The following is a 57,671-nucleotide window of genomic DNA, read 5'->3' on the forward strand; positions in this document are numbered from 1 at the left end:
TCTTGTTGCACATCATCGCGGCTTTTCGAATCCGCCAATACCGATTTGGCGACCTGTTCGGCACGCGACTGATAGACCTGGCGATTCATGGGCGTTTCCCACCACTTTCGAATCGCGGTTTCGCCCAACTGCAACGCGGTCGCTTTGTCTTGCCGTACTTCCAGACCGCTGTCGCCCCACATCACCGATCCGTCAAAACTAAGCCATGCCATCCCAACGGCTTCAAACGATTGACCGCCGACCGGTTGGATCATCTGATCGAAGGGGACTTCTAGCCGCACCCATCCCGATTCCTGGGGCAGATCCCCCATCCGCTTGACTCGCGCCGGATCGCTCCACGGGTACGTCTTTGACAAGGCGCCGGATGAGTCGTTTCCCCAAAAATACGTTTCGTAATTCGCTGTTCGCCAACCCACGCGGCCATAGTCACCGTGGCTGATCTGAAAGCCGATCATTTCCGGTCGATCATCGGCATCCAACCAAACGTCGACGAACCAGCGGTCTCGCTTGGCATCGGATTTTTGGGATCGTTGATTGATGTATCCGGTCATCAGTTCAGCCACGTGGTGGCGGCGCAGTCCACCGCCATCGGCGACATCACGGCGAGCCAACCGGCCCGCGACCGTTTCCATTTCGAAGCGGCCTTCGATGATTCGAGCCCACGGTATCTCGGCCCCGATCCAGACAAATCCACCGTGATCCTGTTCGCTCTTCAATTTCGCCCGGGTTTCCGTTTCCCAGGCATCGAATGCCGAGCGGCTAAATTCGGATTTCGTCGGACCGGAACCATCTGCATCCTCGGCCAAATGGCTGGACATGTTCTCGGTGATTTCGGCGATCTTCGCCATCAGTTGCCGGTCTTGCTGGGCGTCGTCATCGGATGCATGGACATAGTGCAGCGGTTCGCGACGATCGCCAGGCGTGTACACCCCGGCTTCGACCAAGTCGTCAAAGAAGGCAGCTAAGCTGTAGTAGTCCTTGGCCAGGATAGGATCGAACTTGTGATCGTGGCACTCGGCGCAGCCGGTGGTCAGCCCCAGCCAAACCGTGCCCAGGGCTCGCACGTGTTCGCCCTTTAGTTTGTACAGCTGTTCGGTTTCGATCGCCCCCGCTTCGCAGTTCGTATTGACGATGCGGTTGTACCCGGACGCCACCAGTTGATCGCTGGTGGGGTTGTCCAACAGGTCGCCTGCCAATTGTTCGATCGAAAACTGATCGAAGGGCATGTTGCGGTCGATCGCTTCGATGATCCATGCGCGATAGGCACCCGAAGCAATCGGTTCGTCACTGACCAATCCGCTGGTGTCCGCCCAACGCACCAAGTCCAACCACTGCACCGCCTGGTGTTCGGCATAGGCCAGTTCGTTCATCCATCGGTCGCGAAACGCCAAGAACGTTTCATCCGTCGGCGATTGTTCGATTTGCCGGACTTCGGCGGCCGTCGGTGGAATTCCTCGCAGATCGAAACTTAGCCGGCGCAGCAACTGCCGCGGCGAACCTCGGCCGACCGGCGTGACCCCTTGATCCTGCCATGCCGACTGCAAGAACGCATCCACGATTGCTGCCTTTTGCGACTCCCCGTCTGCGTCCAAAACTTCGGCTTTTGAAACACCCATGTCCGGTGCGTCTGGACGGCGTAGTGGTCGCCAAGCCCAGTGTTGCTGGTAAGTGCCGCCCTGCTGGATCCATCGCCGGATCAAATCTTGATCGGCGGGCGAAATCTGTTTTTCGGTTTCCGGAGGCGGCATCACTTCGTCCGGGTCGTCGCTGACAATCCGCCGCAGCAGTTCGGACTCATCGGGCTTCCCCGGGACCAATGCATCGGAATCGGTGGCACCTTCTAGCGTGTCCAGTCGCAATCCTGCCTTGCGGTTGGCCTGGTCAAAACCATGACAGTAGAAACAGTTCTCGCTTAGAATCGGTCGAATATCACGATTGAACTCCAGCGGATCATCGGCTGACGCGACACACGCCGTCCCGGCGGCAACCGCTACGGACACGATCCAAAACAACGCAGTGATTTTCATGGCGGGCGAATCGGTAGCGAACGAAGCAGAGGCAGAGGGAAACAGCCTATGTTACACCTTTCCCGCACCGATCAAACCTCTCGCTTGATTAGCATGGGCCTGGACCCCGACAATCATCAGCCCCCCCTTTGCCAAAGCCGCTCTGCTAAAATCGGCTCGCTGCCAACCTGTGTGCCGGCGGTCCGGCCCCACTGGAATAGCGACCAATCGGTGACTCGCTGTGTGGCTGCCCCCCCTTCCTGAACGCCCCCGCTAGAACGAAACGTCCATGCAATCCATTTCTTTTTTGCCCCGCCCCCGCGCTGCTTGGGCATGCCTGATGGCAGTCCTTTCGCTTCACTGCGTCGCCCTTGCAGACGATCCGAAGGGAACCTTTACCGACGGAACGTTCAAGGACAGCCAGCTGTTTCCAGGAACAGAGCGTCAGTACAGCGTTTACATTCCACCGCAGTACCGATCGGACCAGCCCGTGAAGTTGATGGTCTTCATGGACGGAAAGAACTATCGCAAACAAGGTGGTTCATTTGACGTGCCCGCGGTCTTCGATCGGTTGATCGAAGAAAAAGCGATGCCCGTCACCGTTGCGGTATTCGTCAATCCCGGAACCGTCACCGCATCGATGCCGGGCACCAAGAACCGTAGCAATCGATCCTTTGAATACGATTCATTGGGAGACCGGTACGCGAAGTTTCTGACCACCGAATTCCTTCCCGTCGCGTTGGAAGGGGTCAACGTATCGACCGCCCCGGCTGACCGTGCGGTTTGTGGAATTTCGTCGGGCGGGATCGCCGCGTTCACCGTGGCCTGGCAGATGCCCGAACAGTTTGGCAAGGTGATCAGCCACATCGGTAGCTACACCAACATCCGTGGTGGATGGGCGTACCCGGGATTGGTCCGCAAAACCAAGAACGATCCCAAACCGATCAAGGTCTACCTGCAGGAAGGCAAAGACGACCTCAGCAATCTGCACGGTAACTGGCCGCTTGCCAATCAAGACCTCGCCGCGGCACTTCAATTCGCAGGCTATCCCTACAAATTGGTGATGACCGACGGTGGTCACAGCGGCAAGTACGCAGGCCAAGAATTCCCAAATGCGTTGCGATGGCTGTGGGACGATTCCGCTGAATCGGACAATGTCCCGTCGCCTGCGACGAAGCCCAAATGGCAGCCGCATCCCGATGCGATCGCTCGCGATTCGGTGCCCACAGGCAAAGTCATCGAGATGCCCGAATTTGAATCCAAGGTATTTGCTGGCACCACCCGAAAATGGGCGGTCTATGTCCCAGATCAATACAAAGCTGACCAGCCAGCCGCGCTGATGATTTTTCAAGACGGCGAGCGAATGCGAGACACCAACGGCCGATGGCGAATTCCAACGGTCTTTGACAACCTGATTGCCGGTGGCGAGATGCCGCCCACAATCGCTGTGTTTATCGATCCCGGACACGAAATCGCCAAACCACGACGCGGCAACAAATCATCCAATCGCAGTTTTGAATACGATTCACTTGGCGATCGCTACAGCCGTTTTCTGTTGGACGAGATCATTCCAGAGGTCAGCCAGCAGTACAACCTTTCCAGTGATCCGAAGATGCGAGCCATCGGCGGATCCAGCAGCGGAGCGATCTGCGCTTTCACCGCGGCATGGGAACATCCCGATCAGTTTGGCAAAGTATTTTCAAGCGTCGGCAGTTTCACCAACCTGCGTGGCGGTGATGTCTACGCGTCTCTGATTCGTAAAACCGAACCGAAACCCATCCGCGTCTACATGGCCGATACCAGCGGCGACGTCGACAATGCATTCGGCAGCTGGCCCTGGGCCAATCAACGAGTGGCCTCGTCGCTAAAGTACATGGGATACGATTCGCGGCTGGATTGGGCCGAAGGTTATGCACACAATGCCGACTACGGGAGCTCGCGATTTCCTGATGCGATGCGTTGGCTATGGCGAAACGAAGATCACAATCCGGTCATCGACACGTCCGATGATTTGGGAGGCGACCTGACACTGTTGAACCTATTGGTGCCTGGAAAGACATGGGAAGTGGTCGCCGAAAACATCGGGTTCGCCGACGCCCCCTGTACCGATGATCAAGGCAACTTTTACTACTGCGACATGAAGGCACCAGCGGTTTACCGAGTCGACGCGGTCAGCGGAAAATCGTCCGTGATCGCCACGGAATCCGTCAGCGGATTGGAATTCGGTCCCGACGGTGTCCTTTACGCGTGCCAAGGATCCAAAGACCGAGTGATCTCGATCGATCCCAATAACGGTGATGTTGCAGTCGTCGCGTCGGGTGTCAAACCGAACGACATGGCCGTGACGGCTGATGGATGGATCCTGATCACGGAAACACGCGACCACAAAGTGACTCGCATCGATCCCAAGAATGGTGACGTCGCCACAGCCGACCTCGGCATTCAACGTCCCAACGGCATCGCAATCTCCCCCGACGGCGGCACACTTGCAGTCTCGGACTACGGCGGCCCTTCCACCTGGACATTCCGAATTTCCGAAGGCGGCGAACTGGATGCCAAGATGCCAAGCATGCCAATGCGGCTGGCGATCGACCCAGAGGGTGAATTCAATTTCAACCAACCGCCACCGTACCAAACGGCTTCGCGCGGGGATGGCATGGCAGTCGACCACATCGGTCGCTACTACGTGACAAGCGAAGTTGGTGTCCAGGTGTTCGATCCAACAGGTCGACCCTGTGGCGTGCTGCCGAAACCGGATTCAAGCCAACCGCTGACCAGCTGTATCTTGGCCGGTCCCGACCATAGCTACCTTTACGTCACCAACGGCACGACGATCTTCCGTCGTCCATTGACCGTGACCAAGCCGTAAAGCGGTCCGACGTCACAACGATCGTTCCAAGGGGAACGATCGTCAGGCACGGCGATCGGGCAACAACCCAAATCCCACGCGGATGAGCTAACCAGCCATCCGCTAGGCGGTTGCGGTTAACTTCAGCCCGATCACACCGACGATGATCAGCAGCACAAAAAACACCCTGCTTGGACTAGCCGGTTCGTCCAGCATCAGGACTCCGAACAACACCGTCCCCACGATTCCGATCCCGACCCAAACGCCGTAGGCGGTCCCCACCGGCAGCGAACGCAGGGATACCCCCAGCAATCCAAAGCTGGCGATCATCGCGGTGATGGTCCACACCGTCGGCCACAGTTTCGAGAACCCGTCGGAATACTTCAGCCCGATGGCCCAGCCGACTTCGAACAGACCTGCGATAAAAAGAACAAACCAAGCCATGGCTTACCCCGTTGACTGCAGGGCCGTCCCTGATTGTGGTCGGAGCGGTGGGGTCGTCCCCACTTCCTAGAGAATGTTTGGGCTTCGGTCGCACCGAGATGCGAAGCACGATCCACGCATCCGTTGATGCATGGCGAGCCGCCGACACTTTGTCGGCATTTGAAGCCGGAACGTGCCAGCGATGGAATCCACAGGATGCGGTCATCACCGGCACAGTAGAATCGTAGCCACGCAGGGCAACGTGTTCAAGGCGATAGCGTTAGCCCAAAACAGACAAGCGATTGAGCCCCCCCTGCCTCATCGCCCGCTGCCTCATCGCCCGCTGCCTCATCACGACGTTCAGGATTGGCGATGAGGCAAAAGAAGGGAAGTCGTCGATCGATACGATTATTCCGTCGCCGATTCAAGCAACTTGGTGGCTTCGCGTTCGGCGGCCTCGACGACGTCCTTCACCTGGATCGGTACACCACCGGCATCCTTGCTGGCCTGGGCAGCCTGCATGAACGCATACAGTTCGATCGTTTCCTGTGGTTCGATCGGGACGACTCCGGTGCGGAAGAACTTGGCAATCTGGACGACAAGCGCCTTGTAGCCTTCGTAGGGTCCGATGTCCTCGACGGCCTTCTCACCAAATACCAGGCCACCGTAGCCCGACTTGCCATTCTTGATTCCGCGGAACGTGCCAACACGTCCGTCGTTCCAAGTGCCAACGGCTAGCTCGTAGTCATCGGTGGACGTATGCGTGACCGATTCGCAGCCCACACCCATGCAGGTGTACAACGTTTCGACGCCGTGGATGCCGTACCAGTAAAGGTCGGTGTGCGAAGGTTCGATTGAACACGGGCTGTAACTACTGCAGCCCAACACACGGCCAACCTTGCCGCCACGAATTGCCTGAGCACCGGAGCTGTACCGAAGCGAGGAACTGGAGAACATCGGAACGTCGTACTGCTTGGCCGCTCGAAAAATGGCGATGACCTCGCTCAAGTTCGCACCGGTCGGCTTGTCAATGAACACGGGCTTGCCAGCACGGAAGACCTGCAACGCCTGATTCAAGTGCAATGTCCCGTCGTTGGTTTCCAACAAAATGCAGTCCACCATCCCCAACAACTGTTCGATCGAATCGGCAATCGTGATGCCCATTTCTTTCATTTGTTCGGTGTACTTCGGGATCCGGCTCGCACTGGATTCAATCGCCGAACTTCCAAACGGATACGCGGCTACGACCCGAAACCCCGACATCGGGTCACCCGTTGGGTGATCGCCATTGAATTCTTTGGTGAAGGCTGGAACGTGTGACGTATCAAGCCCGATGATCCCAATCCGAATGGTCTTGGATTCCGAAACTTCTTCAGCGGCCATGGTCATAGTGCAAGTAAGGAAAGCGGCAAGAAAAAACACAGGTACACGCATCAGAGAGATCCAGTGGTAGAGGAATGCAAACAAGATTACAGGAACAAGGTGTTGCCATCGTGAGCGGCGTTTCAGTTTGGTCGAATTTCAACCGGGCCCATCGGCCTGCTGATTTGGTAACCCGATGCCTAAGCGAAGGATTCGATTCCGCCACTGCCTTACGCGTCGAATCGTGATTCTAACGCTACATTCTCGGCAACGACGAAGTCAGCAGGCCGCCATCGGCCAAAGGTTCATCCCAGCCAACCCGGATGTTCCGTCGTGATAACGCACTAGGTCAGAATCCCCTGGACAACCTTGCCGGCAACATCGGTCAATCGAAAATCACGACCGGCGTGCTGGTAGGTCAATTTCAGGTGATCGAGCCCCATTAGGTGCAGAATCGTGGCGTGCAAGTCGTGGATATGGACTTTGTCTTTGACGGCGTAATAACCGTATTCATCGGTCTCGCCATACTGGATCCCAGTCTTGACTCCGGCGCCGGCCATCCACATCGTGAATCCTTCGGGGTTATGGTCTCGCCCGTCTCGGCCCGATCCCTGACAGGTCGGCGTTCGCCCAAATTCGCCGCCCCACAACACCAATGTATCTTCCAGCAATCCGCGGTTCTTCAGATCCTGCAGCAGTCCAGCGATCGGTTTGTCGACTTCGGCGGCATTTTGCTCGTGCCCCTTTCGCAAATTCCCGTGCTGGTCCCACTGGACCTCGGTGTTGCTATGGGTGACCTGAACAAATCGAACGCCGCGTTCAACAAACCGTCGTGCCATCAAACATTGGCGACCAAAATCTTCGGTCACTTTGGAATCGATTCCATAGGCTTGGTGCGTCGCTGCGGTTTCCGTGGCCAGATCAAGCGCATCGGGCATTTCGGACTGCATCCGGAACGCCAGTTCGAATGATTTGATGCGGGCTTCCAGGCTAGAATCCGGTCCAGACGTTTCTAGGAAGTCACGGTTCAGCGACTGCATCAAATCAAGCTGCAAACGCTGTGACGTTCGATCCAACCGAGTGTTCTGGACATGCTTCACGCGAGCCTGATCGGATGGCTGACTGGCGATCCCCAGTGGCGTCCCCGAATGGCTGGCAGGCAGGAATGCGGAGCTCCAGTTTTTGGTGCCACCGTGAGCCAGCGTGGGACAAATCGTGATGAAGCCCGGCAGATTTTCATTCTCGGTACCCAGCCCATACGAGATCCATGACCCCATGCTAGGCCGCAGAAAGACATCACTGCCCGTGTGGATCTTCATGCAGGCGCCGCCGTGAGCCGGATTCGAACCGTGCATCGAATTGATGATGCACAAGTCATCGACACACTGTGCGACATGGGGGAACAGTTCGCTGACCTGGATGCCACTTTCGCCATAGGGACGAAATTTCCAAGGCGACCCCAACAAGTTTCCCGTCGGCGCGAACTGAACACGTGGCTTATCAAACGGCAGCGGCTTGTCGTCGTCCTTTTGAAGCTGCGGCTTGTAGTCAAAGCTGTCCATGTGCGACGGGCCACCCTTCATGAACAGAAAGATGATCCGTTTTGCCTTGGCAGGAAAGTGCGGCATCGGGTTCCCCGGCATCGCCACTCCGCTGGCGGCCACGCCTTGATCCGCCAACAGGGATGCCAGCGCTAAAGACCCGAACCCCGCACTGGTCGTCTTCAATAAATGTCGTCTGGAGACCGCCATTCTATCGGACATAAAGAAACTCGCTGGATGAGAGTACGGCTTGGCAATACGCTTGCCAGGCCTTGCGGTTTGCGTCAGTGGCGTTTGTTCCCTGGTCCGCCGATTCCGCTGGGAAGGCGTCGATGAACTGTCGCGCGATCGCAACGTCATGCTCGCTTGCCGGGCGACCGAAGGTTTGTCGATAAATCGCTTGGATGCGCTGATCAAAATCTGTCGACATCCCCAGGATGCGATCCGCAACCGAATCAGCGATCTCGCCCATCAGGTCCGAATTCATCATGAACAGTGCCTGTGGTGCCACGGTGCTGACGTTTCGGTCCCCGGTCAGGACGCTGGCATCCGAGTAGTCGAACAAGCGAAACATGTCGTACAAGTGGTTGCGTATGACCGGCACGTAGATCGATCGACGCACGGTATCGTAGCTAGACTTATCGTCAGAGGTGTGGTTAAAAACGTAGGCACGGTTGTCGTAGGCCAGTTCGCTGCCACCGGTCTTCAGATCCAATTTCCCGCTGATGGCAAGCAGTCCGTCGCGAATCGCTTCGGCTTCCAGACGTCGAAGATTCTGACGCCAATACCATTGATTTTCGGGATCCAATTCGATGTTCTTCGGATCGTAGTCGCTTGCCATTTGATAAGTCTGGGAAAGCATGATCGTTCGGTGCATCGATTTGACGGACCAACCTCTTTCGACAAACTCCGTCGCCAACCAATCCAACAGTTGGGGATGACTCGGCGGGCTCCCTTGGATCCCAAAATTATCGACCGTCGTGACCAGCCCTTTCCCAAAGTGACCACGCCAAATCCGGTTGACCATCACGCGAGCGGTCAGGGGGTGATCGGGACTGGCCAACCAGCGAGCAAACTCTAGCCGGCCGCTACGGTCATCGGGTAATTCAGACTGATCGGTCGGAACCAGGACCTGCGGGAAACGCCGGGGCACGACGTCGCCCAATGTCAGGTGGCTGCCGCGAAGGTGAATCGATGTGTCCGCCACTTCACCGTCAATCACTCCCATCGCTTTGGGCAGTTCGGGAGCTTCCTTTTTCAGTTCAACCAATTCGTCCCGCAGCGTTTTCAACTTTCCGGTCGTCGACTGGTCGAATAGTTTTTCCCGCTCGGCAAGAGCCAGTTCTTGCTGTTTTGGTTCCAACGTTTCGGTAGCGTCTGCGATGAACTGGTCAATCCGTTTCTGTTTCGATTCCACCTTGCGATCGAAACATTCTTGCTGTTGAAGTTGTTGCGGTGACGCAATCTCGTTTTCGTGCCAGACCGCGACAGTCTTGTAGCTGTCCATGGTCTGCGTACTTTTGAAGATCCCCGCCAAACCGTAGTAATCATGGTGGCTGATCGGATCAAATTTGTGGGTATGGCAGCGGGCACAGCCCAGCGTTAGCCCCATCATGGATCGGCCAATGGTATCGATCTGTTCGTCGATGATGTCCATTTCCATCTTGGCTTCGTCCTGTTCGGCCAAGAACTTGGGCCCCAGAACAAGAAAGCCTGTGGCGATCAAGCGTTCATTGCGCTGCTGGTAACTATCGCTATCGGGCAGCAGATCCCCGGCCAACTGCTGGACCACAAATTGGTCATAGGGTTTGTCGTTGTTGAACGCATCGACCACGTAATCGCGATATCGCCAGGCGTTTCCATGCGCGACATTTTCGTCCACACCGTTGGAATCGGCGTACCTAGCGATATCCAACCAGTGACGGCCCCATCGCTCGCCGTAATGGGGCGAGGCGAGCAAACGATCGACCACGCGGGCGAACGCTTGGTCCGAATCATCGGCTAAAAACTGATCAATCTCTTCAACCGTCGGTGGCAAGCCGATCAAATCGAAGGTCGCACGTCGAATCAAAGTCAGCTTGTCGGCCGCAGGAACCCGAGTCAAACCGGTTCGTTGCAGGCCGGCGATGATGAACGCGTCCACTGGGTTGTCGATCCATCCGGAATGGCGATCGCTGGCTGCAACGGCCGTCGTCATGCCATCGATTTCGGGTGGCGTGGTTCGAACCGGAGGTTGAAATGCCCAGTGTTGCCGCCCTTCGTCCAAGTCGACATCACCCGTGCGACGAATCAGCTTGACGCTGCCCGAATCCGGATGCGGTGCGCCCATTTCGATCCAACGCGAAATATCAGCGACTTGTGCATCGGACAGCTTCCCCTCGGGCGGCATCCGCAAATCGTTGTCGCGATAGCCGACGGCCGTGATGAATAAACTGCGCTGCGGTTTGCCGGGAACGATCGATGCGCCCGCATGACCGCCTTGCAGCATGCCTTCCAACGTGTCGACTCGCAAACCGGATTCTTGCTCGTCATCCGAGTGACACTCGTAGCAGTGGTCCACCAGTACTGGACGGATCTTCGATTCAAAGAATTCGATCTGTTTGGCGGTCGCCTGCTGGTCCGGTTGGGCCGCGGGCTCTGCTGACTGCGCGAAACGACCGTGCGGGTCGATCCCGATGGATATCCACAGAACGACGAACGGCAACCACTTGGGGCAAGTTAGCGGCAGATGCATGGCGGATCACCTATCCATCGGTGTTTCAGGTACCACAATCAGAAACAGTCGCTGGTCGAGCGGACGATTGATTCGGTCAAACATCCCGCTACAGGCCGTGCTGACAAACCATGCGGGTCTGGCAGCAATGATCTGGATGAAGCGGAAGAAAGGTCGTCAGAACTGAATGGGGCGGGCTTTAGGTGGGAACTGCAGCGAACCGTTGATGGTGGTTTAGCCCAGGCACATTGGATTCGCAGCGGTTGGTTTGGATTCCCAGTATAGAGCAAGATGATGGGCCAAGGGGAACCGAAGTTGGGGATCCCGGGTGATCGCAACAACACAGGCCTGATATTCGACTAAATTGAGGAGACCGGATCAAAACGATTCGTCGGCCCACTGCACTTCCCCCGCCCCACCCCGAGAATGACCTGTCATGCCCTTCCGATCTGTACTTCATTCCCCCCAACCGTGGATTTCGCGTGCTCTGTACGTTGCTGTTTGCTTGTCCGTGCTTCCTGCCCAGGGGCAGGAACCAACCGCAAAAGCAATCGAAAACGGCAATTTCGTTGTGGGCCCCGACTACACGATCGCTGCCGAATTGACCGACCTTGGGAACCCCAAAGGTCGTTTGTTCGAATTCAAGATGGCGTTGGCCGACAGCAAGATCTTCGATGGCACCGATGCGACACTCAGCCCCCAAAAGAAGGTACGGAAAGCGCGTCGGATCGTGGTCTATGTACCGAACGCTTATCAAGACGGAACCGACGCCCCAATTCTGGTGATCCACGACGGGCCCAACCGCCTGGACTTGGTCCGAAACGCACTGGACAACCTCACCATCAGCAAAGATGCTGCGCGACGATTGCCAGCCTTCATCGCGATCGCGGTTGAAAATGGTGGTGACGACAGCAAGGGCAGCCAGCGAGGCCTGGAATACGACACGATGTCCGACCGGTTGGCTCGTTTCATCAACGACGAAGTCTTGCCCGCCGTGCTGAACGATCCCGAAATCCGCGCCGCCTACCCCAACATCGCGATCACCAAAGATCCGTGGGGTCGCGCGGTGATGGGTTGCAGCAGTGGTGGCGCGGCCGCACTGACAATGGGATGGTTCCGCCCCGACCTGTTCCGTCGGCTGATCACCTATTCGGGAACCTTCGTCGACCAACAGGACGACGATGCACCGCAGGAAGCGGACTACCCGTTGGGCGCGTGGGAGTATCACTCCAGCATGAAGTTGATCGAAAACAGCGAAAAGAAACCGCTTCGAATTTTCACCCACGTTTCCGAGCACGATTTGCGGAACAACGATCCCGAAGAAACCTATCACAACTGGGTGATGGCGAACGAGCGAACCGCCGCAGCCCTAGCCGCCAAGGGATACGACTATCGGTACGTGTTCAGCCGCGGCACGAAGCACTGTGACCGAAAGGTGTTCGAGAAAACACTTGCCGACACGTTGGTGTGGATGTGGCAAGGCTATCAGCCTCAGTAACGCTAAGCCCGGCCCGTGAAAGACAGCACGAAATCGTTCGGCTCTCCCCCCCCCTCAGCGGAGAGCCGAGCCCCAGTCGGCAAACGGTGGTCAAGCGGTGCACACCAAGCCGATCTGAACAGCAACGTCCAACAGCAACGTTCACGCGCAACGTATACGGGCAACGTCTTGGGCTTCGCCAGAAGCCCCTGCCAACCGAGGGAATTCTGGCGAATCCCACTACGAAGGTGACGCCCCGCTTGAGACCTTCGCCGTGGCAATCGCGATGGCCCAGGCTGCCACCACAATCCCGATTGCGATTGCACCCGCGGATGCCTGAAACCAACGACTTCGCAGCCAGACTTCGGGCAATCGTGCTGCGGCCGCTCCCATCAACAGTCCGGCAAGAAATCCGGTGATGTGTGCACCGACATCCGTGCGGTCACCTTCAAGCCCCATCATCGCCAACATCAGCACGCCGCCGATCAATGGACTGTACCGCTGCATCGCGTTCTGGTTCGTCATCGTCCGTGGACGCAGAGCGTGCGCCACCATCACGCCCAAAGCGGCAAACACCGCCGTCGACGCTCCGATCGAATTATGCTCGGCCGGTCGCATCGCGGCGTTCAATAGATTCCCGAAGACCCCCGCCGACGTGATCGTCAGCCAAGCCACTCCGCCGCCCAGGATGCGCCCAGCCAACCATCCGAACACGCCACCGAAAACCAGGTTCGACAACAAGTGCCCGATGTCGGCATGCAGCGTCAGTGCGGTCGCAGCACGGTGCAACTGGCCGGCCATCACCTGTCCGGCATTCATTCGCCCGATCGCTTGCCAGACTGGACGCGAGGATTCTGACAAGGAAGCCGCACCGATCACCACCAATACGGTCACGTATCCGACCACGCCCCAGGTGGCGCCGCCGTACTTGGTGACGGTGGAAACAACCGGTTGCTTTTCCGACTGACGTTCCTGCAGGTAGGACGACAACTCGGAAACCGCGACCTCGCCATCACGCCCGGCGACCACCAACTGCCATAGGCCCCCCTGGCGAACCACATGAGACGCAATCCCAGCAGAATCCAGCACTAAGCGTGATTCCATGCAAGCACGGCGACTGCCCGATTCGAAGACGACCGTGTCGATGACGTTGGGTTGTTCCATAGCGTGACCGTCCGATTCCAAGATCGCCTGGGTTTCAAAACGACGGGAGCCGGAGGTTCAGTCCTTGTCGGCACGAAGCACGGAAACGAAAGCCTTCTGAGGAATATTGACGCTTCCGAATTGCTTCATCTTCGCCTTCCCCTTCTTCTGCTTTTCCAGCAGCTTTTTCTTACGAGTCACGTCGCCGCCATACAACTTGGCCGTCACGTCTTTTCGGTACGGAGCAATCGTCGCTCGCGCGATGATCGTGCCCCCGATGGCACCTTGGATTGGGATCTTGAACTGGTGGCGTGGAATCTCTTCCGCCAACTGTTCGCAATAGTGCAGTGCCCGAGCACGCGATTTGTCCCGGTGCACCAAGTACGCCAACGCATCGATCGGTTCTTTGTTGACCAAGATGTCGACCTTCACGATGTCGGTCTTGCGATACTCGACCGGTTCGTAATCGAACGACCCGTATCCTCGCGTGATCATTTTCAACTTGCCGTAGAAGTCAAACAAGACTTCCCCCAGCGGCATTTCACTGACCACCTCGACTCGGCCAGCCGACAGATAATTCATCGTCTGACTCTCGCTGCGATGCTCGCGACACAGCTCCATGACTGGTCCAACGTATTCCTCGGGCGTCAGGATCTGCGCTCTGATGTAGGGCTCGCTAGCGGAATCGATTGTGGACGGGTCAGGCCAATAACTAGGGTTATCGACCTCCAGCGTTTCGCCGTTTTTCAGCATCAGCTGATACTTGACCGATGGTGCCGAGATCACCAAACCGATGTCAAATTCACGCTGCAAGCGTTCTTGAATCACGTCCAGGTGCAACAGTCCAAGGAACCCACAGCGGAACCCGAACCCGAGGGCCGCTGAACTGTCCTTTTCGTAGGTCAATGCGGCGTCGTTGATCGCCAACTTTTCCAGTGCCTTGGTCAGATCCTGGTACTCATCGGTGCTCATCGGATAGACCGACGAAAACACAACCTGCTTGGCCGGCTGGTAGCCTGGAATCGGCGCATCGGCGGGACGATCCAAGATCGTGATCGTGTCGCCAATCTCGATATCCTGGACGCTCTTGACCCCCGCAACGATGTAACCAACCTCGCCAGCCGACAGTTTTTTCTTGGGGTTCAGTTTGAACTGGTTGTAACCAAGTTCATCGATCGTGAAATCGCGGTCCGAGTGCATGAAGTGAATCGTGTCGCGAGGCTTCAGTGTGCCTTCCATCACTCGCACCTGCAGGATCACGCCACGGTACTTGTCAAAGAACGCGTCGAAGACAAGGGCTTTCACCGGAGCCGACTCGTCACCGGTGGGCGGCGGAAGGTGATGGACAATGCCCTCCAACACATCTTCAATCCCCTGTCCGGTTTTGGCGGAAACGGGAATCGCCGCAAACGGATCCAAGCCCAGGTCGGCGTCAATTTCTTCGCGGACCCGATCGACGTTCGCCGCTGGAAGATCGATTTTGTTGATCACCGGCAACAGTTCTAGGTCGTATTCCATCGCCAGGAACAGGTTCGCCACAGTCTGGGCCTCCACCCCCTGCGACGCATCGACCACCATCAGGGCCCCTTCGCAGGCCATCAATGAACGACGCACTTCGTGCGAAAAGTCAACGTGACCGGGAGTGTCGATCAGGTTCAACTGGTACAGGTTCCCATCCTTGGCGGTGTATTCCAGCGTCACCGTATTGCTTTTGATCGTGATCCCACGCTCACGCTCGATATCCATCGAATCCAGCATTTGGTCGTGGAAATCACGCTGCGTCACGCCTCCGCAAGCCTGAATCAATCGATCGGCCAAGGTCGATTTGCCGTGGTCGATGTGGGCGATGATGCAAAAATTGCGAATCAGTTTCATGCTATTTCGAACTTGGACGTGGCGGCGATCGTGCGAAGGGTTCAAGCAACGATTTTGACTATCCTAGACAATCCGGTCGATGTCCCATAGGGATTCGGAATGGACCGCCTGCACCCGTGATTCGCGGCCCTTTGCCCGGTGAGCGTAACCCGGCCCCGGTGAACCGCTTTTGCTGCCCGTGCCTCGTCTTGCCCCCGCCCGCCGCTCACACGCCGTTCTAACGCCCCCATGATGGGGACCTGGGGGGGATAGCGGACGTTCTTGGCCCCGCGGCGTCAGTCGACGTCGCCACACAAACAGACTTCGATGCCCAATTCGGATGCCGCCACCGCTTTGGCCTGCATCGCCACCTTGGCTTCGGCTTCGGATCGGGCGTAGGCGACTTGGATATGGTTGGCCTGATGTCGGGCCATCATCTGGTCCCGCGACACGCCGCGAAACACGGTGTGCATGATCGGCCACTGAGGCGTCGTCGCGTCCCAGCGCCGCTGAGTTTCCTGATCAGGTAGCGCGACCGATTTGGCTAGCCCAAGATCCATTTTCAGCTTTCCGTCGGCCACAAAGATTCGCGACCAGACCACATCGCCCGGTTTGGAGATCCCGCGAACGGTGCTGCCCCCGGACGGGAAGTACATCGGTGGTTGGCGGAACCCTTCGGCCGCAGCCCAGCCGCCCTCGAAGTGCGACGCTGGGACGGCACCGCTGATCTCGAGCACCCAAACCTGGCCTTCGACGGTTCCCGACAGATCGCGATCCGACCATCGCAAATCGTGCAGCGTGTTTTCCACCGGTTGCCCAAGCGCCTGGTGTACTCGCTGGGTCAACAACCCATCCAGCCCCGCACATTCGTCAACTTCGTTGAAGTGGATCAACGGTTGCCCAGGGTGCAGTTCCCGGCTCCCGTCGCGTGATCGAACCGGCGGACGAACGGAATCGTTCAACATGCCTTCGACCAGATCGCTGGCCGGCAACAGATCTTTCAATCCCTGTTGGTATTGGATCCCCACGGCGTCGCAACCGAAGTCGTCGGCAATCCGCATCGTCGCGATGTACATTTTGCACTGATCCAGGATCTGAGCATCGGTCAAATCGGTGGCGTGATCCGGGCCGGTGTGGAACTTCATTCCGTGATCATCCAGCCAAAGTCGAACCGATTCGGCTTCGCTGGTATCCACCTGCAGCGTCTCGTAATACAGCGCCGACTGGCTTAGCCGTTCTTTAAAAACCCCCAATGGGTTCAACAAGGAATCCGGAATGATCGCATTGAACATCCCCATACAGCCTTCGTCAAAAACGCCCATGATCGCTTTGTCACGTCGCAGCGTCTCGGCGACCTCGGTCCCAACTTGGCGAGCGTTTTCATCACATGCGGCAAGATCCAACGCGGCCGCGTGCGATGTGTCATGCGAAACCGTCGCGTCGTCCAACCATGATTTCAGGTTCGTCAGGAACGCTTCGTCCGAAAACGTTTCGCTCCACAGCGAACAATACCGCACGCCCGCTTTGGTCAAGGATCCGTTCAGGTTCAACAAGCCCACCAAACCCGGCCATTGGCCCGACCAGTTTGCGGCTGTCAAAATGGGGCCACGATGGGTCATCAGACCAGCCAGCACGTGGTGCGAGTACTGCCAAACCGCCTCGGCGACGATCAACGGCGCATCAGGATCGATCTCTCGGAATACATCGATCCCCTGACGCTGTGACCGGATGAACCCGTGCCCCAATTCGGCATCGTAATCGTGGCCCCGTTTGACCTCGTACCCAAAGGATTCGATTGCGGCGGTCAACTGCTGCTCCATTTCAGCCTGCGCGGACCAACACACCTGGTTGGCTGAATCGCGAAGGTCACCCGAAGCGATAAGGATGACGGTTTTGGACATAAAAAAAGCTTCCTGGAAATGAACGTAAAATCAGATTTCGATTGGCCGATAACGGCAACCGGTGTGCCGCCGTGACCGGAACTGGTCAGGCCTAGTTTCAGTTGGCCTAGTTTCAGTTGGCGGTTTCTCGGGGGGCCGAGTTTCCATTGGACGGGCCAAGTTTGCGGGCTAGTTCTCGATAGCCTGAATAAAGTTGGTGGTAGGCGGCACAGCGATCCGAGCGAGGATAAACCTTGTCGGATTGGCCCGATTTGGCGGACGCCATCGCCGACGCTGCCTCGGTTACGTCGCGGAACCCGCTGGCATCGGGACCTGCCGCTAACATCCCCAACACCGCCGCGCCCACCGCGGGCCCTTGAGTCGATGGATGAATTTCGATCTCGGCACCCAGCACATCGGCGTACACTTCGACGAATGCGCGGTTGTGATGCGGCAATCCACCGGTGGCCACAAAACGATCGATGGGGACACCACCGTCACGCAGCAATTCGACGATCCAGCGAAGCCCGAACGCGGACGCTTCCATCAGTGCCAAATACAAATGTTCCGGGCCATGGTGCAGACCGAGGCCGGTCAATGCGCCCCGCACACCGCCATCCATCAACGGCGTTCGGCAACCATTCATCCAGTCCAAACAAGCCACTCCGTCGGCTCCCGGCGGCAACTTCATCGCGGCCTCCGACAGGCTTTCGAACGATTCTAAGTTCACCAGTTTCAACAGCCACGCAAACGCGTCGCCAACCGCTGCCTGTCCGGTTTCATACCCAAACATTCCCGGCAAAATCCCGCCGTCCACGACGCCGGCAACCCCCGGGACATTCGCGAACTCGGTCGCGTTCAGCATGTGGCAACTGCTGGTCCCAAGCACCATCACCAAGGTCCCCGGATCGGCCGCGCCGACACCCGGCACCGCCGAATGCGCGTCGATGATCGCCGCCGACACGGGAGTTCCAGTCTGCAGCCCGAACCGCTTCGCCATCGCGTCGCAGACGCCCCCGGCGGATTCCCCTGGCGATCGCATCACGCCGGGCAATCGGTTGGCGACCACTTCGGCTAACAAGGGATGTACGGCGGCAAAATAGTCCAGCGACGGATATCCTTCGCTAGCCGACCACATCGCCTTGTATCCCGCTTGGCAACTGGAACGGGTCAGTTCGTTTGCCGGGCCACCGACCAACTGCCAAACAAACCAGTCTCCGGCTTCCAACCACACCTCGGCGGCGTCCGCAACTTGCGGAGCGTTTTCGATCGTTTCCAAGACCTTGGGAAAGAACCATTCCAATCCGATCGTCCCACCGTAACGAGCCAGAAACGACTCGTTGCGATGGTTGGCGATGCGGTTCATTCGCTCGGTTTGCTGGATCGCACCATGGTGCTTCCAAAGCTTGGGCCATGCCAAGGGCACGCTCGCCAACGATTCGACCTGACAAAGCGGAGTGCCGTCGATCGTTGTGGGCAACATCGTGCAACTTGTAAAGTCGACCCCCACACCAACGATCTGATCCGCTCGAACACCCGATTGGGACATTGCCGATCGCGTCGCCTCGGCCGCCGCATCCAACCAATCGTCGGGTGCTTGCAGAGCGAAATGGGCAGGCAGTGGATCCGACGATCCGGGCAACGTGTCGGTGATCTGACCGTGCGCAAAGTCGACTGCCGCGATCGCTAATTGCTGCCCATCGCGGTCCACCAAAATCGCGCGAACCGATTCGGTCCCAAAATCTAGTCCGAGTGATACTACCGCTGACATGCTTGAAGAGCCTCTGGAACAAAAAACCATTCGAATACGTGACGATGCCTAGGCAGCAGGCTTCGACTTGCCGGCCGACAAAATGGCTCCGATACCGACGATCACGACCGTTCCCACGACGATCACCAACAGCGGGTGAAAGGGACTGGGCGGCAGAATCCACGACTCGGACCACAAACCACCCGACGACAGCGCCATCCATGCAATCACTGCGGTGCCGATCGTAACCGACAAGATAGCGTGCGAATTGGTGGCCCGTTTACAGATCACGCCCAGCAGGAACAGGGCCAAAATCCCGCTTCCCAAAATGCCCGACAGTGCCCACCAAATGTCGAGCGCACTTTCGGTCAATTGAACCAACGCCAGCGCCAACGCTGTCCCCAGCACGCCCCATACGACGGTCGCGCCATGCAACACGCCCATCAGTTGCCGTTCGCTAGCCCGCGGCGAAACCAGACGCTGAAAAAAGTCGCTCATCACCAACGTTGCGGACGAATTCAGCGACGTCGACACCGTACTCATCGCCGCCGCGAAGATCGCTGCGACCAACAAACCCGACACGCCCGATGGCAGGTGCGCGGCAATGAAGTGGGGGAACACACGGTCGCCGATGTCGCGATCCGAAAGCTGGGCTGCGGTATCATTCAGCTGCTTTTGGTACGCAGGTGCAAAACGCGTTGCTCCGTCCGCAGCCGTCTCCATTGCCGGTGCGATCCCCTGTTGCATCAGACGCTGTTTCGCCACCACCAAACGAACCTCTTGGGTATCGCCGGGGTGAATCTGGTGCCAAGCGAACAACGACGTGCCGATGAAAAAGAACACCGCGCTAACGGGCACGTACAGACCAGCACTTAGCCACAAACTGCGGGCCGCATCACGGTCGCTCTTCGAAGCGATGTACCGCTGGATAAAGCTTTGGTCGATGCCGAAGTTTTTAAGATTTTCAAACAGACCGTACGCCAACAACACCCAGACGGTGGATTCGGACACGGACGAAAGACTGAAACTGCCCAGCAACAACTTGTCATTGTCGGCGGCGATTTCCATCACTTGCCCCATACCGCCGGGCATCCCAGCCAGGATCACGGCCAGCGAAACCAACGCGCCCACCAACAACACGATCGCCTGGATCGCATCCGCCCAGATGACCGCCACGATTCCGCCGACGAAGGAGTACACCGTCACCATCACGCCCGTCACCATGATGACCCAACGAATGTCCCAGCCAAAAATCACGGCCATCGGCAGCGCCATCAAGTACATCACCACCGCGATTCGGGCGACTTGAAACAACAGGTAGAACCCGCTGGCATAGATCCGAGCCCAAACGCCAAATCGTTTCTCTAGCAACGCGTACGCGGACACTTCGCCCGATGCCCGGTACATCGGTACAAAGAATCGAATCGCAATCATCGCCGCGATCGGAATCGACAACGAAAAGACAAACGGATTCCAATTGTCGACGAACGATTTTCCGGGCAGGGCAAGATAGCTAATGCTGCTAAGGAAGGTTGCGAAAATCGATAGACCGCACAACCAACCGGGCAACGACCGACCACCGCTGGTGAATTCGTCGCTGGAACCGCTTCGCTTCCAAAAGAAAAACCCCAGCGACAACACGCCGACGAAGTACGCGACCAGGATGATCCAATCCAGGACTGTAAAATGCGAATTCAAGGCGGGACGACCGAAGTGGGGGACGACGGAAAACGGATAGCGGGCGATCCGGTAAGGCGAGACCCAGAAGGCTACCATGTTTTCGCGGCCCCGTGTCGCCGAGGCTCGGGGCAAAACAATGATGGCAGTAGCGACCTTTCCAGTCCAGCAACCACCCCCGCGCCGGCATAGAGCCCCAACGACCTCTCACACCCAAACGCCCCCACCAACAGCAGCCCCAATCGTTTAACCGCTGGGCAACGCCCCGCGCGCCACCAGCCCCCAATCGTTTAACCGCTGGGCATCGCCCCGCGCGCCAACACCAGCCCCCAATCGTTTAACCGCTGGGCAACGCCCCGCGCGCCAACACCAGCCCCCAATCGTTTAACCGCTGGGCAACGCCCCGCGCGCCAACACCAGCCCCCAATCGTTTAACCGCTGGGCATCGCCCCGCGCGCCAACACCATCCCCCAATCGTTTAACCGCTGGGCAACGCCCCGCGCGTCAACACCAGCCCCCAATCGTTTAACCGCTGGGCAACGCCCCGCGCGCCAACACCAGCCCCAAATCGTTTAACCGCTGGGCAACGCCCCGCGCGCCAACACCAGCCCCCAATCGTTTAACCGCTGGGCAACGCCCCGCGCTCCAACACCAGCCCCCATTCGTTTAACCGCTGGGCAACGCCCCGCGCGCCAACACCAGCCCCCATCGTTTAAGTTTAACCGCTGGGCAACGCCCCGCGCGCCAACACCAGCCCCAATCGTTTAACCGCTGGGCAACGCCCCGCGCTCCAACACCAGCCCCCATTCGTTTAACCGCTGGGCAACGCCCCGCGCGCCAACACCAGCCCCCATTCGTTTAACCGCTGGGCAACGCCCCGCGCGCCAACACCAGCCCCAATCGTTTAACCGCTGGGCAACGCCCCGCGCGCCAACAGCAGCCCCCAATCGTTTACCCGCTGGGCAACGCCCCGCGCGCCACCATCCCCCCACGCCCCAACCAACGCCCAAACGCCCCCCACCGATTCAAAACAACGGGAGATCGACACGTCCGCCCAACAGATACACGCATAAAAAAACGCCGCCCGGATCGAACGGCGGCGTTTGAATCGTTCATTTGGTCAGCACCAACTTGCCATGGCGAGTTTGCCGCAGCCGATACAGTTGCCCTTCGTGTTCGATCCAAATCTCTTGGCCACAGCGAGCCAGATCGGTAAACCTGATCACCTTGGACCCCAGTGGATGCTGCCAGGACGGATTCACCGGTGCCCCCGCCTGATCCGATTCAGAAGATTCTTCTGAAGTGTTCATTCCTTGCTCGTCAACGTCACGGCATCGATCACGGTGAATTTTCCGATCTGCATGTTGGCTCCGCCCACCATCAGCAGTTCGTTCTCTTGGCGAGGCAGCATGCGGTGAAAAAAGCGAGCTCGCTGGCACTTGGCGACCGTGGTCCAGCCTTTACCGCTTGGGTCCAACCGATGAACGAAACCGTCCATCGTGCTGCAATACAGATTCCCGCCACTAGCGAACGACGACGAACCAAACCCGGACATCCCCGCACCTGGGATCGAAGGGCCGTCGGACCATGAATCCGACTTCGGATCATAGATATCGACGCGAGTGGTCGGTCCGCCCTCGGGACGCATTCCCCCGATCACGTACAACTTGCCATCGAAAGCCGCGACGCTGGTGGCACGCCGCTTAAACGGCGGTTGCGCGGTCGCTTGCCACTTGGCCGAGGGGTTCGACAGATCCAAGCAGTAGGCCGTTTGCAACCATTCGCTGGTGTCGCTGTCACCATCCAGCTTCCAGCCGCCGAACACGTAAACCTTGTCGCCGATGACTGCCGCGTCCAGCGATGATCGCGGCTCGGGAAGACTGGCCAAATCGCTCCACTGATTCGTTGCCGGATCGTAGCTTGCGACCGAAGTCTGGGAATGCAGTTCGTGATCGTCGCCTAAATCATTGACCGCACTGAAACCGCCAATGCGGACGACGCGATCGCCATGGGCAACCAATGCCAACCCTTGCAATCGAGGACCGCTGGCCAATTCCTGCCACTTGGCCGAATCGCCTTGTGACAGATCCAATGACCACAACCGGTTGGATTGTTCCTCGGTCGAATACGAGTGCGCGTCCCCGGTGTGTCCGCCGTAGACGAATAGCCGGTTCCCTGCGATCGCCGCACCAAAACTAGTCAGTTCCTCGGGCAATTCGGCCAAACCGGTTGGACCTACCGATACGCCGCTATTGGAATCGACCTTTGGCTTCGCAGGAGCGGCCGCAGATCCTTTGCTTGCCGAATCATTCTTGTCAGACTTGCCAATGCTGAAGGTTGCTGTCAGATAGTCGGTGGTGCTTGAATAGGGTTCCCCGTCCAACTCGCCCTTGACGTCGGACTTGGTGACACCGACGACGATCGCGTTCAAACCCGATTCAACTTCGCTGGCGGTGAAAGAAACCAGTCCGGCTGCGTCGGTGTTGCGGGCCGCTTCCTGGTGGCCTTCCTCGCAGTACAGCTTGACTTCCGTGTCGGCCAATGGCTCGCCGTCTGCCAGCACTTTCACCTCTACGCCGCCTTTCCCATCCGCGATTACCACGGTTTGCATCGGCGCGTCGCTACGAGGTTCGCTCGGCCACTGCGTGGGGTCGGTTTGCGGCAGGTGTTCGACGTGGTAGGTCAACTTGGTCCCGTGGTACAGGCCATAGGTGACCGATCCAGACAGCTCGGCATGCGAATTGATCGGCATCGTGCTCTGAATCCCTACCAGATCATCGCCATCGACGGATTTCGTCGCAACGGGATGCTTGGCGCCGTCACTGTTCAATTCGATCGCTTGCACTTTCGCTGGCATCGGATAGACACGGTCGGCCGTGGATTCGCCGAACCACATCACCGCACGGCCATCGTCGTTGGACGCTAGCCAAGGGAAGTGAGCCCAAGAGAGCGAAGGCGTCGCGACGGAGCCCGCGAGACAGAAAAAAGCGATCGCGAAGCTGCGCCGCGGGAGATAGGAGGTCATCGTTTTTCCTATTGAATGGATAGATGCGTCAAAAGAATCGGACACGGCGGAAATGAAAGTGATTTCCACCAACACTATTTTAAAAATCGAACATCAAACTGAAGCGGATTGACTTCCCCCGACCTCAAGTCACAAGTCAACTTGCTGTCGCCATCAAAGGCGGGATCGATCATCGCGTCGGCGGCAGGCAACTGGTAGGTCGTGCCGTCATCCGACTTGGTGGGTATCCCGGATCGAATGCTGGCAGGGATCATCGACACTCGCACTCGGTACTGACCGCCGTGCAATTCCGCTTCGGGACCAATTTCAAACTGGCCGCCCAAGACCGGAACCGATGCATTGGGACCGGTGGTGCCGGACATCGGTTCCAGCGTGATCACGGCCCCCGACAATGGCTGGCCGGCGACTGTCACCGTACCGGCGGCAGTCACGGACGATGAATCGCTGCTGGAACATCCCGCCTGCGTAAAGCAGACAGCCGCCACCGCCGCGAACACAAAGGATCGAACACCCGTCATTACCAAGGCTCCTGGTTGATGACTTCGCCGTCGTTGCGGGCGGCTAATCGTTGCAGAATGGTCGCGTCGACAGATTCGTTCAGCAAACGGACGCTGCCGTCGCTTAGCACGAACTGAACGCCGCCGGTGTGCGGACTGCGAAACGATTCATAGGACGGAATATCAAACAACGAAATGTGCTTCGCATTGAACTTACCAAATACCGATGCGGTGGAATGATATGGATAACTGACCGCCCACATCCCCGCACTTTCGCCACCGGATCCCGGATAGGGGAACGGAAGCATCGAAGTGTCGCGTCGTTGAACACCAAATTCGCCCGCCAAAAACGTGTGCGAGGTTCCATCCGCTGCGGCAACATCGTCGATATCGACCGAGGATATCCAAGATTGGGACGCGTCCACGCCGGCATTGACCCGCTCCATTCGAAACACGTTCATCGAATCCACGATCACTCCGTTGTGCACTTGATTGCGGTACTTCTTCGTTCCCGTCGACAGCGCGTAACTGGAATACCCATTGGGCGTGCCACCACTGTCGGGAAGCGACATCGACGGGCACAGATGAACCGGCGGGGTCTTTTTGGACGCTGCCTCGTTTTCAGGCGTCGTCGGGCTGCTGCTGAAATCAAACTGTTCGTACAGTGCCGCACTCTCGTGATAGGGCAGCAGAGCCACCCACGCGGTCAGTCCGGCAACATGGACGGGTTGTCCTTGGTTCTTTCCAGCGGATATCCCAAGAACCGTCGGCGGTAGACTCCGGTGCACATCGTTGTACATGTGCATCGCCAAACCGAGCTGTTTCATGTTGTTGCTGCACGACATTCGCCGGGCGGCCTCGCGAGCTGCTTGGACGCCTGGCAACAACAATCCGATCAAGATTCCGATGATCGCGATCACCACCAACAGTTCGACCAGCGTGAACGCGGTCCGGTTCAATCGGTTTCGGTTGGGTCTCATGGTTTCAGTCCTTCGGATGCATTCGACAATGATTCAATGGGAACGTGCCACGGCTTCGATCGGACTGAAAAAGGATCAGCCGCTCCGAAGGCGATGCACTTTAGAATTGCAGCAGACTAGGCTTGGCTGCGATTCGTGCCGCGGCGGGATCGGCGACGCCAAACGGCTGCACCACCCACCAGGCCAAGCGCCGCCCACGTGCTAGGTTCGGGAACCGCTTGTGGCGAAAAGCTGGAGGCTTGCGTGAAGCTATCGACGCGGTAAGACAGCAAGGACATGTGGGTGTTGCCGTCCGGGCCATCCGCATTGAAGTCCAGCTGATACTCCGCTTGCGATGAATCCAGATCCCACATGGCTAGGAAACTGACCGCCTGGTCTGGCCCCATCGCTCCGGGTCCTCGGTCGGTCTCGATCGCCAGACTGGGACTCAGGACTCCGCCGCCAGTGGTCAACAACAGCGACGAATAATCCAGTTCATTCCCATCGGTTTCAAACTGCGCGACGATCCGGGTAAAGCCGCCGCCTGTCGTGCCCGAGCGAATGGTTGAAGATGCGTCGGTTTTGTTGCCGAAACTGTAGGCGTTCCCGCCACTGGTGATCAGATTGACGGTATTGAAGGTAAGGCTACTGGCGTCAGGACCAATTGCCAAACTTGAGTTCGCATTGGGCGAGAACCCCGGAGCCGAGGGCCCCGGCGGAACAAAATTGTCCCACAGTGCGAACGTACTGTTGGCGGCTCCAGCGGACCAGGTAAATACATCGCTGCTGGTGCCGGGAACCGACGTACCGCCCGGAACATAGATGGCGGCCGAAGCCACCGAAGAGAACATGGCGGCGAGCGCTAGTGAGAGCGTGGGGATGCTAAGTCGTGCCATCGAGGCAACTCCAGTCAGGACAGTTGGAAACGCAGCCGACAACATGTCGGCTATCGAATCGCTTTGGTCTTGCTGGCTGGCTCGGTCGACCGTCGTTGGCACCACCGTGTGGGTGGCACCGAGACTTCGGTCGTCTTCGGCTCGCGTGCTACGCTTCAAAGCTATTGAGAATCAATCGCAACAGGATCCTAGTGCGAGCAACATGGCTTGTAAAGCGCCGGGGACAAGAATTCCGTCGCAATCTAGGTGCAGGATGGCCGACCGAGACGCAGAACCAACGCGGTATTTCGTTTCGCCGCGTGGGCATCGCCCCGTGCGTATCGCGCGTTGGTCGTGTGGGTCCAATACCCCTGAGCATGCTATAATCAGAATCCCACCTGGGCCGGGCCGCCGCGTGATTCGCATGTCGAAACACCGCGACGCCTACGATCTCTCCCCCCCCTCTCTTTCCGACGGACGCGATCAGCGCATGCCATCGTCCACTGGTTTCTACGCAAGCGACCCCGAGCGTTCGCGACTTTTCGAATCGCACCCGATCCAGACGCAATCACATGCCGGTGTGGATTCGCCAAGTACCGGGATTGACAGATTGCTGCGAGGTCCTTTCCTGGCGTTGGCATTTGGTGCGTTGCTCGCGACCGGGCTGAACGCCGCCTCCGCAGCGCCACAGGACGCAGTGCCACAGGATGCAGCTCCACAGGATGCAGTGCCAGGCGACCAGACAACAACGCCGATCAAAGTCTCCTACAACCGTGACGTCCGCCCCATCCTGTCGCAGCATTGTTTTCAGTGCCATGGACCGGACGAAGAGGCACGCCAAGCCGATCTGCGGTTGGACATTGCCGGAGATGCCGACTTAGATTCGATCCTTGACCGAATTCAATCGGATGATCCCGATACTCAGATGCCTCCGCCGCAGGCCAACAAGCCGATCAATCTGTCCAAGCGTCAGATCTTGGAATCATGGGTCAACGATGGCGCCCCCTATCAGACGCACTGGGCATTCCTTCCGCCAACGGGCACGACGATTCCCGAGGGCGTGCATCCGGTCGACCACTTCATCGACGCTCGCCTGGCCCAGGCTGGGCGAACTCGGTCGCCGATGGCATCTGCCCATGCTCGCATTCGGCGGGTGTATCTCGATTTGATCGGTTTGCCGCCGACGCCCGAAGTCGCCGACCAGTTTGCCGCCAACCCGACGCCCGAATCCTACACCGCGATCGTCGACGAACTGCTGCAATCACCCCGCTACGGTGAACGATGGGCCCGGCGATGGTTGGACCTAGCACGGTACGCCGATACCAATGGATACGAAAAAGATCGCGACCGAAGCATCTGGCCCTATCGCGACTGGGTCATTCGCGCCTTCAATGCGGACATGCCCTTTGATCAGTTCACGATCGCCCAGATCGCAGGCGACATGCTTCCCAATCCGACACCCGATCAATTGGTCGCCACGGGCTTTCATCGCAACACGATGCTGAACGAGGAAGGCGGAATCGATCCGCTTGAATTCCGATACCACGCGATGACCGATCGCGTTGCCACCACTGGCACCACGTGGTTGGGTTTAACGACGGGTTGCGCCCAGTGCCATACGCACAAGTATGATCCTATCACCCACCACGACTACTTCGGCATCATGGCGTATCTGAACAACGCCGATGAACCCGACTATTTTCTGCCGATCGACGAAGACGAATCCCAGCGGCAAGCTCGTATGGCCGAAGCCGACCGCTTGTTGGATCAGTTGGAAAGCCATTGGCCGCAACCGGAACCTGAATCCGAACATCCGTCTGCACCCGAGACGGCAGCCACCAAGACCGCTGGCACCAAGCCAGCCAAAACAACCGCTGCCAACGCAGTGCGCGACATCGAAACCGCATTTACGCAGTGGCTGGCGAACGAGCAGAAAAACAGGACGGACTGGACCACATTGATTCCTGAATCGATGTCCGCCAACGTCCCGTACTTGAGCCAGGAATCCGACGGCGTGATCTTTGCCGCTGGCGACACGTCGAAACATGACATCTATACGTTCCAGTTCACCGCTGGCGATGCTGCGGTGCATTCGATTCGTCTGGACGCGTTTCCCGACGATCGTCTGCCGGGTCGCGGTCCGGGGATGACCTACTACGAAGGCCGCAAAGGCGACTTTTACCTGACGGAGTTCCAGTTATCGGACTCCCAAGGCGAACCGATCCCGATTGCCGACGCGTCCGAAGATTTTGCGAAGAACGCCTTCGGAAAGCACCCCGTTTCAGCCAAACACGCCATCGACGGCGACATTCAAACCGGGTGGTCGGTCGCCGAAGTGGGCGCGGGTCTACCGCACGCCGCCGTCTTCAACTTGCAGCAGCCGATTCAAGCGGGCCAGCGATTCACGCTGACCATGCATTTCGGCCGGCATTTCGCCAGTTCGCTTGGCAAGTTCAAAATCAGTTCGACCGACAACCCCGAACCCATCCGCGCATCGCTATTGACGATGGATTCGATGTCGCCTGAATTGTGGACGGCACTGACGCGGGAAGACGCGGCCGACGATCCAGACGTACGCCGTCTGTTCCTGATGCAGGCTCCCGAAGTGAAGGCCTATGCCGATACGATCCGCAGTCTGCGTGAACCGCCGCACGGCACCTTAACGCTGGTGATGCGCGAACGGCCGCCCGAGAGTGCGCGGACGACGTTTTTGCACCACCGCGGCGAATTCACACAGCCCACCGAAGAGGTTGGACCGAGGTTGCCGGAGGCGCTGCTGGAAAGCACCGACACCGTTCCGACCAACCGGTTGGAATTCGCCCGATGGCTGGTTTCGCCGCACAATCCGCTGACCGCACGCGTCGTTGCCAACCGCCAATGGGCAGCGTTCTTTGGCGTCGGAATCGTCAGCACAACCGACGACTTGGGGATGCAGGGCGAATCGCCCAGCCATCCCAGGTTGCTGGACTATCTGGCCGTCCACTTCATGGAAAATGGATGGTCGATCAAAAATTTGCATCGGCTGATCGTGACCAGCGAAACCTACCAACAGAGTGCTGTGACGGCCGACGCGGATACCGCCGACGCCGTGGTCCGAGGGGACGATCGATTGCTGGGTCGTTTTCCGCGACGTCGCCTGGAAGCCGAAATCATTCGCGACGCATCCCTGGCCGCGTCCGGACTGCTGAACGACCAGATGTTCGGTCCTCCCGTCCGACCGCCGCAGCCCGAAAGTGCGGTATCGGCGAACTACAGCAAGTCGAAATGGACCGCCAGCCCCGGTGCCGATCGGTTTCGACGCAGCGTCTACACCTACCAAAAACGCACGGCGCCGTTCGAAATGTTCATGACCTTTGACGGCACATCGGGCGAATCCTGTGTGGCCAAACGCGACGTTTCCAACACGCCGCTGCAGGCGTTGACGTTGATGAATGACCCGATGTTCGTCGAGATCGCTGAATCCTATGGTAAACGCATGGCGGCCATGCAACCGGATGCCGAAACGCCACCGGCACAGTCCATCGCAACGGGTTTCCGTTGGTTGATGACACGCCCACCAACCGCGAACGAACTAGAACTTCTTTCTCAGTTTCATGCCCAGCATGGCGACTGGACCGCGACCGCGCGAGTGCTGTTGTGCATCGACGAAGCCATCAACCAGAACTAACCCAGCGTTCGTTTCCCGAATCCTCCGGACCGTCGCAGTGATGGCCCACGACGATGTTTCGCGTCTTCCCATCTTCGCCACCTAACTACGCCGTTGGTCGTTCATCACCATGTCATATCCACCGCACATCACCGAACGGTCGCGTCGCTACTTCCTGGGTCAATGTGGAATCGGCTTGGGCAAAATGGCCGCCGCCGGTCTGCTGACGGGATCGCTTGGCGGCGCCGGTGCGGCTCGCGCAGCAACCGAAGCCCGCGCTTCTAGTCAAGCGGGTGATCCGCCCACGCCAAGCAACGCACTGACATCGCGGCAGCCCCATTTTGCGCCGCGTGCCAAGGCGGTGATTCACCTGTTCATGGCAGGTGCACCAAGCCAGTTGGAACTGTTCGATCCCAAGCCGACGCTAAGCCAGCTAGAAGGCAAACCCTTGCCACCGTCGGTCATCGGCAACCAACGCTATGCGTTTATCCAGCCGGACGCCGCCGTCCTAGGTCCCCAGTTTTCGTTTGACCAATATGGTGACAGCGGCGCGGTCTTGGGCCAACCGATGGCAGCTTTGGGCAAAGTCGCAGACGAAATCTGTTTCATCCGATCGTGCACGACCGACCAATTCAATCACGCCCCAGCTCAGATCTTTTTCAACACCGGATTCTCGCAGCCGGGTCGGCCCTGCTTGGGATCCTGGACTTTGTATGGGTTGGGATCGGAAACCCAGGACCTACCCGCATTTGTCGTGTTAAGCACCGGTGCCGGCGTCAGTGGTGGCACCGCGCTGTGGTCCAGCGGATTCATGCCCACGCTGTACACCGGAGTGCCATTTCGCAGCGGACGCGATCCAATTCTGAACGTGGCCACACCGGATAAGTTCACCGGCAAACTGCAACACGACACGTTCGATGTCATCAACCAATTGAACGCCCAACGGCTCTCCCGCGTCGGCGACCCGGAAATTGCCACTCGAATGGCCTCGTACGAGATGGCGGCGCGGCTTCAAACGACGGCACCGGAATTGATGAACCTGGGCAGCGAGTCCCAAGAGACGCTGGATCTGTATGGCTGCCAACCCGAGAAACCATCCTTTGCTCGAGCCTGTTTGCTGGCCCGTCGGATGGTCCAACGTGGCGTTCGGTTCATCAACATCTATCATTCCGGATGGGACGCGCACAGCAACGTCAAAGGCAATTCGGAATCCAACTGCAAACAGACAGTGCAGGCGACCGCGGGATTGATCCAAGACCTTAAACGCCACGGGTTGCTGGACGAAACGCTGGTGATCTGGGGAGGCGAGTTTGGCCGCACGCCAATGGTCGAAACGAACCCGTCGCTGGGACGGTTGGCCGGACGCGACCACCACCCGCAAGCGTTCACGATGTGGATGGCCGGAGGCGGTGTCAAACGAGGCACCACCTACGGCGCGACCGACGAATTCGGATTCCACATCACGGAAAACCCGGTCCACGTCCACGACATCCAAGCCACCATCATGCATTTGCTAGGCTTCGATCACGAACGACTGACCTACCACCATGCAGGCCGCGACTTCCGATTGACCGACGTCCACGGCCGAGTCGTCCACGACCTGATCGCCTGATACGCAGTTCAGCCAGGAAATTCGTTAACCGACGCTGTGAATCATCCCGTGCCGGAGTCGTCAAAGGTTGGTTGATTGGGTGAGTGAGCCGTGATCACGCGAGCGGCCGGGAATTCCCCGAATGCCCGTGGCCCCCCCATTCCGGCAATGATTGACGCGTATTGCTTACGCCAAGACGTCCTTCACCACTTGGCCGTGGACGTCGGTTAGCCGATAGTGCCGGCCTTGGAACTTGTAGGTTAGCTTTTCGTGATCGATCCCCAATTGGTGCAGCATGGTCGCATGCAGATCGTGGACACTGACTGGATTCTGCGTGATGTTGTAGGAATAGTCGTCCGTTTCACCGTAGGTCATTCCTCCTTGGACGCCACCGCCGGCCATCCACATCGTGAAGCAGCGTGGATGGTGATCACGGCCGTAGGTTGCTTTGCCCAGTTCGCCCTGGCAGTACACCGTCCGGCCAAACTCGCCCCCCCAAACCACCAGTGTTTCGTCCAGCAGCCCCCGTTGTTTCAGATCCGTGATCAGCCCTGCGGATGCTTGATCGGTTTCGCGGCAACGGGATCGAAGCTGTTTCACCAGCCCATTGTGAGTGTCCCATCCGCGATGGAACAGTTGCACGAACCGAACACCACGCTCTGACAGCCGACGCGCAAGCAAGACGTTGTAGGCATAGGTTCCCGGTTTGCGAGCGTCTTCGCCATACAGCCGAAACGTATGCTCGGATTCGCCCGATACATCGGTCAACTCGGGCACCGATGTCTGCATCCGAAACGCCATCTCGTACTGAGCGATGCGAGTCTGGATCTCGGGATCACCGACTTCGGCATGGTGCAATTCGTTCAAACGACGGATATGGTCCAGCGTGCTGCGGCGAACACCGGCGTTGATACCATCGGGGTTGTTCAAATACAGTACCGGATCCTTGCCGGACCGGAATCGCACCCCTTGATGCTTCGACGGCAAAAAACCGGCTCCCCAAAGCCGGTCGTAAAGAGCCTGACCACCGCGATTGGACGTCATCGCCACGAAGGCAGGCAGGTTCTCGTTCTCGCTGCCCAGACCGTAACTCATCCAGGCACCGATACTGGGCCGGCCGGCTAGCTGGAATCCTGACTGAAAGAAGGTGATGGCCGGATCGTGGTTGATCGCTTCGGTGTGCATCGACCGGATGAAGCAAACGTCGTTGACAACATTGGCCAGATGCGGCAGCAGTTCTTTGTTCAGCCAGGCGCCGCTGCTGCCGCACTGGGCAAAGTCAAAGGCGGAACTGGCCACTGGAAATCGAGTCTGGCCGGCCGTCATTCCGGTCAACCGCTGGCCGCCGAAAACCGATTCGGGCACATCGCTGCCGTGCAGTTTGGCTAATTCGGGCTTGTAGTCGAACAAGTCCAATTGGGTAGGGCCGCCACTTTGGAACAGATAGATCACACGTTTTGCCTTCGGCGCAATCGCACGCGTCGCGGCTTCGGACAGCCCATTGCCCGAAAGCAGTCCGGCCAGCGCGGCCGCCCCCAATCCTTTCACGCCGCTTCCAAAGAAATAGCGACGCGTCATTTCCAAACGAGACTGTTCCCGCAGGAGCTCGCTGTTCACCATGTCACTCATTCGAAATCACCTGGTCCAAGTTCAACAGCACGTTTGCGATCGCTGTGTAAGCCGCCAATCGAGCGGGATTCAAATCGGCGTTCACGGCAGTTGACCCTGTCGCGATCAATTTCCCCGCGGCCTCGGGATCCGCCCGATAGATGGACCAGTATTCGGCCGCCGCGTCTTCTAGAATCGCTCGTTCGTGGTCGCTTGGATCGCAAGCGGTCACGCAGCGAAATCCAAACCCGATGGGATCGCCTTCGCCTTCACGGATCATCCGGCTAGCAAGATGACGTGCCGCTTCGACAAACGCAGTCTCGTTCAACAACGTCAACGCTTGCAGGGGCGTATTGGTGCGTTTGATTCCCACCCAACAGGACTCGCGATCGGCAGCATCCAAAATCGCCATACTGGGCGGGTTCACCGTCCGTTTCCAAGTTGTATACAGACTGCGACGAAACAGATCCGCCCCCTTGGATTGGCGATAGCGCTGGCCCATCGACATTTCGATCCACAGATCATCGGGCTGATAGGGGCTGACCGATGGACCACCCACCGTTTCCACCAACAGACCACTGACGAACAGTGCTTGGTCACGAAGCACCGGACCGGGCAATCGAGTTCGCGGTCCGCGTGCAAGCAACCGGTTCGCTGGATCACGCTGCAAATGTTCGGGCGTCATGTTGGACGACTGACGGTAGGTCGCGCTGGTAACGATCAATCGCTGCATGCCGGCGACATCCCACTGCGTTCGAAGAAACTCGGTCGCAAGCCAATCCAGCAATCCGCGGTGGCTGGGCATATCGCCTTGGATTCCAAAATCTTCCGTGGTTTGAACGATCCCGGTGCCGAAGTACTTTTGCCAATATCGATTGACGGTCACCCGCGCCGTCAACGGGTTCTGGTCCGACACGATCCATTTCGCCAGCCCCAGGCGGTTGCGTGGCAGATCGGCCGACATCGGCGGCAGTACCGCGGGAACGTCCCGTTCGACTTGATCCCCCAAGTCGTGATAGACCCCGCGAACTCGGACGAAGGTCGGTTTGGGATTCGGATCTTCTGCCATCACCATGCATGTCGGAAGCGTTGCCGCATACTGTTGGCGATTGGCGATGGCATCCAAATAGGTCTGATAGACATCACGTCCAGGACCATTTTCGTAGAACGCCGCACGCAGCTTGGCTGTTTGTCGATCGGTCCGCTTCGGCGGATCGATGTTCGCGATTTCGCGGACCGTGGCGGGCTCGGCGATGACCAAAGCTTCGTCCGGTGTCAGTTCGTGCGAATCGTACCGAACCTCGTCGATCGATCCGGTAAAGTTTGGCCCATGCGGCCCGCCGCCGATACGCAGCGGATCCGACTTCCCCGCTCCGCCGGTGTTGCTGTTGGTGTTCAGTTCGACGGTGACTGGAACCGCGACTCCGTCCAGATAGATTTTCTGTGCGGTGGCACGCTGCGACCCATCATTGCTGACGCTCACGTGGACCCATTCGCCAGGGGCCAGTTTCGATTGGGTAACGACCACCCCGGCACCGGCAACCCAGCGACTGATCACGCTGAACACCAGATGACCGTCACGCAGTTCGACAGAAACTCCTTTGCGTCCCATTCCGGTCTCTTGACGTGATAGCACGACGCCGTGCTTCACCGCGGTGGGCCGAATCCAAAATGAAAGACTGTAAGGTTCGGCACAACTGAAATCGGTGAACCGGGACTTCGCTTTTTTGACCTTACCTGTCGATCGATTGGCAACCGCAATGACCGTGTCGCCGTCGCACTTCAAGGCGTCGCCCACAGGCCCCGGTTCGTAACGTTCGGTTCCCGATTGAACTTTGGAATCCGCCGGCAAGGTACCGCTGAATGCGTAATGCTGTCGCAGACCACGTCGCACCAAGGTTTGGTTTGTGGGTGCTTGTTTGCCAGATCGTTGGTGACCAGCGGATAAATTGGTCGTGTCGTTACCATCGGCAATCAAAGCTTCCCATTTGTGTTGGGAAGCAACCATGGTCGCCGATTTCAGCGCAGCCTCGGCATCTTCGACACGTCGATCGAGTCCATCGAGTCGTTGCTGCTGCGCTGCAGTCGGTGCCAGGATGTAGGGTTCCGAATTCCCGGCCTTGATCGCACGACCGGCTTCGGGAACGTTGTTGAAGTACGCAATCAACTGGTAATAGTCTTTTTGCGACACAGGATCGTATTTGTGATCATGACATCGCGCACACCCCATCGTCAGCCCTAACCAGACCGTGCTGGTCGTATCAACTCGATCGACCGCATTTTCCAGCAGGAACTCATCGACCACGATTCCGGCTTCGGAGTTATACCGATGGTTGCGGTTGAATCCGGTGGCAATCAACTGATCGATGCTAGGGTTGGGAAGCAGGTCGCCGGCCAGCTGTTGGATCGTAAACTGATCGAACGGCATATTTCGGTTGTACGCATCGATCACCCAATCCCGCCAACGCCACATCACACGCGGTCCATCGAATTGATAGCCGTCGGTATCTGCAAATCGTGCGGCATCCAACCATGGCATCGCCATTTGCTCGCCATAGCGTGGCGACTTTAGCAACCGATCGACGACGCGTTCGTAGGCATCCGGTCGCTGATCGTCCAGGAAATCCGCCACTTCCTGGGGCGTCGGCGGCAAACCGGTCAGATCCAAAGTGACTCGCCGAATCAGTTTCGCTTTGGATGCGGGTTCAGCCGGATGAAGCCCTTCGCTTTCCAATCGCGCCAGCACAAACCGATCGATGCCGTTGCGTACCCATGTCGTATCCGCCACCGCGGGCAACGGTGGACGTTCTGGTTGGACGAACGCCCAATGTTGCCCCCAAACGGCGCCCTGACGGACCCAACGGACCAGGGTTTGCTTTTCCGCATCTGTCAGCAACCGCCGCGCATCCGGTGGCGGCATCACCTCGCCGGCATCGTCGGTCAGCAGTCGCCGCACGAATTCGCTGTCCTGGGGTTGGAACGGGACGATCACCGGCGATCCGTCTGGATCCCCCTTGGCAGCCGATTCCAGATCGAATCGCAAGTCCGCCTGGCGTGCCTGTGGATCAGGGCCGTGACAGGGAAAGCAGGTGTCCGAAAGGATCGGCAGCACGTCGCGATCAAACCGTATTTCATTGTCCAGTTCGGCTGCGACACCATCGATGCCTAAGCCGAACCAACAGATCAACCATGCCCCTGGCAGCCATCGCCATCGTTTCACGAGACTGCTAGAAACCATATCGTCAAATTCCTAGAAGCAGTGGGAAGGCGAGGCTAGGATACGAGCAGATTGACAGATTGTCGAATCAGCCAACATTGGCTGGATGCCAGATGCGATGGTGATCGCGAGATTGCATTCTACTTGCTCGGACGCATCGCCCAGTGCGCCAAATGCATCGGCAGCGTATTGGTGATCGGCCGCTTGGACACGTGCTGGATCAGATGAGTCTGGCCGTCTCGGGTGAACGAGACACTGTTGGCCATGCGATTCCCTGATTTGGCTTCGACGACGAACGTGGCTAGAACGACCGGCTGCTTAGTCATGTCTTGCCCTACGGAGCCAGTTCTAGCGTTTTTGGTACGCCCTCTCGGTAGCGATGAATTTCGAGAGCCCAGTTCGACGCACTTCACGTCCTGGTCCTCTGCCGACAACCATTCCAACAGCGACGACTTGGCGGCTTCGGTCACCGATTCTAGCGCCCCCGTGTTTTCGTCTTCCACACCGGGATGAAGCGAAGCGATCAGAACATCACCGTTCTCGGAGTTCATCCACGCTTCGCAGTTCGCCCCCTGGTTCAGATGATCGACTTGTTGCCGATCCACCGGTTTCCAGGGTGCCGGAGGTTTGCTGGGCAACAGGTCGCCCGCCACAGATGGCATCGCAGCCAAGAACACCAACACAATGGAAAGTGAAATACGCATTGCTAACTCCGAAGGACCTTGCACGTCACCGCCGACAAGCGGTGCACGCGTCAAACCGCGCGTGGCCCCACCCCGCTTGGGGGAACCCAAGGAACCACGCCTCTGGGATTCAGAGTAAGGCTTCCGCGAAAGAGATGCAATCAAATTCGTGCCACCGCCGCGCCCGATCACCGCCGCGCCCGATCACCGGCGTGCCCGATCACCGGCGCCGGCCCTGCAACACTTCCCAGACCAGCGATTTAGCCGCGTCGATCCCGCACCGCTTTGGCCAGATCATCCAAGATTCCGATCGTGTCGTCCCAACCGATACAGGAATCCGTGACGCTGACGCCACGTTGAAGTGGATCGCTGCTCAGTTTTTGGTTTCCTTCGATCAAATTGCTCTCGATCATGACCCCCATCACTCGCTTGTCACCGTCGGCGACTTGGCTGCACACGTCACGACAAACGTAGCGTTGGCGTTTAAAAATTTTGCGGCTATTGGCATGCGAACAATCGACCATGATCCGCGGCGACAGCTTGGCTTTTTCAAGAGCCGCCGATGCCATGTCGATACTGGCCGCGTCGTAGTTGGTGTGAATTCCGCCTCGCATGATCACGTGACAGTCTTCGTTGCCTGAGGTCGCAAAGATGGCCGAGGTCCCGTCTTTGGTGACCGACAGAAAATGGTGCGGCCGGCTGGCGCTGCAGATCGCATCGACGGCAATCTGGACATTCCCGCTGGTACCGTTCTTGAATCCGACCGGGCAGGACAAACCCGACGCCAATTCGCGGTGCCCCTGGCTTTCGGTCGTCCGTGCACCGATCGCGCCCCAGGAAACCAGATCCGCCACGTATTGAGGTGAAATCAGATCCAAAAACTCGGTCCCCGTCGGCAGGCCCAACGCATTGATGTCTCGCAGCAGTCCGCGAGCGGTCCGAAGCCCTCGATTGATCTCGAAACTGTCATCCAGCCCGGGATCGTTGATCAACCCTTTCCAGCCGACCGTGGTCCGAGGCTTTTCGAAATAGACTCGCATCACGATCAACAGGTCCGCCGCATGCTTCTGTTGCTGGGCTGCCAACAATTCCGCGTACTCACGCGCCGCGTCGGGATCATGGATCGAACACGGACCGACGACGACCACCATCCGGTCATCACGGTAGTGCAGCACGTCCTGGATTCCGCGCCGGCCTTCTAAAACCGTCTTGGCGACGTCCGATTCGACGGGAATTTCGTCGATCAGTTGACGAGGTGGCAACAGGTCCTTGATGGCACCGATCCGCAGGTCGTCGGTACGCTGGTCATCGGTTCGCTGGCTTGGAACGGGATTGGTCATGAAGTCGGGGGGGGCGAAAACCGAGGTGGGCTGGGAAGCTTGGGGGGAAATGCACTTCATCGAGACAGCCGGTGAAATGTCCGCTGGAAAGCCATCGTATCTAAGAAAATGAAAATCTTCGACCAGCGAGCAAAAAACTTTGCCGCCGAAGTTCCGCAGACGCCCGTCACCGAGGGCCTGGACCACCAGGGCCAGCCACCAGCGAAGATCTGCTAGTCGCCGCAAATTGCCCCATGAAACACGATCGGTGTGGAGCCAAAGGGTGGATTTTCGTATGGGTAAGTATCCCGATTGCCGTTTCGACGTTTTTTTCGGGTCGTCATTCGTCTTGCCCCCACTTTTCAACACCCCTTCATGCCGCGGTCGATGATGACTCGTCCCAACCATTCGACGTCCCCACGCGATTGCCTGATGCCGCGTTTGGGCGGAAATCTGCATTTCGCCGGATATCCGCGTGCCGCAGCCTGTCCGGTTTGGACCTGGTTGATGATGGCTGCGATCGCGGCGTCGACGTGCGCTGTGACGGCAACCGCCCAGAACATCACCTATTCGGCCCCCTATTCGTCGACGGTCTATCCCAGCTCGTCGTATCCCAGCTCGTCGTATCCCAGCTCGTCGTATCCCAGCCAGTCGTATCCCAGCTCGTCGTATCCGGTCACTTCGTATCCCAGTTCGTCGTATCCCACGAATTCCTATCCTTCGTCGGGCTACGTCAGCGGCCAAAGCGTGATCATCGAATCGTCGCCAACCGTGATCACCGGTTCCAGCTATCCCACTAGCAGTTACCCCAGCAACAGTTACCCAAGCACCAGCTACCCGGCGACCAACCACACTTCATCGGGGACCACGACGAACACGTCCTCTTCGTCGTTGCCCCAACACGGTTCCAGCTCGCAAACGACGTCAACGAAATCGACAGATTCCCGGATGCAGATCCCCACACTGCAGCCGCGGACCGCATCCACCGCGAACGACCAGTCCAAGAGCCAAGCGGATGATGGCGAATCGCCATTTCGCCACAACAATGCGTTCCGGCGGGATGCCGATTCCATGGACGAAGCCGACGCACAACTGATCAGCAACCGAATTCTTCCGGCACGATCGCGTTACCCAATCAATCGCGGCCTGGAATACGATCGGCAGCCGGAAAACTATCTGTCGCCGTACCGCATCTCCATGATTCAAGCGGCAAGGGAATCAGCGAACCGGTTCCGCCAATACGCACAGACGGCCTCTCCGATTGCGGCCGACGTCGCTGACCAAAACGCTGCTTTCGCAGACCAGTGGGCAGAACTTGCCACGACCTATGGCGAACTGGCCACGCGAGTCACCGATGCTCAGAACGACCTGGATTCGACCAGCCGCGATTTCGACGATGTCACCGCCAAGATCACTCACTACGGTCTGACGCCAACCGTCGGCATGTTGTTGAGGCACAAGAAGGACCAACTGGCCCAATGGCGGGTCAATGATTCCATGACGTTGCTTGCCGGCGGTGAACTCAGCCGATCACGCCAAAGACAGCTGGAAATCGAGATGGTCCGCTACGACGGATCGGATCCAGCGATCGAATCGGAAGAAATCCTAAAACAAGCCGGGCTAGATCCCACCCACGCCAGCCGCCAATTGTTGCTCGGCGATGTCCAGGATCTGCTTCGTCAACGCTATCACTGGGTCAATTCGCTTCGCCAGGGATATCAGGACTATCAGCAAAAACTTGGCGAACTGGATTCGGCGACCACGGCCGCGGCGCAGCTGACCGCCGAATATCAAACGCTGATCAACCGACACATCACTTGGATTCGCAGTGACGAACCACTCGGGTTTTCGGACCTTTCGAAAATCAAAGGTGGACTATCGGCGCTGTTCGATTCGCGTCGCAGCGAAGCTTTTGGGTTTTCGTTTGGGCGCAAGTGGAACGACAATCCGATCGCCGGATTGGGGCTGATGCTGTCGTTCATCTTGATTTTCTTTGCCCGTTGGCGTGCCAAATCATGGTTGGTCAGCATCGGTGCTAGAAAACGATTGGAGGACGCGTCGGACAGCACTCGCAAACTAGTCGCAGGAATCCTCACCATCTTGGTCGCCATCGCGATTCCGGGACAACTGTATGCAATCGCTTATTGGCTGGGCAGTGGAATCGTTTCCGAGTCCACGCTGAACGCATCGACCGCCATCTATGCCGCCGCCCTGGTGGCCTGGTTCATTGAAATCCCACGCCAATTGCTGCGAAATTTGGGTTACATCCACAAACACGTCGCCGTCGAACTGCCACGTCGCGAACGAGCGTCGACCTACTTGTCGGTGATCGGATTCGGTTTGGTTTTGTCCGCCTATTTGATCACGTTGACCGGGCTGATTGATCACGGAATGTGGCGAGGATCACTGACGCGTTTCGCATTCATCGCAACGATGATGCTGGTCACCTGGACATTCCACTTAGCCCTGCGACCGACCGGTGGGTTCCTAGAACCGATGATCGCCAAGTTCGGGGGCGCTGTGATCCACCGGGTTCGCGTCCTGATCTATCTTGCCGGGATCGGATTCCCGCTGGCAATGATTGGACTCTCGACGCTTGGGTACGGATTCACTGCGAACGAATTGATCATGCGAGCGATCATATCGATGGCCTGCATGCTGACCGCGGCGACGCTATGGCCAGGTGTCAAAATACTGTCCGCTCGCGCCTGGCACGCACTGACCGGTGCCGGCCCCAAGTCGCCTTCGAAAGACGAGTACGGAACGATCCCATCGCAGGACGAAGCGCACGTCACCGGTGCCTTGGGCGAGCACTTTTTGGAACTGAAGCATCACTTGGCGTTTCTGTGCCAATGCACACTAGTCGTGCTAGCGGTAGTGTGTTTCGCATGGCTGTGGATCGACGTTTTCCCGAATGCACGCATGGGGAATCCCGTCGTCTGGACGATCCAGGACACGGTCACTCAGTCCGCACTGGATGCCACCGGCCAAACCACCACGCATTCGATCACCGAAGAAACTCCGATCACGGCGCTGCACCTGTTGTTGGCAGCGGCGACTCTGTTTGTGGCTTTTCAATTGGCCAAACTATTGCCGGCCCTATTCGATGCCTTGGTTCTGCAACGGGTATCGTTTGATGAAGGCATGGAACACTTTTCGTTGGTGCTGGGCCGGTTTCTGTTGTTTGGCGTCGGCTGCCTTGTAGCCAGCAACCTGGTCGGCATCCGCTGGCAAACGATCCAGTGGTTGGCTGTCGGTTTGACGATCGGGTTGGGATTCGGATTGCAAGACATGGTCCGCAACCTGTTCGGCGGGCTGATCGTGTTGTTCGAAAAACCGGCTCGCCTTGGCGATTTCATCTCGGTCGGCAAAGTCACCGGGCGGATCGCGGCACAGAAGCTGCGTACGACCGTGTTGTCGGACGACGAAGGCCGCGAAGTCATCATCCCCAACAAGAACTTCGTCAGCGAAGAAGTGGTCAATTGGATGGGAGCCGGGCGATTGAACGTGATCCCCATCGAAGTCGCCGTCACTCGCGACGAACGACCTGCCGACATCTGTCGGCTGCTCTACGAGTTAGTGCTAGAACAAGACGACGTTCTGCTGACCCCAGCACCGCAAGCGACGCTGGTTTGCATCGGTCAACGGTCGCAACGAATCGAAGTTCGTGCTTGGATCGAAGAGGGCCAGGACGCACACCGATTCCGCGATTCTCTACTGACGGTGACTCGGCGGTTCCTGGAAGAACGAAAACTGTTGGCGAAAAATCAGCCAACTCAACCAAGCATCCATGAAGCCGGTGACGAACCAAGACGAAGCCCTTTCCACCCCAAAAACGCTCGCAAACGATCCGCGTAAAGGTCAACGCATGTTCGGTGCGAAGGACGCCATCGGGTGATCGAATTTGTGCTTCGAGCGTGTGTCGGCGGACGAATGTTTCTGGACGCCCGTGGCATGACGCCCAGCGGCTCATGATCCCACTTGCAAAGTTGAATCAATCGACGGCATGCCGAAAAGTTAGCCGACGTTATCTCCCGCGACTTGTACGTCCGCGGCCAGCCTGACCTCGATCCGAGTGCACCGCGCCGGTATGTCCTCGATCCGAGTGCACCGCGCCGGCATGGCTCTGATCCGAGTGGACATGCCCTTGCGTCTGAGTCGATCGGGCGTGGACGGAGAAACCGTCGGCATCATAGATCGGTGCCTGCGACGTGTGCCCGTTCCTAAAATGGTCCGCGGATGCCGATCCATGACCATGGGAATGGTAGGTCGATCGTGCTGGCGATGCCGTATCGAATGCAGGACGTCCAGACGAATAGCGGCCAGGATATCGGCTGTCGAACTTGTGCTGGTATTGGAAGTACGGATCCTTCATCAAGTCGGGCGCCACGAAGCTGCCGCGAGCATAGGGATCGTAAAGAGTGCCAAATCCGTTGGATGGGTACGCACCGGGGTACCCGAAGCTGCCGTTGCCGCCGTACCCAAAACCGCCGCGATCTGACGGTCGATTGTAGGTCGGGTTGCCGCGTAGGCTGTATCCGCTGCCATAGCTGCTGCCGCTGCCGATGCTGATGCCGAATCCAGAACCGCTCTGCAGACGGCTGCCGAAGGATTGAGCCGACGCGTCCAAGGCCGAGGTGGCCAGGACGAACAGAGCCAGTGCGGAAAAAGCAATAATAGAAGAGGTGCGAATCATAGCAGTCGCCTTGATAGATCAATCGATGGAAGACACCTTGAAACCTACCTCTTGATTGCCCGTCGGGCGCAAAGCCAACCTAAGTTGGAAAGATTCGCTAACCGAATCGATCGTCAACCAGCCTATCACCCGCACGACCGGTACATTCGGCTGACAAATTCAGCCGCTGCGCTAGATCTTTCGGATCAAATGAATGCCGTCGCGACCACGGTAAGTCATCAACAGAGCGCCGACGGCCGCTCGGGCTTCGAACACCGCTTCGAAAAACCCATGCTCCCCGGGCCAAGGAAATGCAAAGAAGACATCAAAGTCATCCAGGTCGGCCCCAATTTCGTCATACACATCGCTGGCTTCGGTGTCGACGTTGCTGACCTCGGTCGTCCATTCGTCCAGACCGTCAACGTCGCGTGGCACAAAGCTATCGCAATAGAATTCGACATCGACGCCGAAGTCATCCGCTAAGCGAACGGACTGCTCGACCAATCGCGACTCGATCTCGATACCGATCGAATCCATCCCACGCAGCGACGCCAACATGGCGACCGCGCCAAACCCGCTGCCAAGTTCACAGAACTGGTTGCCGGTTGCCAGGTGGTTGTCGATCATCCACCCGATCGCTTGATCGACGAGGTGAAAATCGCAGGTGACGAAATTCTCAATCACCGATCCGTCCATCAACATGAACGCTTCAATCCGCTCGTTGGCCAGATCGATCAACCGTTCGGCATTGTCGCCGTAGGGTAACTGTTTGATCGAATCAGGAACCGAGATCGTTTGTAGACCCATCGCATCCGGGGCTGCCGCCCACTTTCCTATTCAGGTGACTGGCACAGATCGTGTGGGCAATTCAACAGGCGCGAACGCGTGTTCCATCTTCGCTGATCGCAAACATTTTGCCTTCGTGTGCTGCCACGACCTGGCGCACTTGATCGGCCGTGATCGATTTGCCCGTGGCGTTTGCATTTCGCACCAGCAGATCGATCTCGACGAATCCGCTTTCGTCCAGTTGGATCCCGATCGATTGGGGCTCGTGGCGCAGGATGAAGGCCATGTACTTGCTGATTTTGGTGAGTCGCTTGTTCATGCCGGCTAGTCTAACCGAAGCCCAGGAAAAATCAGACCGCCCGAAACGATCCTCAGGACCGAAATTTTCCGGCAAAAAACGCGTCCACGGTTCGGTGCCTGGAATCCTGTGGCTGGCCGCAGGAACCGACGATTGCGGCGACGTGGCGTCCGTTGCTGGATGATCCCGAAGCAGATTCTTCCCTTGCACTTCCAAGTGACCATCATCCCCCCCGAATATGTTGCCGCGGGGCGGCCTGCGTGGACCAGAGGCGACCGTTGCGGGGCGGCCCCGATCGCGATTATCGTCAATACATCTGACGCCAGATCGCGATGCAGCGAATGCCCGCAGCTTAGGTGCATTCGACGCCGGAACGAAGGCCGTCACAGCAATCGATCAGCACAGAATCGATCCACACAGCGTCGCAACTATTCACACTTGCAGTTTGGGAACCTAAACATGTCGATCCAACGAGTCGGACTTCTTACCGCCGGCGGCCTTGCCCCATGCTTGTCGTCCGCCATCGGCGCTCTGATCGAATCCTATTCGCAGATTGCCCCGGACGTGGAAATCATCTGCTATCGCTCGGGTTACAAAGGGTTGCTGCTTGGCGATAGCTTTGTCGTCACCCCGACCGTCCGCGAAAAAGCTGCGGTGCTACACCAACACGGTGGCAGCCCCATCGGAAACAGCCGTGTCAAGCTGACCAATGTCGACGACTGCGTGGCTCGCGGGCTGGTTCGCGAAGGCCAAGATCCGTTGCAAGTCGCGGCCGAACAACTGCAGACGGACCATGTCGATGTGCTGCACACGATCGGTGGCGACGACACGAACACCACCGCCGCGGATTTGGCCGCGTACCTAGCCAAGCACGACTATTCGTTAACCGTCGTTGGTTTGCCCAAAACGATTGACAACGACGTTGTTCCGATCAAACAAAGCTTGGGGGCTTGGACTGCCGCCGAACAAGGTGCGCGTTTCTTTGAAAATGTGGTCGCCGAACACAACGCCAACCCACGTATGCTGATCGTGCACGAAGTCATGGGTCGCAACTGTGGCTGGTTGACCGCCGCGACGGCCGACAAATACCGACAACGCCTCAACGCACTGGACTTCCTGCCCGAAACGGGACTCAGCCGCGAACGCAAAGAGATCCACGGCGTCTACATTCCCGAAATGCACTTTGATCTGGAACAGGAAGCCAGTCGACTTCGCAGCATCATGGACGAGATCGATTGTGTGAACATCTTCATTTCCGAAGGTGCCGGAGTTGACACCATCGTCCAAGAAATGGAATCGCGTGGCGAAGACGTGCCGCGAGACGCTTTTGGCCACTACAAACTAGACGCCGTGAACCCCGGAAAATGGTTCGGGAAACAGTTCGCCGAGATGATCGGTGCAGAAAAGACTTTGATTCAGAAGAGCGGCTACTACAGCCGCGCCGCCCGTGCGAACGAAGAAGACATCGAACTGATCAAACGATGTGCCACCAAAGCGGTCCACTGCGCACTGGCCGGCGATGGTGGAGTGATCGGCGAAGACGAAGACCAAGGCAACGAGCTTCGTGCGATCGAGTTCGAACGAATCAAAGGTGGAAAGCCCTTCGACACCAACACCCCCTGGTTCAATGAACTGCTGATCGGCATCCACCAACCCAAGGGGTCCGTGGTCGAAGTCGAACACGCATAAGTCGTTTCAAGAATACGTGCCGCTTCGGCGATAGCCCCGGTTCTTCAGTGACGGAACCGAGGCGAGCGGCCTGCTGACTTAGTCGTTGTCGAGAAAGTTGCGTTGGGATTACAACCAGGTGCGCTAACGAGTGGCGGATTCGGATCCCTCGCTTACGCGTCGGGTTGGGAAATCAGCAGGCCGATAGCGTGGAAACGGCTGACGATTGCGGCGTAGGTTCGATTCCGTCAGCTGGCTGCTGGCGCCGGGACCGCTATTGGGGTGACGCTGCGATTGCCGGATCTGCGTCGCTCCGCTCCTGGATCCGGCCTACTTTGCTTTGCGCCTGTGCGATCGGGCCGCTGGCGATTAACCTTACCGTTATTGCTGCCAACGTTCCCCCTTGCTGCTGATCATCAACATGCCAATCCAATGGTTCCCGGGCCACATGCACAAAGCCCGGCTCGAGATCGAGGCGGCGTTGCCCAAAGTGCATGTGGTGATCGAAGTCTTGGACGCTCGGATTCCATATTCCAGCGAAAACCCAATGCTGGCCGAAATCCGAGGAGACAAGCCCTGCCTGAAGGTGCTGGCCAAGAGCGACCTGGCTGACCCGGTGATGACCGACGCCTGGCAAGCCTACTTGGAACGAACCGCTGGCGTCCGCGCCCGTGCCGTTACCACCGAAGACGTGCCGTCGATCCGGATCCTAAAATCGGTGGCCGCAAAGATGGTTCCCGAGCGAGCTGGGCGAGCGGTCAATACAATGATCGTTGGCATCCCCAACGTCGGAAAGTCGACGATCATCAATTTGTTGGCGGGTAAGAAAGTCGCCAAGACAGGGAACACGCCTGCGGTCACCAAGCAGCAACAACGGGTTGCCATCGGTGACGGCGTCACCTTGTTGGATACCCCCGGCGTGATGTGGCCGAACGTGCACAACGTGAACAGCGGCTATCGGCTGGCCTTGATCGGTTCCATCAAAGAAACCGCCATGGACTACGCTGATGTCGGTTTCTTTGGCGCTCGATTCCTGATCGCCGAATACCCTGATCGATTGATGGACCGATTTGACTTGGATGAATTGCCCAAGTCCGAAATGGAAGCCATCGAAGCGATCGGACGCCGCCGTGGTTGTTTGGGCAAAAACAACCAAGTCGATATCGACCGAGCTTCCCGTATTTTGGTCACCGAGATGCGATCCGGTGGCCTAGGACTGCTGACTCTCGAATCGCCCAGCGTCATGGAACGCGAACGCGCCGCCACCGCCGCCGCTGTCGCTGAAAAAGAAGAGAACGCAAAACTGAAAGACCAGAAACGTAAAAAGCGATTCCGCGACAAACAGCGTGCTCAAAAGAAGTCACGCGAAATGCGATAGCGGCCACCGTGTCGATAGCAGCAGTGTAGGCCGGATCAAGGAGCGAAGTGACGCCGATCCAGCAATCGCAGCATCAACCCAATCGCCGGCTCACTGCAAACCAACAACAACCTGACACCGCATCTACTTCGCCGCATCTACTTCGCCGCATCTACTTCGCCGCATCTCCGGCCACGACGTCGCCGATCACCAATAGCGATCCGATGTACCAGGTTTGATCATCGAATCGATCAGCATGCGAATCAAAGAACTCGCGGTTCTTTTCAAACAGAATCTCTCGTTTGTCCAGCTTGCGGTGTGTGACGGTGACCGCGACTCGGTGGAGACCTGGATCCAAGTCCGAGGCAATCACCAATCTGGCCAGCCGATGATAAGTGCAGTATCCATCGATGCTATTTTGGGTCGTGGGTTGGCGATCATCGACCTGCACTTCGAGTTCACAGCCGTCGGGACCGATCAATTCGAACACCGATGCGGCAGTCCCCTGCAATGTGAATTCGACCTTTGCGCCCGGTTCCATCGCCCGATACAAGTCGGGCAGGTATTTGCCAAATCGCTTGCCCAAACCTTCGGTGCTGGACTGTTTCATCCAATTGCCATGCAACATGTCTGCCGTGATCGGAACTTGCTTGGCGTGTTCCCAATTGTCCTGTCGCAAAGGCTCGATTCGCTCGTGCGGTTGTGGTTCTCTGCTGGCGTTGACGATCGCGGGCCAGGACCGCGCGATCGTCTCGGTATACAGCCGATGTCCCGTTTCGATATGAGGATGAACGCCATCGGTCGAAAAAACGATCGGTTTCGCCTCGGCGGCATTGGCTGGCTTCTCTGCCTTGAAGATCAGCTCTCCCTTGGATTCCATGTCGACCACTTTGACTCCGAAGTGGATCGAAGGAATTTGGTAGTGGTCGGCCAGGTCTTCCATCGCATTGGCTGCACGCGGCATTTTTCCATCGCGAAGATCGCCCAACATGGGGTGGCTCAGCGTGTAAACAAAACAAATATCGATCGCTGGGTCTGCCTTCCATGTTTGCCGCACGATCCCTTCCATTGCCTTGTGAATCTGTTCGGGCGATGTACCACCGTCATTGACGGCAAACTCGACAAACATCAAGTCAGGATGGTGTCGCAGCACGTCATTATTCAAGCGGAACACGCCCAGGTCGGACCCGGTCCCACCAATGGCCGCGTTGATTTCCTCGAAGGTTGCCGTCCGGTACTTCTCTTGGAACCAATCGAGCGACTGCACCCGCCAACCCTCGGCCGCAGTAATGCTTCCGCCCAGATAGGCAACTTTGACTGACTTGCCCGCGTCGACTTTCGCCAGAAAGTTTGGCAGCCCAGCACGCGGCGTGCATTCGACAGCGTCTCGTCGCAGTTGCAAATTCTCTGCCGCACACGGCGTCAGCAAGACAACCGAAAGAAGGATTCCCAGGTAAGTTGTTTGTTGCATCGATTCGATTCTTAGGTCATTCAAATGGAGAGTCAGTTTTCTGTTCGTTGTCGCTGCGATTTGGTCGGATTGGCAAAAGAAAGCTCAGGGCGAGGCAAGAAGGGGGGCGGCGATCGCCTGATATCGTGTGGCCTTGTTGAGCCAACGTTCAGGCCGCCGATGAACTACAATCCACCCTCCCACCCGCATGTCTTGAGTGCACCGCAGCCCTTGCGTATTTGAATCGCCGGTTGGACACGTTTCCGAGCGATTCGTCACTCGACTGCGTCACTGGTTTCCAGTGATCGTTCGCGTCACCCTTGGTAACTTGCCATGAAATCATTCACTGCTTTCCAGCGTGCACCCATCGTCCCGCTGATCCTGGTCCTGTCGATTCTGTCCGGCGATCAACTTGCTTCCGCCGTGGACCAAGGCTCAACAACTGTCAAACAGCCAATCACCAGCCAAAGGGCCGCGTCTCCGCTGTATCTGACCGCCAATGATCTGTCGATCGCAACGGGGAAACCTTCGCTCGTCATGATGTCCAGCGGCTCCACGCACATTCCCGTGTGGTCTCTATCCGGTGGCACCGTGCGCCAATCTGTCGCTGGCATTGTAAACGGTCTTCCCGACGATTGCGTCGCGGTGCAGGTCGAAATCGTGGTGACGTCAACGGACCCGGGAACGAACAAGGACTTGGAAGATGTCTATCGCGTTCACTTATCGCAAATGGTGCAGGATGCCCCGTTCACAGAGCGTTACGCTTTGGGCAAACCCGTGCGAACGCCGCTGCCCGCCGGTCCGCTTCATTCCCGCACGATCGTTCTAGAGTCCTACTACGAAGTGGTTCCCAACGCGCCCCTAACGGTACGGATTCAACGGGAACCCGGCCTGCCCGGTGACACGTTCACCCGCCCCACCGGTTTGGCGGTCGTGAAGGTGACGCCGCTGAGCTCGTTAGCAGAGGCTCATACCGTGCAGGACGTCAGCGGCTACAACTCTTGGCCGATGACTCAGGCCATCGGCGATAAGCTGGTCTGCACCTATAGCCGAGGCTCAGCACATTCGATCGGTGAGGACGCTCGCGCCGTGTATGCGAGGACCTCCACCGACGGCGGAAAAACGTGGACGGCGGAAACGGTCGTCGCGAACACACCTGGCTACGGCGAAGTCACGGTCGGGAAAGGCCTGGATTCCACGGGTGCAATGCTGCTGTGGGTGCGCCGCGTTGGAAAAGAGCGGAACCACGACCTCTACCGCACCACCGATGGTGTGACCTTTACGCTCGTCGCAACACCGAAACTGGCCGTCCAACCCATGCAAATTACCGACGTCTTCGCAGTCCCCGACGTCGGGTTGATGGCCTTATGGTTCGCCGGAAACTACAGTGACAAAGCGGTTCATTCCTGGGGCATGATGACCAGCCACGACGACGGTGCCACCTGGACGCAGACTCCCATCGAATCTGGACTGATGAAAGCCGACTGGCCCACCGAACCGTCCGCTGTTTACCTCGGCGATGGCAAGATCCTTGCGGTCGCGCGAACGGAAAACGGACCAGCTCAATTCCAAGTGGTTTCAACCGACAACGGCGCGACATGGACGCGACAGCAAACCAACATCGGTGATATCTATGCCTCGACCCCCAGCCTAATCCTCGACACGGAAACCGGTTTGCTGAGTAACTATTACTACGAACGTGCCCGGGGAATCCTTCGGCGTCGAGTCGTTCATCCGGACGTCGTCTTCGACCATCCGCTTGACTGGCCCGCTTCGCAGGCCGTTACCACCGGCAGTCCGCTTGCATGGGATTCCGGCAATGCCAATGCCACCATGATCGGGGACACCCACTACGTCTCTTACTATTCTGGAAAGGCCCCTGACACGGCCGTCATGGTTCTGGAGCTTCCAGAACCGACAGACAAGGACGCTCGTCCAACCCCCGATGGATCGAAATGAGAGCCCTTTTGCTTTCTTCGTGATTTAAAGTAGGCGCGTGGGGCTCCGATGCTGGCGGGCGACAAGTTTGGTTCGGCCGGCCGAGCAATTACACGCACTGAACTTTTGCGTTTCATGATCAATTCGAACGAAAGTATGCAAGCTTGAATTCGACCACGTCCCGAACAGTCTCACAGAGACAACACACATCCCTGAAATTACACGACGAGCTGACGCGATGACGACGACAATGTGCGAGATCGAACACACAGTGACCTTCCGGCTGATTCACGATTTGGGATCGCCCAAGGAAGCGGAGTTTCTGAAAGCCGCGTCGGAACTCGCCGCGATTCCTGGGGTGCAGCACTTTCGAATCCGTCGGCAAACGAATTCAAAGAATCCACACACGTACGGCATTGCAATGCAATTCCAAACGAACGGTGAATACCTCGCCTACTGCCAGCACCCTGCGCACGTGAATTTCGTACAGCAGCGCTGGCTCAGCGAGGTGGCCGACTTCCAGGAAGCCGATTTCGAGCGGCTAACAACCGACAGCGAGTAAATCGCGTCTTCCGACTGCATTCGTCTCACAGCAAACACAAACGTTCCCGACTTCGATCTAGCGATCGTCCGTTTAAAGAGTCCTGACACCTTTTTGCCAACCTGACACCTTTTTGCCAACCAGTCTCCGACCTCCAGTTCATTGCGCCGTTTGCGCGATAGCCCCGGTTACCGACGAAGAGCGCCAGGGTTCCAGAACCGGGGCTATCGCCCGAGAGCGAAGAGCGCTCACTCGCTCGGTGGGTCCATCAAACGGATTCGCGCATAGCTCATCGTCATTGGCGTACCCTGACGCGGGCCAAGCAGCTCGATTGCCCACGATTCAGGCGAACCGGCACGCACGGTGGTAGTGAAGAAATTGGTGAAGGGTCTGTCCAATGGAATCCGTGTCGCGGGGCCGACGGTCCCATCCGGCAGCATCTCGACAATCCGGTTCTCGGACACTTGCGTACCGTCTTGATCTGTACCCGACGCTTGATGCACCACGAATAGCCGATGATCAGGAGTGACATGGAACCGGGCCGCGTAGCCGACAAGCCCAGGTTTCCCCTCGTCTTTCCTCTGGATTGATTGGCGGTGGGTCACCTTGCCGTCGTGGATCACGGCGTGATTCAGCGTCTCGCTCTGCTTTGCATCCGGAAAGAATTTTTCACGCAGTCGCGTGTCAATCGCGCGTTCGGTCCACAACAGGTGCACCTCCCCGCCAGGTGCCAACCAAAGATCACAAGGAGCCACGCGGCCGCAGGTCGCTTCGCGACTGGCAATCTCGATCCATTCATGAAACGGCTCTTCGGTGATGTCGGAGGTCCAGGTGTAAAACAGTCGGCGGAAATCGTAGTCCCATTCCTGGCCGGTCAAATCCCGCTTGAATTTGCGAAAGCCGGGGTTGGGTTCAACAATATCGCTGACGCCGAAAAAGTGGACGGCGCGGTCACGCATCGCAACGTTGGGATAGCAGACTCGGATCGGCTGAGGTTTCTGGTACTGATCGCCCCAGGGCCATTTCAGTTGCCCTTGGGCGCTCCACTTACCGCTGCTGTCACGGAAGGTCCATTCAGCGTGCGTGTAGCCGATATTTTGCAGCAAAACCAATTCCCCCGCCTCGCCGTCGGCCGCAAAACTGCGATAGGAATGCTCCGAAAAGGCCGGCGTGCCTTGCCACTTCGGCGTCAGGGAAGTGGGTTCAGACGTGGGGTCTTCCGCGTCGAACCGCAACACATCGGGCAGCGCCGGTCCGGAGTAGGCCGTGGGGTCCAACGTCGGATTGACTGACAGAAAAACTCGCCCATCCGCAGAGGCTGCCAGTGGCGATGGTTCACGCGTCCGCCCCGTCGGATCGACACGAACTTGTTGCCAGCGATCGGCGTCTCGAGTGAACAGCATCCAACGACAATTGTTGAGCCGTTTGGCATCGGGAATCGTCTCCAATCCAGCGACAAAGACGCGACCTCCACTGCGGACGATGCTGGTCGAACCCGAGCACCACAGCGGCCCGGCACCATTGTCGGCATTCACATAGGTGTAAACGTCGTCCTCTTGCTCAACCCGCAGCATCAGGTCATCAGCAAAGATGGTGGTCGATGCAACGCCGAGCCAGCAAGAAATCGCGACGATCACAAAACTCTTCATCTGAAACTCTCTGGGGATACGAATGGAGCGTTCAAGCCAAAGCCAGTCCGAAGTCAACCATCTTATCACGGATGATCCGGCCACTGGGTTGCTTCGCTAGGGCCAGGACAGACGCCGCTGCACAGCCCTGATCCCGTTGGCCAACATCGATGGTTTGCGTGGCGTTCATTTTGGACGCGATCCGCCGAAGCAACTACGTTTACGTAGGTTCGAATACACTTACCACTTCTGAACAAGCGCCAAGTATTCATTGGAATGGACGCAAAAAATTGCCCGTCGCCGTCCCCTTTGTTGCCTCGCCATTTCCCCACCGCAAAAATGGGACAAGATCAATGCAAATTTTACTTTCGAAGAATCCTTGCATAGCACAGTTGGTGTTTGTGGGACTGCTATTGATTCCATCGATATCGATGGCCCAGGAATCGGGCCCGCTTCACGCGCCTGCGGTACTGGACGTTCCAAGACCGCTGGTGGCCGCGGAGCAACTCGGCAGGGCACCTCTCTCCCAATACGGATCTCTGGAGCCGGTCATTCAAGCGATGCGGGCCCAGCGGCCGCTTGACCTCAACTCTGAATTATGGCGATCCGAACATCCAGGCAGCAACTATGAAAACTGGGCCCAACAGGCCCGTGCCGTGTTGGACCACGGACTGCACTACGATGCGGGGAAGCTTGATCTGAAGGCGACTACCACTGCGAAGTGGGAAACCGATGATTTTGTTCGCGAGACGATTGAATTCAATACGGCCCCCTGGTTTCGCGTGCCAGGCTATTTTTACACTCCCAAGAATGTTCCTTTGCCTGCTCCCGCTTTGGTCATCTTTCACGAGTGGGGTGGCCCGATGCTGTTCGGAGCTGACCGTGTCTCGGGAGAACCGATCCATGAGGCGATTGTTGAACATCGCGATCGCTATACCAGCGGACGAGCCATTGCCGACTGGTACGCCGCACAAGGTTATGCCGTGGTCGTCATCGATGCCTACCATTTCGGACGTCGAGCACCGCGCAGCCTCGGTGGATTACCGGACAGCTACGACCCGGCGACGCTCGATCCCGAAACCCTGAATCGCTACGACAGCATCGTCCGCGACCAGTTGTACACAGGAGTCCGAGAATTGAACTGGGCAGGCACGACCTGGGCGGGCGTCAACTACGGTGACGACCGGCGATGCATTGACTATTTGCTGTCGCGTCCCGAAGTGGACCCCGAACGCATCGGTTGCACCGGTTTGTCAGGCGGTGGTTGGCGAACCAATCTATTGACGGCGCTGGACCCTCGAATCAAAGCCGCCGTTTCGGTCGGTTGGATGACGACGGGTGATTCCCAGCAAATCTACAATTTGTCGGGTGCTGTTGGAACGTTCTGTCTGCTTCCGGGCGTTTGGAACCGCATCGACATTCCCGACTTGATCGCCATGGCCGCCCCCAAGGCGGTGATGGTCGTCAGCGGAACCAAGGACCGCCTGTTTCCCCCCAGCGGCCAACGAGACGCCGCACGCCAAATCAAAGCCGCCTATACTTGGGCTGGATGCCCCGAACGTTTTCGTGAATACGCCCCTGAAAAGCCGCACTGTTACGATGCGGAGATCCAAGCCGAAGCACTCTCGTGGCTCGACAAGCATCTCAAGCAATAGCGTTTCGATCCGATCCGACTCGCCCGCCTTGCTTCACTCGGACTTCGGGAATAATGCGATCAGACTGTCGGCAAAGATCCTGTGACCGTTGACGTTGGGATGATTGATGTTGTTTTCCATCAGGGTGATGTAGGGAATGCCCTGTCGCCATAGCCGACCGTAGCGAAGGGATCCTTCGGCGACCGCGATCTGGTTCTGTTTCGCAAAAGCACGAACGCCTTTGACGTAAGCGCGGGGATCGTCATCAATGTTCCGTTGGCTCGAAAATCCCATCCAGCTCGGACGGACATAGTGTGGGGTCAGGATAATCCACTCGGCACCTATCTTGCGGAAGTCGGCCAGGATCTTCCCATAACGCAGATCCACTTGCGGTTCCGAAAGACCGGCATCGTTGACGAATTCAGACACGATCAAATCGGGCTTCCGGTTCAACACCTTGTCTTGATAGTTGTGTTCGCTGCCCGGCGGCTCGCTCAGATAGCTACCGGTATTCCGTCCGCCCCAAGCCTCCGTGACCAATTCAATATTCGCGTTCGGATAACGTGATTTCAGACTCTCCACAAACATCGTTTGGTAGCGATTGAAGGTCGATACGCTGTCACCCCAGGCCAGGATTTCCAGCGGTTCTCCGGACTGCAGCTTCTTCAAAGACTCGGGCAACAGCCTTTCCGCAACCGATGAACCGCTCGCTGGCGTTTCAGGATAGGAGGTTTCCAAGATCGGGAAGATTTGGTCCGCACTCAAGGCATCCATGCGGGCGGGAAGATAGACGTTCGCCAGCCGGGTCTGGCCCGCATCCAAAGTCGGCGGTTCGGGCATGGCAGCATGCGGCGTACCTGTCTTGAGCACGATCCGGTCATTGCCATCGATCACAATCGAATCAATGCGTTGTTTTGTGTGTTGGTAGTCGATGTACACCGGTTGGTCGGGTGCGATTGCTCCCTCTGGCAACCGACCGATCGTGCCGGAGACGAGGTCAGCCTCGTAGTCGATCCCTTTTTGGAATGTCTTGGCCGCAGGTTCCGGACCGGATCGAACGACGACGCTGGTGGGATCGAGCAAGCCTTCGACGGTGCATTCCGCTGCGATGACTCCCTTGAGCCGAGCACCCTTTCGCCAGCCCGATGTCGTCTTGGCGTCGAAATCGGGAAGCCGATCGAACTTTTCGTGCGTGACCGTGAAGATTTCAGGACCAGGAATCTTCAGCTCGGCGGAATCCGATTGCTGCCCCGGCACGGTTACCGAAACGGTCCACGGTCCCGTCAGCTGTACCTTGGCGGGCGCCGCGATGGGCGACTTTGCCGTGACAGACGTGACGCAGCAGATCGCGATCGCTTGCGTCAGAAGCAGGGCAGTGGAGAGTGTCAGGGTAGGTTTCATGGGGTGACTTTCAATGCAGTGACTGAACTGGCCGCGAGTTCCGCGTTGTCGTTGCTGTTGTTGTTGTCGCGATTTCAACTCGCCCAACGGTGCCTCCGCTGTTCGAATGGACCAATTGGAAACATCCAATCTGCGTCGTCCTGGGATTCGCCAGAACTCCTGACCGTCGGGTCGGCGCTGGGCTAGCATCGGGCAGGGAATTCTAGCGAATCCTACTACGGCAGTCCCGACACATTGCTATCGCACGATCCGTAAGTGCGAATCATTCTTGGGCGTTACGGTTCCCGGGTTGATTCTTCGCCCGCAGCTGATCAAGCGTTTTGACCAGTTGCCCAGGATCGTCGCACAACAAGGATTCAGGATGATATTTCAGCAGCGGCAGAACGATCTCTGGTGTCCCTGTGGTCGCATCGAAATGAATCTTTGCTCCCGTCTCGCGAATCCTTCTCAGCAGTGTTGGGTCCTCTTCAATCCAGTCAATTTGAGGTCGCAAGTAGTCCAGGTTTGCCGCCAAAAAGGCATCCACCTGCTTCTTTTGACGCAGAAAGATCAGCGTCTTCATTTCGGGCAAGCGTTCTTTGAGTTGCCGCGATTGTTCCACGGTTCGCACTGCCGAGATCGTACGTGCAGGCTCGCCATGGGCTCTCAAGGCCGCGACGATTCGATCCGCAAACACCACGCCTTCTTCCTTCAGGTCCAATTGAACAGCGATCCGTCCACGGCAAACTTGAAGTGCTTGATCCAGTGACAGCACTCGCTGCGAATGGTACTCCGCACCAAACCAAGTTCCAGCGTCCAACGCTGCCAGTTCGGCCCAGGTCAGATCGTTGACGCGACCGCTGCCACTGGTCGTCCGGTCCACCTTCGCATCGTGCATGATCACCAACTTGCCATCTCGCGACGTGCGAACGTCGATCTCGACGGCCGTTGCTCCGGCTTCAATCGCTCTTTCGATCGCTGAGATGGTGTTTTCGGGGCGATCATGGCTAGAGCCACGATGTGCGGAAATGCGTTGCACGGCTTCCGCCGCTGCCGCCAAATCACCTGAATGACTAGCACTGGGCGCCGCATCCGCTGCACGCACTTGGGCACCAGTACACGCAGCAACCAAAAACACGGCCATGAACACGAAGCAGCGGACAGCATCCCGTTGTTGAATTTCGCTTCGGCACAATGAATGCTTCCGAGCGAACGCAGACCGACAGGAATCATGAATGTGGATCATCGTGATCTTTCTTGTTTTGCAGAGACCAGTTTCGCTGGGCACTTTGATAGGGTTACCGATTCGACAATCCCATCGGAGTTGAACATGGGAATCGTACTCGAATCGGATCGATTTCAGTATGTTTGATGCAAGCGATGAAGAACATTGTTCCCATGCACCGGTAGCGGAAGTCGTCAAGACTTTCGTCCCTCTCTCTCGCAATTCCGAAACTCTTGACGAGTTCCGCTACCAGTAATCCCGAAACTCTTGACGAGTTCCGCTACGATGCGTTCGCCGATCTCATTGTTGGACTGCGTCGCCGTGGCGGAGCGTTCGCAGGTACTCGACCAAGTCGCAGAGTTGCTGCTCGGTGAAGTTTGCGACCAGGCCTTCGGGCATCAGCGAAACCGATTGCGGGCGTTCCTCTTCAACGTCATCTTCCTCGATCGTGATCTGCTGGCCGGTGGCGATTCCCAGGGTAATTTTTCCGTCTTGGCGATCGAGTACCAATCCGTTTTGGATGCGTCCGTCGATGAATAGAAAGCTGGTCGCAACAAAGTTGTAATTGATCGCTCCACTTGGGTATTGGATGTGGTACAGGAGTTCACGTTCACCGTACTTCATCCCGACGGACGCCAGATCGGGACCGACCAACGATCCTTCCCCCGTGACGCGGTGGCATCGTGCGCAAGCGGCGTCTTTGTGATTGGTAAACAGTTCGCGACCTCGTCCCGCGTTGCCGTGCAACGCCAACACCGCTTGCACATTGTGAATCTTCTTGCTGTCGATTCCCGAAGTCGCTGGCAGTTGCTGCTCAGCCAGGTGGCGAATTCGGCCATCGGAGTGATTGTGCAACAGGAACGACATTTCGCTTTCCAAGTCCGCGGCAATTTCGGACTGTTTCTGCAGCGACAAGACCGCGTCGGCTCCCCGCGAAGTGGTGGCGACAAGCTGCAAAGATTTGCGTCTTGCGTCGAGTGGCATGTTGTTATCTAGC

General features: G+C 57.8%; 37 protein-coding genes (2 of these 37 cut by a window edge). 10 read left to right on the forward strand and 27 right to left on the reverse strand.

What is annotated here, in order from left to right:
- Positions 1-2,027: the 5' portion of a PSD1 and planctomycete cytochrome C domain-containing protein gene (locus tag K227x_RS17925; RefSeq protein WP_145171620.1), read on the reverse strand. Its footprint begins 1,363 nt before the window's first position; only the first 2,027 of its 3,390 coding nucleotides appear in the window; the start codon lies at positions 2,025-2,027; its stop codon lies off the left edge, out of view.
- 319 nt (positions 2,028-2,346) lie between these two features.
- On the opposite strand from K227x_RS17925, the gene K227x_RS17930 reads away from it, so the two are divergent.
- On the forward strand, positions 2,347-4,875 hold the full coding sequence (locus K227x_RS17930; protein ID WP_145178063.1) for an alpha/beta hydrolase-fold protein: 2,529 nt from the start codon (positions 2,347-2,349) through the stop codon (positions 4,873-4,875).
- Between the two features lie 102 nt (positions 4,876-4,977).
- On the opposite strand, the gene sugE is transcribed toward K227x_RS17930, so the two are convergent.
- From sugE to K227x_RS17950, 4 genes are all read right to left on the reverse strand, one after another.
- Positions 4,978-5,298: a quaternary ammonium compound efflux SMR transporter SugE gene (gene sugE / locus K227x_RS17935; RefSeq protein WP_145171622.1), complete on the reverse strand. Its 321-nt coding sequence runs from the start codon at positions 5,296-5,298 to the stop codon at positions 4,978-4,980.
- Between the two features lie 387 nt (positions 5,299-5,685).
- The gene (locus tag K227x_RS17940) at positions 5,686-6,666 is read right to left on the reverse strand and encodes a Gfo/Idh/MocA family protein (protein WP_391540381.1); all 981 of its coding nucleotides are present in this window, start codon (positions 6,664-6,666) and stop codon (positions 5,686-5,688) included.
- A gap of 317 nt (positions 6,667-6,983) precedes the next feature.
- A complete protein-coding gene (locus K227x_RS17945; RefSeq protein ID WP_145178065.1) occupies positions 6,984-8,390 on the reverse strand; it encodes a DUF1501 domain-containing protein in 1,407 nt (468 codons plus the stop codon).
- A 1-nt stretch (position 8,391) separates the two neighbouring features.
- A complete protein-coding gene (locus K227x_RS17950) occupies positions 8,392-10,914 on the reverse strand; it encodes a DUF1553 domain-containing protein (protein ID WP_145171626.1) in 2,523 nt (840 codons plus the stop codon).
- 415 nt (positions 10,915-11,329) lie between these two features.
- Here K227x_RS17950 and K227x_RS17955 point away from each other — a divergent pair, with 415 nt between their 5' ends.
- Positions 11,330-12,391 (forward strand): alpha/beta hydrolase, encoded by a 1,062-nt coding sequence (locus tag K227x_RS17955; protein WP_145171628.1) that lies wholly within the window; start codon positions 11,330-11,332, stop codon positions 12,389-12,391.
- A 219-nt stretch (positions 12,392-12,610) separates the two neighbouring features.
- Here K227x_RS17955 and K227x_RS17960 read toward each other — a convergent pair whose 3' ends face one another.
- The 10 genes from K227x_RS17960 to K227x_RS18005 all read right to left on the reverse strand — a co-directional run bounded on the left by K227x_RS17960 (position 12,611) and on the right by K227x_RS18005 (position 26,210).
- Complete coding sequence (locus tag K227x_RS17960; RefSeq protein ID WP_145171630.1) at positions 12,611-13,534, reverse strand: rhomboid family intramembrane serine protease; 924 nt, start codon at positions 13,532-13,534, stop codon at positions 12,611-12,613.
- Between the two features lie 57 nt (positions 13,535-13,591).
- The gene (gene lepA, locus K227x_RS17965) at positions 13,592-15,388 is read right to left on the reverse strand and encodes a translation elongation factor 4 (RefSeq protein ID WP_145171633.1); all 1,797 of its coding nucleotides are present in this window, start codon (positions 15,386-15,388) and stop codon (positions 13,592-13,594) included.
- A 275-nt stretch (positions 15,389-15,663) separates the two neighbouring features.
- Positions 15,664-17,268, reverse strand: coding sequence for a fucose isomerase (locus tag K227x_RS17970; protein WP_145171635.1), 1,605 nt, complete (start codon positions 17,266-17,268; stop codon positions 15,664-15,666).
- A 112-nt stretch (positions 17,269-17,380) separates the two neighbouring features.
- Positions 17,381-19,018 (reverse strand): ribulokinase, encoded by a 1,638-nt coding sequence (locus tag K227x_RS17975; RefSeq protein ID WP_145171637.1) that lies wholly within the window; start codon positions 19,016-19,018, stop codon positions 17,381-17,383.
- A gap of 48 nt (positions 19,019-19,066) precedes the next feature.
- Positions 19,067-20,695: a sodium:solute symporter gene (locus tag K227x_RS17980; RefSeq protein WP_246145897.1), complete on the reverse strand. Its 1,629-nt coding sequence runs from the start codon at positions 20,693-20,695 to the stop codon at positions 19,067-19,069.
- Positions 20,696-21,786: 1,091 nt separating this feature from the next.
- Positions 21,787-21,984 (reverse strand): hemin uptake protein HemP, encoded by a 198-nt coding sequence (gene hemP, locus K227x_RS17985; RefSeq protein WP_145171640.1) that lies wholly within the window; start codon positions 21,982-21,984, stop codon positions 21,787-21,789.
- Positions 21,981-23,699, reverse strand: coding sequence for a Kelch repeat-containing protein (locus tag K227x_RS17990; protein WP_145171642.1), 1,719 nt, complete (start codon positions 23,697-23,699; stop codon positions 21,981-21,983). Before K227x_RS17990 ends, hemP begins: the two co-directional genes overlap by 4 nt.
- Before the next feature lie 74 nt (positions 23,700-23,773).
- Entirely contained in the window at positions 23,774-24,217 is a 444-nt protein-coding gene (locus tag K227x_RS17995; RefSeq protein WP_145171644.1) for a hypothetical protein, read from the reverse strand.
- Positions 24,217-25,176 (reverse strand): DUF1559 domain-containing protein, encoded by a 960-nt coding sequence (locus K227x_RS18000; RefSeq protein WP_145171646.1) that lies wholly within the window; start codon positions 25,174-25,176, stop codon positions 24,217-24,219. Before K227x_RS18000 ends, K227x_RS17995 begins: the two co-directional genes overlap by 1 nt.
- A 116-nt stretch (positions 25,177-25,292) precedes the next feature.
- Positions 25,293-26,210, reverse strand: a complete 918-nt coding sequence (locus K227x_RS18005) for a PEP-CTERM sorting domain-containing protein (RefSeq protein WP_218933340.1) — start codon at positions 26,208-26,210, stop codon at positions 25,293-25,295.
- A gap of 310 nt (positions 26,211-26,520) precedes the next feature.
- Here K227x_RS18005 and K227x_RS18010 point away from each other — a divergent pair, with 310 nt between their 5' ends.
- Together K227x_RS18010 and K227x_RS18015 are read left to right on the forward strand one after the other, a co-directional pair.
- Entirely contained in the window at positions 26,521-29,697 is a 3,177-nt protein-coding gene (locus tag K227x_RS18010; RefSeq protein ID WP_218933341.1) for a PSD1 and planctomycete cytochrome C domain-containing protein, read from the forward strand.
- A 109-nt stretch (positions 29,698-29,806) separates the two neighbouring features.
- Positions 29,807-31,288, forward strand: coding sequence for a DUF1501 domain-containing protein (locus K227x_RS18015; RefSeq protein WP_145171652.1), 1,482 nt, complete (start codon positions 29,807-29,809; stop codon positions 31,286-31,288).
- A gap of 165 nt (positions 31,289-31,453) precedes the next feature.
- On the opposite strand, the gene K227x_RS18020 is transcribed toward K227x_RS18015, so the two are convergent.
- The 4 genes from K227x_RS18020 to K227x_RS18035 form a co-directional block, all read right to left on the reverse strand.
- Positions 31,454-32,896, reverse strand: coding sequence for a DUF1501 domain-containing protein (locus K227x_RS18020; RefSeq protein ID WP_246145898.1), 1,443 nt, complete (start codon positions 32,894-32,896; stop codon positions 31,454-31,456).
- Positions 32,889-36,113, reverse strand: a complete 3,225-nt coding sequence (locus tag K227x_RS18025) for a DUF1553 domain-containing protein (RefSeq protein WP_145171654.1) — start codon at positions 36,111-36,113, stop codon at positions 32,889-32,891. The genes K227x_RS18020 and K227x_RS18025 overlap by 8 nt, the downstream gene beginning before the upstream one ends.
- Before the next feature lie 119 nt (positions 36,114-36,232).
- Entirely contained in the window at positions 36,233-36,796 is a 564-nt protein-coding gene (locus tag K227x_RS18030) for a hypothetical protein (protein ID WP_145171656.1), read from the reverse strand.
- A gap of 239 nt (positions 36,797-37,035) precedes the next feature.
- Entirely contained in the window at positions 37,036-38,115 is a 1,080-nt protein-coding gene (locus K227x_RS18035) for a 3-deoxy-7-phosphoheptulonate synthase (RefSeq protein ID WP_145171658.1), read from the reverse strand.
- 354 nt (positions 38,116-38,469) lie between these two features.
- Here K227x_RS18035 and K227x_RS18040 point away from each other — a divergent pair, with 354 nt between their 5' ends.
- Positions 38,470-41,952, forward strand: coding sequence for a mechanosensitive ion channel domain-containing protein (locus K227x_RS18040; RefSeq protein WP_246145899.1), 3,483 nt, complete (start codon positions 38,470-38,472; stop codon positions 41,950-41,952).
- A gap of 169 nt (positions 41,953-42,121) precedes the next feature.
- Here the strand turns inward: K227x_RS18040 and K227x_RS18045 are convergent, their stop codons facing one another.
- The 3 genes from K227x_RS18045 to K227x_RS18055 form a co-directional block, all read right to left on the reverse strand.
- On the reverse strand, positions 42,122-42,790 hold the full coding sequence (locus K227x_RS18045) for a hypothetical protein (protein WP_145171660.1): 669 nt from the start codon (positions 42,788-42,790) through the stop codon (positions 42,122-42,124).
- 171 nt (positions 42,791-42,961) lie between these two features.
- Complete coding sequence (locus K227x_RS18050; RefSeq protein ID WP_145171662.1) at positions 42,962-43,576, reverse strand: hypothetical protein; 615 nt, start codon at positions 43,574-43,576, stop codon at positions 42,962-42,964.
- 61 nt (positions 43,577-43,637) lie between these two features.
- Entirely contained in the window at positions 43,638-43,874 is a 237-nt protein-coding gene (locus tag K227x_RS18055) for an RNA 2'-phosphotransferase (RefSeq protein ID WP_145171664.1), read from the reverse strand.
- Positions 43,875-44,312: 438 nt separating this feature from the next.
- On the opposite strand from K227x_RS18055, the gene K227x_RS18060 reads away from it, so the two are divergent.
- Together K227x_RS18060 and ylqF are read left to right on the forward strand one after the other, a co-directional pair.
- Positions 44,313-45,542 carry a pyrophosphate--fructose-6-phosphate 1-phosphotransferase gene (locus K227x_RS18060; protein ID WP_145171666.1) on the forward strand — a complete coding sequence of 410 codons (1,230 nt, stop codon included), beginning with the start codon at positions 44,313-44,315 and terminating at the stop codon, positions 45,540-45,542.
- A 400-nt stretch (positions 45,543-45,942) separates the two neighbouring features.
- A complete protein-coding gene (ylqF, locus tag K227x_RS18065; RefSeq protein ID WP_145171668.1) occupies positions 45,943-46,899 on the forward strand; it encodes a ribosome biogenesis GTPase YlqF in 957 nt (318 codons plus the stop codon).
- A gap of 151 nt (positions 46,900-47,050) precedes the next feature.
- Here ylqF and K227x_RS18070 read toward each other — a convergent pair whose 3' ends face one another.
- Complete coding sequence (locus K227x_RS18070) at positions 47,051-48,349, reverse strand: SGNH/GDSL hydrolase family protein (RefSeq protein WP_145171670.1); 1,299 nt, start codon at positions 48,347-48,349, stop codon at positions 47,051-47,053.
- A 312-nt stretch (positions 48,350-48,661) separates the two neighbouring features.
- On the opposite strand from K227x_RS18070, the gene K227x_RS18075 reads away from it, so the two are divergent.
- Both K227x_RS18075 and K227x_RS18080 read left to right on the forward strand, forming a co-directional pair.
- Entirely contained in the window at positions 48,662-50,287 is a 1,626-nt protein-coding gene (locus K227x_RS18075) for a sialidase family protein (protein WP_145171672.1), read from the forward strand.
- A gap of 217 nt (positions 50,288-50,504) precedes the next feature.
- Positions 50,505-50,828: a Dabb family protein gene (locus K227x_RS18080; RefSeq protein ID WP_218933342.1), complete on the forward strand. Its 324-nt coding sequence runs from the start codon at positions 50,505-50,507 to the stop codon at positions 50,826-50,828.
- A gap of 227 nt (positions 50,829-51,055) precedes the next feature.
- Here the strand turns inward: K227x_RS18080 and K227x_RS18085 are convergent, their stop codons facing one another.
- Positions 51,056-52,456, reverse strand: coding sequence for a hypothetical protein (locus K227x_RS18085; protein WP_145171674.1), 1,401 nt, complete (start codon positions 52,454-52,456; stop codon positions 51,056-51,058).
- Positions 52,457-52,788: 332 nt separating this feature from the next.
- Between K227x_RS18085 and K227x_RS18090 the strand changes: the two genes are divergently transcribed.
- Positions 52,789-54,090: a dienelactone hydrolase family protein gene (locus K227x_RS18090; RefSeq protein WP_218933343.1), complete on the forward strand. Its 1,302-nt coding sequence runs from the start codon at positions 52,789-52,791 to the stop codon at positions 54,088-54,090.
- Positions 54,091-54,123: 33 nt separating this feature from the next.
- Here K227x_RS18090 and K227x_RS18095 read toward each other — a convergent pair whose 3' ends face one another.
- The 3 genes from K227x_RS18095 to K227x_RS18105 all read right to left on the reverse strand — a co-directional run.
- Positions 54,124-55,470 carry an SGNH/GDSL hydrolase family protein gene (locus K227x_RS18095; RefSeq protein WP_145171677.1) on the reverse strand — a complete coding sequence of 449 codons (1,347 nt, stop codon included), beginning with the start codon at positions 55,468-55,470 and terminating at the stop codon, positions 54,124-54,126.
- A gap of 262 nt (positions 55,471-55,732) precedes the next feature.
- Positions 55,733-56,695, reverse strand: coding sequence for a glycerophosphodiester phosphodiesterase (locus tag K227x_RS18100; protein ID WP_145171679.1), 963 nt, complete (start codon positions 56,693-56,695; stop codon positions 55,733-55,735).
- Positions 56,696-56,974: 279 nt separating this feature from the next.
- Positions 56,975-57,671 carry the end of a PVC-type heme-binding CxxCH protein gene (locus K227x_RS18105; protein WP_145171681.1) on the reverse strand. The gene runs 2,465 nt beyond the window's last position, so 697 of the gene's 3,162 nt are visible here — the last part of the coding sequence; the start codon falls outside the window, past its right edge — the gene reads right to left on this strand; it ends in the stop codon at positions 56,975-56,977.

This window comes from Rubripirellula lacrimiformis (genome assembly GCF_007741535.1).
GTDB classification, from domain to species: Bacteria; Planctomycetota; Planctomycetia; order Pirellulales; family Pirellulaceae; genus Rubripirellula; species Rubripirellula lacrimiformis.

What these genes read in the sequence shown, in the direction of transcription:
- K227x_RS18030 (WP_145171656.1), bottom strand. Translation starts at nt 36,796, where the DNA reads ATGCGTATTTCACTTTCCATTGTGTTGGTGTTCTTGGCTGCGATGCCA.
- K227x_RS18075 (WP_145171672.1), top strand. Translation starts at nt 48,662, where the DNA reads ATGAAATCATTCACTGCTTTCCAGCGTGCACCCATCGTCCCGCTGATC.
- K227x_RS17940 (WP_391540381.1), bottom strand. Translation starts at nt 6,666, where the DNA reads ATGACCATGGCCGCTGAAGAAGTTTCGGAATCCAAGACCATTCGGATT.
- K227x_RS17995 (WP_145171644.1), bottom strand. Translation starts at nt 24,217, where the DNA reads ATGACGGGTGTTCGATCCTTTGTGTTCGCGGCGGTGGCGGCTGTCTGC.
- K227x_RS17990 (WP_145171642.1), bottom strand. Translation starts at nt 23,699, where the DNA reads ATGACCTCCTATCTCCCGCGGCGCAGCTTCGCGATCGCTTTTTTCTGT.
- K227x_RS18015 (WP_145171652.1), top strand. Translation starts at nt 29,807, where the DNA reads ATGTCATATCCACCGCACATCACCGAACGGTCGCGTCGCTACTTCCTG.
- K227x_RS18080 (WP_218933342.1), top strand. Translation starts at nt 50,505, where the DNA reads ATGACGACGACAATGTGCGAGATCGAACACACAGTGACCTTCCGGCTG.
- K227x_RS18090 (WP_218933343.1), top strand. Translation starts at nt 52,789, where the DNA reads ATGCAAATTTTACTTTCGAAGAATCCTTGCATAGCACAGTTGGTGTTT.
- hemP (WP_145171640.1), bottom strand. Translation starts at nt 21,984, where the DNA reads ATGAACACTTCAGAAGAATCTTCTGAATCGGATCAGGCGGGGGCACCG.
- K227x_RS18095 (WP_145171677.1), bottom strand. Translation starts at nt 55,470, where the DNA reads ATGAAACCTACCCTGACACTCTCCACTGCCCTGCTTCTGACGCAAGCG.
- sugE (WP_145171622.1), bottom strand. Translation starts at nt 5,298, where the DNA reads ATGGCTTGGTTTGTTCTTTTTATCGCAGGTCTGTTCGAAGTCGGCTGG.
- K227x_RS18025 (WP_145171654.1), bottom strand. Translation starts at nt 36,113, where the DNA reads ATGGTTTCTAGCAGTCTCGTGAAACGATGGCGATGGCTGCCAGGGGCA.
- K227x_RS18040 (WP_246145899.1), top strand. Translation starts at nt 38,470, where the DNA reads ATGCCGCGGTCGATGATGACTCGTCCCAACCATTCGACGTCCCCACGC.
- K227x_RS18035 (WP_145171658.1), bottom strand. Translation starts at nt 38,115, where the DNA reads ATGACCAATCCCGTTCCAAGCCAGCGAACCGATGACCAGCGTACCGAC.
- K227x_RS18100 (WP_145171679.1), bottom strand. Translation starts at nt 56,695, where the DNA reads ATGATCCACATTCATGATTCCTGTCGGTCTGCGTTCGCTCGGAAGCAT.
- K227x_RS17950 (WP_145171626.1), bottom strand. Translation starts at nt 10,914, where the DNA reads ATGCATCTGCCGCTAACTTGCCCCAAGTGGTTGCCGTTCGTCGTTCTG.
- K227x_RS17945 (WP_145178065.1), bottom strand. Translation starts at nt 8,390, where the DNA reads ATGGCGGTCTCCAGACGACATTTATTGAAGACGACCAGTGCGGGGTTC.
- K227x_RS17960 (WP_145171630.1), bottom strand. Translation starts at nt 13,534, where the DNA reads ATGGAACAACCCAACGTCATCGACACGGTCGTCTTCGAATCGGGCAGT.
- K227x_RS18060 (WP_145171666.1), top strand. Translation starts at nt 44,313, where the DNA reads ATGTCGATCCAACGAGTCGGACTTCTTACCGCCGGCGGCCTTGCCCCA.
- K227x_RS18085 (WP_145171674.1), bottom strand. Translation starts at nt 52,456, where the DNA reads ATGAAGAGTTTTGTGATCGTCGCGATTTCTTGCTGGCTCGGCGTTGCA.
- K227x_RS17930 (WP_145178063.1), top strand. Translation starts at nt 2,347, where the DNA reads ATGGCAGTCCTTTCGCTTCACTGCGTCGCCCTTGCAGACGATCCGAAG.
- K227x_RS17970 (WP_145171635.1), bottom strand. Translation starts at nt 17,268, where the DNA reads ATGTCCAAAACCGTCATCCTTATCGCTTCGGGTGACCTTCGCGATTCA.
- K227x_RS17975 (WP_145171637.1), bottom strand. Translation starts at nt 19,018, where the DNA reads ATGTCAGCGGTAGTATCACTCGGACTAGATTTTGGGACCGAATCGGTT.
- K227x_RS18000 (WP_145171646.1), bottom strand. Translation starts at nt 25,176, where the DNA reads ATGAGACCCAACCGAAACCGATTGAACCGGACCGCGTTCACGCTGGTC.
- lepA (WP_145171633.1), bottom strand. Translation starts at nt 15,388, where the DNA reads ATGAAACTGATTCGCAATTTTTGCATCATCGCCCACATCGACCACGGC.
- K227x_RS17955 (WP_145171628.1), top strand. Translation starts at nt 11,330, where the DNA reads ATGCCCTTCCGATCTGTACTTCATTCCCCCCAACCGTGGATTTCGCGT.
- K227x_RS18045 (WP_145171660.1), bottom strand. Translation starts at nt 42,790, where the DNA reads ATGATTCGCACCTCTTCTATTATTGCTTTTTCCGCACTGGCTCTGTTC.
- K227x_RS18055 (WP_145171664.1), bottom strand. Translation starts at nt 43,874, where the DNA reads ATGAACAAGCGACTCACCAAAATCAGCAAGTACATGGCCTTCATCCTG.
- ylqF (WP_145171668.1), top strand. Translation starts at nt 45,943, where the DNA reads ATGCCAATCCAATGGTTCCCGGGCCACATGCACAAAGCCCGGCTCGAG.
- K227x_RS18010 (WP_218933341.1), top strand. Translation starts at nt 26,521, where the DNA reads ATGCCATCGTCCACTGGTTTCTACGCAAGCGACCCCGAGCGTTCGCGA.
- K227x_RS18070 (WP_145171670.1), bottom strand. Translation starts at nt 48,349, where the DNA reads ATGCAACAAACAACTTACCTGGGAATCCTTCTTTCGGTTGTCTTGCTG.
- K227x_RS18020 (WP_246145898.1), bottom strand. Translation starts at nt 32,896, where the DNA reads ATGAGTGACATGGTGAACAGCGAGCTCCTGCGGGAACAGTCTCGTTTG.
- K227x_RS18050 (WP_145171662.1), bottom strand. Translation starts at nt 43,576, where the DNA reads ATGGGTCTACAAACGATCTCGGTTCCTGATTCGATCAAACAGTTACCC.